The organism is Roseovarius indicus, assembly GCF_008728195.1.
GTDB classification, from domain to species: Bacteria; Pseudomonadota; Alphaproteobacteria; order Rhodobacterales; family Rhodobacteraceae; genus Roseovarius; species Roseovarius indicus.
Window position 1 is genome coordinate 4,137,866 of the sequence record NZ_CP031598.1, and the last position, 57,200, is coordinate 4,195,065.

The window sequence follows — 57,200 nt, forward strand, 5'->3', positions numbered from 1 at the left end:
ACGGACAGGAGTAACATTACAACCGCGCGGCACCTTCAGTCGATAGGCAAGGTCAAATGGGCAAGCCATATCCTGAACAGAGCGAGTGAACAGTTGGAGTGCAACGGACCATTTGGCCTGTGGCTCAAGTCCGCTCAAACTGCAAATTTGGTTACCCCGCCTAGCATTGCGCTGAATTCAACCGCGCGATGCTTAGCCGAACGACCAACCGAGGGAGCTGCTTACGCAGAGGCAATCAAGGCGGCGCTGGCTCAGAACGAAATGGAACTTGCCGAGAATATTTGGCAACACATGGCTCTGACCATGCCCGGGAGTCCGGCCTCTGCGCAGTTTGCAGAGGATATGGGCCTGTTACGCGGCACGTCCATTTCCGCTGGCTGGAAGCCATCACCACTCAGCATTCCTTTGAACTCGAAACGAGAGTTGAACACGCTTCTCTCAAAGGGCGATAAGGTCGGCCCCGGCTGGAGCTCGGTGGAACAATTGGGCGCCTGGACCTGTAGTCGCTATGCCCGACTTGACCTGACTTTTCCCGCAACAAACGCGCCACTCAAGCTTGTCCTGACTGGCCATCAACATCAGAAAGGCCAGGACTCTGGAGACCGCATTATCAGGTTTTCTATCGACGGCGCGGACGTCGGGGTGGTAACGATTCCTTTCAACAGTCCCAGGCATAGCCTTGAGTTCGAAGTGCCGGCGCAGGGAGCTGAGGCTAGGACGTCGCTGACGATCTCGCTTGAAATACGCAACCCTTCCCCCCTGAGGCTGGAGACTGGCGAACTCAAAGACCCGCGGGCCATGGGGTACTCCCTTCGCGCCATTCTCTTGGAAGAGAAGTCCGAGAGGAAGAAGAAAAGGGCTGGCAAGTCACGCAGGTCTGCGAATTCCGGAGCGTAGCCCGATGTGGCGGGTCTGGGGCGCAAAAACTTGCCGATTACGACTGCTCGTAATGGCCTTTAGAATTAGCAAAGAATGGTCAATGCTGGCCCGAGTTTTTCAAAGTGATCATGCGGCAAAGTAAGGCGGCAAAAAAACGGCCTTTTTTCGGTCACTGGCATCCGGTATATCAAGATCAAAGACAACGAGGGGCTAATGAAAAGTGTTGCGATGATACCCGCCCGCATGGGCAGTCAGCGTCTTCCCAAAAAAAATCTGGCAGACTTCCACGGCTCGCCCCTGATTGTTCACGCGATACGTAAGTGTTTTGCGACAGGTCTATTCGATGAAGTCTGGGTCAACTCCGAGCATCCGGATTTCGGGCCAATTGCTGAAGCAGAAGGAGCGCATTTTCATCAGCGTCCAGAAGAGCTTGGCAACAACAACGCAACCTCGGAGCAGTTCATCGCCGAGTTTCTCGAAAAACAGGATTGCACCTTCATATACCAAGTCCATTCTATCGCGCCGCTTCTGTCGGTGTCAGACCTAAAAAAGTTCGTCGCTGAAATGCAGACTGACCAATACGACGCGCTCATGAGCGTGGTCGATGAAAACCTTGAATGCCTGTACAAGGATGAGCCTGTCAACTTTACCTTTGCCGAAAAGACCAACAGCCAATATCTCATACCGGTCAGGCGCATCGTTTGGGCGGTAACGGCATGGAGACGGGAAACCTATCTTGGGGCGATCAAGTCTGGAAATTGTGCAACGTATTCGGGGCGCATCGGATACATATCGGTCGGGCGCATGGCTGGGCATGTCATCAAAACCCAGGAAGACTTGGATGTCGCAGCTGCGCTTTACGACATTTTGGCGGACTAACAACAGGATTCATGTAAGTGACCATTGATACGACCCCATACTGGAAAGCCCTCTGCAAGACAGGCTCACCTGCAAAGCTTGCGCAGTTCCGCGAGGCAATTATTGAACATTCCTACAGATACAGGCTAGCCAGTGGCGACACCGCCGTCGATGTGGGGGCTCACCGAGCACGGCACACCATTCCTATGGCGGAAACCGTTGGTCGGCAGGGCACCGTCTTCGCAATTGAGGCGGCGCCCGAAATGCAGAAGAAACTGCGAGCTCAAGTCAATCACTCCGGCGTCAAAGACATACGGAATATTGTAATATATTTAGACTATGCTTTGTCCGACAAGGAAGCAAAAGCAGAGTTCTTCTATCTCCCCAAGCACGGCTCAGGACTGAGTTCGCTGTCCAAACCGGCGAATGTTCCGGAAAACGCAGAGGTCGTGGTCGAGAAAGTTGAGATGCGTCGGCTTGACGACCTGATAGATGCACATACACCTGTCCGTTTTATCAAGGCCGACATCGAAGGCGCCGAATACCATGCGTTTCGCGGCGCAAAGAAACTGATTTCGGCCAACCGACCGATGATGGTGTTTGAACACCAGGCTCAAAATGATGCAGAGCGCTTCGGCTATACTGAGCAGGATTTTTTCGACCTTTGGCGTGATATTGATTATTCCCTTTACAGCGTCTTCGGTCGGGCGGTCACAACAGAAAATTGGGGGGAACCCAACGCTCATGACATTTTCGCCGTACCGAACGAGGAAAAAGAAGTGCACAGGGAGATCATCTCGTTGAGCATCGTTCGCGCCATCGAAGATCTTCTCAAGGAAGATGACGAAAAGGCGTAGCCGCCAAGCTTCCCCTTGAATCTGCGGCGGGCGAGATGACGCTTGAAACCTTACCTTTTTCAAACAAGGGCGCGGCAGAGGCGGCATGCTCTGACTGGCTGGCCGGCAAGTTGGTGTCGGCGTTGGAGAATACTCCGGATCGCGTTACCGTTCTTGTGTCAGGCGGATCCACACCCACCCGTGTCCTGCCAGCCATACTCACACGTGACCTCGATTGGAACCGAATTGACTGCGTCGCAAGCGACGAACGCATAGTAGCCCCCTCTGATCCAGACTCGACGGAAGGCATGATCCACCGTCTCTTCTCCGAGGCTGGCCGACCACTCAATTACGCAGGCCTCGGTAGCGCCACTGTTCCAGATGCAGCCCTCGCTGAATGGCGACGCGCCCGCGCTGACATTGCATGGCCTCCGGCAGTGGGCCTGCTCGGAATCGGGGAAGACGGGCATACCGCCTCTTTGTTTCCCGGACGACCTGAAGCGGAGGATCCATTCTTGGAGGATGCGCTGGTTCCCGAAACCGCCCCTCACCGCCACCCTCGCGTAACCCTTGGTCTAAAGACACTCGGCCAGTGCCCCGCACTGGGCCTCGTAATCGCCGGAGCCGGCAAACGGCAGGCTCTGAAGTTGGACCCTGCCGGCCTTTTCCGAAGTCTTGCGGTGATCACCCGCGTTATGGTGTTCTCGGAAGAGGAGCCTACTGGGAGAAATAGACTAACGAGTGTAAAATGACCCATTTGATCTGCCTCCGTTGGGTCCCTCGTTCATTACGAGAATCTGCCGGTTTGAGATTGGTAGTCTGGGCGGTCTTTCTGGGCAAGCGCGTTGGGCGCGGAGCCTCCAAATTGCTCAAGCGTCCGGCGCGCTGCGAGCGACGTTTGGTTTCCCAGAGACGAGTGCGGCCTGACGGCGTTGTAATCGTAGCGCCAGAGCGCCAGCTTGCACCCGGCGTCGTCCAGAGTGTCGAATATCTTCTCGTTCAAGAGCTCGTCGCGCAAGTTGCCATTGAAGCTTTCAATTAAGGCGTTCTGCTGGGGCTTGCCCGGGTCGATGTAGTGCCAGGGCACCCCGTTCTTGTCGGCCTACTTCAGGATGGCGCGGCTGGTGAACTCGTTGCCGATGTAACTGACGAGTATCCCTGCGGCGGAGGCCGTCTGACGGGATTTCGACGTCGGTGCTAAGTCCGACCTTATGGCCGACCATAAGTTCAGACCCGAGTTCGAAGTCCTCTCTGCCGCGGATGTGCCGCGTCGGCGATATTGGAGCGATACGGATAAGATCCGGATCGTGGAGGAGAGTTTTCTGGGGCATCGCCAGGTGGCGGCAACGGCACGGCGGCATGGTGTGTCGCGCTCGCTGCTGACGATATGGCGGCGGCAGTATCGCGACGGTGAGCTTGGCGACGAGACGCCGCCTTCATTCATCTCGCTGGCGGTTTCGCCCATGGCGCCTGCGGCAGTGCCCGCGACCGCCCAGGAGACGCCGCGCGACACCCCGGACGTTCAGCTCGAGATCGTGCTGAGGAACGGGCGGCGGCTTCTCGTCCCCTCGTCGGTGGCCCCGGAGGTTTTGGCGCGGCTGCTTCCGGCCCTGGAAGGCCGATGATCGCCTTCCCGGCGGGGGTGCGAGTGTGGATCGCAGGCGGGGTCACCGACATGCGGCGCGGCATGAACACCCTGGCGCTGACGGTGCAGCAGGGTCTGGGGCGCGATCCGCATGCCGGCGAGATCTTCTGCTTTCGCGGGCGCAAAGGCGACCTCGTCAAACTGCTGTGGCACGACGGGGTCGGCATGTCGCTCTACACCAAGCGGCTGGAGGCCGGGAAGTTCATCTGGCCAACCAGTGGGAGCGGCGACGCGGTGCAGATCTCTGCGGCCCAGCTCGGGTATCTTCTGGAGGGGATCGACTGGCGCAATCCGCGCTGGACCCAACGCCCTGCAAAGGCGGGGTAAATCGGCGTCATTCGCCTTATTTGCATGGGCTTTCCAATACCGGAATGGTAAGTCTTGGCCATGTCAGATGCCGCTTCCGAGATCGCCAGATTGCGCGCCGCGCTCGCGGCCTCGGAGGCCCGTGCGGCGGCAGCCGAGAGCGAGCTGGGGCAGGCCCGGGCGGTGGTCTCGACCTCCGAGGCGATGATCAAGCATCTCCGGCTCGAGATCGCCAAGCTCCGGCGCGAGCAATACGGCCACAGCTCGGAACGCCGCGACCGCCTGATCGACCAGATGGAATTGCAGCTCGAGGAACTCGAGGCCGCGGCCACCGAAGACGAGATCGCCGCCGAGAAGGTGGCGAAGACCATGACCGTCGCCGGGCTCAAACGTCGCCGTCCGGCGCGCAAGCCCTTCCCGGAGCATCTGCCGCGCGAGCACGTGGTGATCGCGGCGCCCACAGCCTGTTCCTGCTGCGGCTCGGATCGCATCGTGAAGATGGGTGAGGATGTCACCGAGACGCTCGAAGTCATTCCCCGGCAGTGGAAGGTAATCCAGACGGTCCGGGAGAAGTTCACCTGCCGCCATTGCGAGAAGATCAGCCAGCCGCCGGCGCCGTTCCACCCCACGCCCCGTGGCTGGGCCGGTCCGAACCTGCTGGCGATGATCCTCTTCGAGAAGTTCGGCCAGCACCAGCCTTTGAACCGCCAGGCCGAACGCTATGCGAAGGAAGGTGTCGAGATCAGCCTCTCGACTCTTGCCGATCAGGTCGGGGCCTGCGCTGCTGCGCTCGAGCCGATCCATGCGCTGATCCGCGCGCATGTCCTCGCCGCCGAGCGGCTGCACGGCGACGACACGACGGTGCCGCTGCTGGCGAAGGGCGGCACGCAAACCGCGCGGCTCTGGACCTATGTCCGGGACGACCGCCCCTTCGGCGGCGACAGCCCACCTGCCGCGCTGTTCCACTTCTCGCGTGACCGTGGAATGGCCAACCCCAACCGGCATCTCGCCGGATGGCAGGGCATTCTGCAAGCCGATGCCTATGGCGGCTACAATGACCTCTACCGCGCCGACCGCGATCCGGGGCCCGTCGAGTCTGCGCTCTGCTGGAGCCATGCCCGGCGCAAGTTCTTCGAGCTCGCCGACATCAAGGGGAATGCCCGGAAGGGCAAGCCGGCTCATGACATCTCCCCAATCGCGCTGGAGGCCGTCGCCCGAATAGACGCGATCTTCGACATCGAACGCGGGATCAATGGCCTGACGGCTGCGGACCGTCAGGTGGCCAGGCACCAGCTGTCCCGGCCTCTGGTCGAGGAGCTTCATGACTGGCTGCGTGCCGAGCGCGACCGGCTGTCGAGGCACAATCCGGTCGCCAAGGCGATCGACTACATGTTCAAAGCGGAGCGCTGGCCCGCCTTCACCCGGTTCCTCGACGATGGCAGGGTCTGCCTGACGAACAATGCGGCGGAGCGGGCGCTGCGCGGTGTCGCGCTTGGCCGCAGGTCCTGGCTCTTCGCCGGCTCCGAGCGCGGCGGGGACCGCGCAGCATTCATGTATTCCCTGATCGTCACCGCCAAGATGAACGACGTCGATCCTCAGGCCTGGCTCGCCGATGTCCTGGCCAGACTGCCCGGCACGACGGCTTCTCGGGTGCCGGATCTGCTGCCATGGAACTGGAAGGCGTCCGAACTTCGCCGAGCGGGCTAACCCGCGGCCCACGCCGGATGGTTACACTGACGATGCAAGCGGGCTTTTCGTAGTTCCGCACCAGCGCATCCAGCTCGCGGGCGACACGGGTGACCGACATGCTGGTGTCGGCGATCAGGCACAGGTTTTCCCGGCAGCAATCGCCGATCACCGCCAGAATGCGGAACTTGCGCGAGGCGCCGAAGCTGTCGGCCAGAAAGTCGAGCGACCAGCGGGCATTGGGATGCGCCGCCTCCGGCAGCAGCGTGCGAGACCCACGGGCCCGCTCGCGTCCACGCAGTCACTTCACCGACAGCCCTTGTTCCCGGTAGAGCTGATAAAGCTTCTTGTGGTTCATGAGCATGCCCTTGCGCTCTAGCAGGGTACCGATCCAACGATAGCCGAACCGGCGCCGCTTTCCGGCGATCTCCTTCATCTCCTCGCGGATCTCGGGGCAGTCCGGCGGGCGTCTGCGCCGGACTGTCTTGGGATCGACACCGACAAGCTGGCAGGCCTGGCGTTGCGAGATCTCATGATCCCGCATTGCCCTGAGCGCCGCCTCTCGCCGCTTGGTCAATGTCGTCAGTAATGGGATGACCCGCGCCGCATCCAGACGCCAATGTTGGCGCAATTGAACTCAAGGAGGATTGACGGGTGTGTACATAACCAAACCCCGAAACTGCTGTGTATGGCATCGATATTGGGAAGAAGATCTTTCATGTCGTCGCGATGGATGCCGAGGGGTACCCCATACAGCGCGGAAAGTTTGCTCGAAGGAGTTTGACAGCGCCTTCAGGACCGGTTCCGGAAGGCCGCCTTTCCGCGGGTCGGGAACGTGGACGAGCGCCCGCTTTTTCTCATCGGCAACCAAAGGTCGGCTTACCCGTGCCGCGACGGTGTAACAGGCGCGGCGTGTCCGGCGCGATGTGCGGCGGGTGTCGTCACGCCTGCGTTCTCAGCGCGGGCGGTTCGGCGGCAAGCGCCTCTTCGCGTTCGAGAAACATCCGGACGGCGACCAGGATGTGATAGAAGGTCGAGGCCGGCATCATGTCGGAGACCAGGTCGCCATCGGTGGTGCGCTTGTCATACCAGCCGCCGGTGACCGGCACGTCGAGATAGTCACGCCGAAGCATGGCGAGGATCGTTTCCGGGTCGGCGCCGCCGGGCAGGGCATGGCCACGGCGCTCGAGCACGATCGAGGCCTTGAGCAGCTCGGTCTGCGGCCAGCAGCGGCGCGTCGTGGCCCGCGGAACCGAGTGGTCGGGCAGGGCGCCCGAGCCATCGCGCGCCGCCCAGGCCGTGTCGAAGATGCGGGCGAGATCGACCCCGGTGTCCTGGCGGGTGACCTCTTCGTAGGCGTCGATCAGGAAGATCCACTCGGTCATGTGGCCCGGTTCGACCACCTGATCGGCGACGCGCGGCTGCCAGTCCGGCTCGAAGCGCTCGAAGACCGAGCCGTCGGGTTGCAGGAACACGGTGCGGAAGAGGTCGAGGCATTCGTCGGCGATGGCCTTGAACCGCGGCTCGCCGGTCGCGTCGTACAGCGCGGTCGCGCATTCGAAGAGGTGCATATGGGGGTTCTGGCGGCGTATCCCGGCGCCGGTACCGCATTCGTGCCAGCCCTTGGGCGCCTTGAGCCGGGCCAGCATGGCCTCTGCCTTGGCCAGTTCGGGCGCGATGTCGTAGCCCAGCCGGATCAGGGCCGAGGCCGCCAGCAACACGAAGGCCACGTCATAGAGATCGTTCGGCGCCGACCGGATCGTGCCGTCGGGATTGAACTGCGCGGCCAGGTGGCCGGTGTCGCGGTGGATGCCCTTGTCGAGGAGGGTGGCGAACAGGGCGCGCGCGGTGTCGCCGAGATCGGCCAGCCCGGGTTCAAGGGCGGCGCCGGTCGCAAAGCAATAGGCCTGACGCGCCTGCACGCGAAGGCGCTTGGTCATGTCTTCGAGGGGCTGACCGTCGTGATCGAGCGCTTCCCAGGCGAGACCGCTCGACCTGTCCAGCCCTTTGCCGGACCATAAGGGGAATGCACGGTTTACCAACCAATTGCTGATCGGATGATTCTCCATAAACAATCACCTGTTTCTTGCAAATGCCGTCGACGGTCTCGTAAACGAGAGTACTCATGACGTGACAGACATACTAAAGCAAGCAAATCTGCACCACCAATGGCGAATGGTGGAAAGATCACCGGTTATCTTGGAATCCCTGCCCGGAGATCGACTGCTTTCGACGAAGTGGCGCTTTTCATGGCAGGATCATGCCGCTTTCCAGTGGAGCGGCGCGCGGACTCCTCCAAGCGAAGGTGCGAAATCCAAGCCGGTCGTAGCCGTGAATCCCCTGAGCGTTCCGCTCGCGTGGCCAATCAGCTGAGGACGCCACTTACGGCTTCTTGATCCACCACACCGCGCCAAGGACGTGAAGCTCGGTTTTCCAGCGTTTTGCGAGCCGCGATACCTCGGTCATTATGTCGTAATGGTTGGGGTCGAAATCGTGTCCTGAGACGATCCCGCCCGATTTGACCAGTTTCCCCCAGTGCTGAAGGTTCTCCAGAAAAATCGGATTCGTGTGAACGGCGTCGTCAAAGAACAAATCCACGGGCTCAGACCAGTCGAGGAAGTCCTTGGGGGAATATCCTTTGTGCTGAGTTATGTTCGCGCAATCCTTGACGTTTTCGGCAAACACCTCCGGGCTCAGATCGGGTGCGTCGAACTCGGCTTTCACCTTGTCCATCCATGCCGCGTGCTCCCAAGGGTCGATACAGTGCACAGTCACTGTTGGGTCTGTGAGGTGCCCCTAGATTTGTAGACGCTTTGCCCCTTTACTTTGAGGCGAGGAGGCCGACATGGGGACAAGCAATTACAGTGATGAGTTCAAGCGGGACGCGGTGCATCAGATCACCGTGCGGGGGTCTCCGGTTCGAGAGGTGTCGCAGCGTTTGGGCGTCAGCACGCATTCTCTTTACAAGTGGCTGAAGCTGTTCGCGGAGCCGGTTCCAAAGCCCGGCGTGGATCATGAAGCTGAGAGCCGGCGGCTGAAGCGCGAGTTGGCCAAGGTGACCGAGGAGCGCGACATCCTAACCAACCGTTCCGGGCCGCAGCCCGCCTGTGCGCGGTAGAAACAGCCTGTGTTACGCTCTTGGCGAAGGGCAGTTGCCGATCGCTTTTTGGTGGGCTGGACCCCGTTAAAAAACGTGGCACATGGGCCGATGCGCACTTGAGAGTGGTGACGTCGCAGTCGCGGCGATCCCGGTTAGGAAGATGAAGAACTTGCATGGCCCACGCCCTTCGCCTTGAACGGAGGAGATGCCATGTCAAAGCGCAAGACCGGCGACCACCCGGATTTGAAGATGGTCAACCCCGCAGCGGCCGCGATCGATATTGGCTCAACGATGCATATGGCGGCGGTGAACCCGTCCACCTGTGACATGCCGGTGCGCGCTTTCGGCACCTTCACCCAGGACCTGCATGCCTTGGCCGATTGGTTTCTCGATTGCGGTGTCACCAGCGTGGCGATGGAGTCGACCGGCGTCTACTGGATACCGGCGTTCGAGATCCTCGAAGTGTCCGTCTTCAGGGTTTTTCGGACAAGTCGTTTGTTTTGGTAACGGAGGCTCTGGCTCGGTTTCTGTTTGAGTTTAGGCGGCCGCGGCTTTGTGCTGCAACCGGCGCTTTCGGATTGTCTGTTTCTTGATCTCCTCTCTCATTTTCAGGATCGTCCGACCCCGACCGTGGTGGACGTCGGCCGGCGTTAGGTTATCCAGGCTCTCGTGGTATCGCCGAGTGTTGTAGTATCCGACGAAGGCGCCGATCTGGCGTTCAAGATCCCCCGGCAGATAGTAGTTCTCCAGCAGAACCCGGTTCTTCATGGTCTGGTGCCAGCGTTCGATCTTGCCCTGGGTCTGTGGGTGGTGCGGCGCTCCGCGGACGTGATCCATACCCTTGGTATCGAGGTAGTCGGCCAAGTCGGCCGCAACATAGGACGAGCCGTTGTCGCTGAGCAGCCGGGGCTTGTGAACGACTGTCGCATGAGCACAGCCCGAGGTCTCCAGCGCCTGATCCAGCGTGTCCGTCACATCCACGGCCTTCATTGTCGTGCAGAGCTTCCACGCGATGATGTAGCGGCTGTAATCGTCGAGGATCGTGCTGAGATAGAACCAGCCCCAACCGATGACCTTGAGATAGGTGAAGTCGGTTTGCCAGAGTTCGGTGGGCCGAGTTGTCTTGTCCCGGAACTCATCGGCGGCACGGATCACCACATGGGCCGGAGCCGTGATCAGGTCCTCGGCCTTGAGAATGCGGTATGCCGAGGACTCAGATACAAAATACCGTTTCTCATCGGTGTATTTGACAGCCAATTCCCGTGGCGTCAGATCCTCATGATCCAGCGCGAACTCAACGAAGGCGTCGCGGATCTCGTCCGGGATGCGGTTCCACACCGACCGAGGCCGCGGGGACGTGTCACGCAAAGCGTCAACGCCGCCATCGGCCCACCGCGCATACCACTGGTAATAGGTGCTGCTGGGAATGCCGAGCATGGCCAGGGTCCGCCTGACCGGCAAATGCGAGGCTTCGACTGTCCGACTGATCTCGAGCTTCTCCGAGGCCGCCCTTGCGGCAGATTTGGCCTAGCCAACTCGCCTGCCGGGTATCAGACATCTCATGCGTCGTCCTCCCCATCCCCGAACGTGCTTTTTTTGAGCAGCCTGTTCTCCAGTGTCAGCTCCGCGACCACTTCTTTCAGCGCGGCTGCCTCAGAGCGCAGTCCCTTGACCTCGGGAGCTGTCGCCTGACGGGCCGCGTCACCCGCCAGCCGGTTCTTCCCAGCCTCAAGAAATTCCTTCGACCAGCTGTAATAAAGGCTCTCGGCGATCCCTTCACGACGGCACAGGGCCGCTATGCTTTCTTCGCCCCGCATTCCGGCAAGCACGATGCGGATCTTCTCCTCCGCCGAGTAGTGCTTACGGGTCTTACGCTTGATACCCCTGACAAGCTTGTCAGCAGCATCCTTGGATGTTCCGGATTTCTTGTTCATCTTCGCTCCATTATGGCTTCGATGAACCAGAAATCCTTCTGTAATCGGGCCTGGTTTTGCAAGGATATAGCGACTGAAGGTGCATGCTTCTGTCTGTGATCTGCATATCGCACTCACATAATGCGGTTGGCTTTGGCTCGGGAAAGCCCATCTCCGTTGAGCTACCCCCCGAAATTCGGACAGTGACGTAAGCCACGATTTGCAGTCTGCTGATCTTCGACGAGAAGGAGATCAGAGATGTCGAAACGCAAGCAGCACGCGCCTGAGTTCAAGGCGAAGGTCGCGCTGGAAGCCCTGAAGGGTGAAGAGACGGCGGCCGAGCTGGCGAGCCGGTTCGGAGTGCATCCGACGATGATCCATCAATGGAAGCGCGGCCTGCTCGAAGGCGCGTCCGGCGTGTTCGAGCGTGGGGGCCGAAAGAGACCCGAGATCGACGAGGAGCAGGTGAAGGAGCTCCACGCCAAGATCGGGGAGCTGGCGGTGGCCAACTCTTTTTTGGAACGAAAGCTGAAGCCCTGGGGCGGGAAGTGAGGCGCGGTATGATCGAGCCTGACCATCCTCAGCTGTCCATCGGTCAGCAGTGCAGGCTGCTGTCGATTGCGCGCTCGTCCTATTACGACGAGCCGAAGGGAGAGACCGCACAGAACCTCGGCCTGATGCGGCAGATCGACGAGCAGTTCCTGGAGACACCGTTCTTCGGTGTCCGCCAGATGACCTGGCACCTGCGCAATGACGGGCATCTCGTGAAAGAGAAGCGAATACGCCGGCTAATGCGCCTCATGGGGCTGATGCCGATTTACCAGAAGCCCAACACGAGCAGGCCGGCGAAAGGACACAAGACCTATCCTTACCTTCTGAAAGGGCTGCACGTGGATCGTCCGAACCAGGTCTGGTGCTCGGACATCACCTACCTGCCCATGCGCCGCGGGTTCCTATACCTCATAGCGATCATGGACTGGCACACGCGCAAGGTTCTATCCTGGCGGATCTCGAACACCCTGGAGGCCGACTTCTGCGTCGAAGCGCTGAGCGAGGCCATCCACAAGTTCGGCCCGCCCGAGATCATGAACACGGATCAGGGCAGTCAGTTCACGTCCTTCGCCTGGACCGACCGGCTCCGCCGATCCGGTGTGCACATCTCGATGGATGGGAAAGGCCGATTCCTCGACAACATCTTCATCGAGCGGCTGTGGCGAACCCTGAAATACGAATGCGTCTACTTGCATGCCTGGGAGACCGGATCAGAGACGAAAGGGGCTATCCAGAAATGGATGACCTTCTACAACCACCGGCGTCCTCACTCAGCCCTCGGCGGCAAGCCACCGGCGCTGGTTTATTGGCAGAGACATGATATCAACCAACCCGATCAGCAGGTGCAAAGAGTAGCTTAAACTACGCCAGATACTGTCCAACCGATGGGGAGTAGCTCACCGTTGCGACTTTAAGTTCAAGCCAGAATTTCTGTCGGCTTTTCCCTCACCTAGTCTCTTCAGGGCCGCCTTCCTTGCGGAAGAATTGGTGCTCCTCGTCTGTCAGGCGGTTCGGAACTCTGTGCCGTCTATCCACATCCGGTGCATGATGACGGCCAATTTTCTCGCGAGAGCAATCTTGGCGCGCTTTGCGCACCGTCGAGCGGAAACGCGCATCACCCATGCCTTGAGCGGGGTCCACCGGTTGGTTCTCACGAGCATCACATGCGCTGCTTCATAGAGCGCAGCCCGCACACTTGCATCGCCAGCCTTGGTGATCGACGTGACCCGATCAGTTTCGCCGGATTGGTATCGTCGCGACGTCAGGCCAAAGCAGGCACCCACCGACTTTGATGAACGAAATCGTTTCGGGTCGTCGATAGCGGCTCGGAACGTCATCGCGACCACGGCACCTACGCCGGGAATGGTCATAAGGCGACGGCAGACGTCATCGTTGCGAGACTGATCCCGAACCAACTTGTCCAATTTGGTAAACTCCTCTGCCATCGCATCGCGTGCTGATAGGAGCGGGGAGATTGCCGCCTCCAGCACCGGGTTGTCTGCGATCGGGTCGCGAACCAGATCACAAAATCGGCCTCGCGCTCCTGTAGGAACCCTCAAGCCAAACCCTCGAACAAGGCCGCGAACCGAATTGTCGAGTTCGCGGACACGACGACCCAGAGTATCGCGCGCCGACAGCATCAACCGCAGGTCCCGGGCAACAGGGATCTTCAAATGAACCGGTTGAAACCAACCCATTCGAAGTAACTCGGCGATCCCGCGGGCATCCCGACGATCCGTCTTGACCGGAACGGCAGACAATGCCGCATGGTCCCGTCGCGTCTCCATCAAAACGCTGTCCAGACCTCTCTGCTTCAGCCCATCGGCCAGAAAAGCTGACATGGGTCCAGCTTCGAGGCCAATTGCGCCAATCATCTTAGAAAACGGATCAAGCACTGTTGCGAGATTATCAGGATGGCAGCGCGCAGAAAATTCCTTTTCGATGTGGCCAGTGGCGTCAATCACGCAAATGGCTGTGTTTTCGACTGAAACATCAAGTCCAATATAGTAAGTCATGGTCATCTCCTCTGAGCTGTAAATCACCACAACAATTGTGGCGACTCGGCCCGATGACCGCATCTCCGTTACTCAAACACCTAAATCTGTCCGGTAGGTGCTGACGTTAGACAGTACACGCGAGAGCCGTCGTCCGACCCGTTATCGACGAGAAGGAAACGCTCTACCCCGAGCTGCCAGTAATGGTCCAGAAGCCACGGCAACCGCAGCATCTCGTTCCGCAGGCATCCGACAACCAGAACCTCGTCCGGCCCGATCTCAGGCCTCTCGGACAGACAAGTCAGCATCAAGAAACATCCGGCACATCCGTGCTGTATCCCAAGCTGCGCATCAGCCCGAGATACTTGCTTCCGAAATGGCGCAAGACATCGTCGACGCGTAGTTTGTCCGCCTTTCGGCGGTCGATTTCCCCTGTGGCGGCCAGCATCCAATCGGCCTCAAACCGCAACCCGGTAAACCGGGCGACACGCTCAAGCGTCGCGGCCGGTGACGCCAAAACGTCCTCGTGCCTGATTTCGATGTAGCTGCCCGGTCTGAGGCGTTCGCTTTCATTCCTGATCCGCATCAGTCTGCGGCACCAAAGCTCGACCAAATCGGCGGTTTGCTCGCGCGACGCGTCACCTTCGAATCCGGGGTAGTCTAACGACTGCGGGCACCAGTTCTGATGCCCCAGCGCCACCAACGCTTTGTACCCAGGATGCCCCGCCATCGAACGCACTACGTTGGCCCCACCCCGGATAAGGTGGATGATCTTGCAGTCAGGCCAGTAAAGCTGAAGCGTGGCGGCGAAATACCCGTAATCCGGCGTCTTGTCCGCCCAGGTCGTCTTGCCTTCGCGTGCAGCAAGGAACCGGCCCGCCGCATAGGCAAAGGCGGACGGCATCATCGCCCCGGCCCCGGCGTGTTCCGCACGGAACGCGTCCGCGTCGAGCTCCGTGATCCGCGCCCCGTCCACGAACCGTGTCCGCAGCACGATATCGAGCATCTCCTCCATCGGCACCTCCGCAGTGCCGAATGCATCGTGAAGATTGACCAGCCAGTGGGTCTCGTTGAACATGAACAGCTCGGGATGCGTGTTCAGCATGCTGCGCAAAAGACGCGTTCCGCAGCGCCCCGTTCCCACAACACAGAATTTCATGGCAGGCCCCGGCTTCAATCAAATTCCCGCCAGCGTGTCGTTCCGTGGCGTGCAGATGGGATAGTCGCTGAACGACCGGGCTGGCAATCGAATTTTCCCGTTCCCCCGCCACGCCCGCACCTGCCGCCCGACCCAACGGGAAACTGCCGGAAACAGCGGCAACGTCCAAAGACCTATGGAACAGCGGCGCATCCCGCGCTACCTGTCGGTTCGAACCAGCCCGCCGGAGCTCCCTATCGCACACCATCCTCCTCCCGCCCGGATCGAAGAACTCGACATCGCCCGCGCCGTGGCGCTGGTGGCGATGGCCGTTTTCCACTTCACCTTCGATCTCGAGCTTTTCGGCATTGCCGCGCCCGGCACGATGCAGATGACCTTCTGGCGCGTATTCGCCATGCTGACCGCCGGAAGCTTCATCCTGATCGCAGGCCTCAGCCTGCGCCTCGCCCACCGCGACCGCATCCACTGGCGGCCCTTCTTCCGCCGCTTCGCCAAGGTCGCACTCGCCGCCGCTCTGGTTACCGCGGCGACCTATCTCTTCATCCCGCAAGGGTTCGTCTATTACGGCATCCTGCATTCCATCGCGGTCTCCAGCCTCGTCGGGCTGGCCTTCCTGCGCGCGCCGACCCTCTTGCTGGTGCTTGTGGCAGGTGGCGTCATCTGGCTGCCCCTGGCCTTCCGAAGCGACGTCTTCACCGCGCCGTGGCTGCTCTGGACGGGCCTTGCGCCCACCATGCCCTACACGGTCGATTTCGAACCCTTCTTCCCGTGGTTCGCCCCCTTCCTTCTGGGCATCGCACTGATCAGGCTGGCAGAGCGCGCCGACATGCTGCACCGGCTCAAGGCAAAACCGCCCCGAACGTCCCGCCTTGCACGGGCCGCGATATGGGCCGGCCGTCACAGCCTGCTCGTCTACCTGGTTCACCAGCCGGTTCTGATCGCGATAACCTGGACGCTGGCCAAGACACTCGGCGCCCTGCCCTGACAGCCGTCAGGACGAGACCGAGCGATCCACTTCTTCCTCGTCGCAGATGATGCCGGCAACGTCCTGATACGCCTCGGCATCCTCCTGGCCCAGGCCCATGTCGGCGCGGTCTCCACCGTCTTCGGTATAGGCGCCGACGAAACTGCGCATCGCGTGGGCCACCCCGACGGAATTCACCTCGCGGCTGTCATCCTCGAAATACATGCCACCCGTCGGGCTGCCGGTGATGATCTCGTAAGAGGGGAAGTAATCCACCCTGTCCGATGCATCGCAGGCCGCTTGCGCCGCCACCCGCAGCACCGACTTGCTGTAGTTGGTCGAAACCAGCACGTGCCGATCCTCATAGGTGGCGATCAGCGGCACCGGCGAAACGGTCAGCAGCACCTTCACCTCCGGGTTCACCTCCCGCAGGCGGTCTAGAAAGGCGGCCAGTTCGGCCCGCGTCTCGTCGATGTCGAAATTGTGGAACTCGTGCCGCGTCTCGTCGAACGCCCCTCCGGCCACACCCGGCGCCAGCGGAAACACCGCCCCATCCTCGGTCGACCGCCACGCCTCGGTCAGACCGAGAGTGAAGACAAAGATATCGGCCTCGGTAAAGACTTTCCGGACGAAGCCGAGATGTTCTTCCCGCGCCGCCGCAACCTCCTCCGGCGACCCGTAGCCTTCGGGCGCCACGGTCGGGCGGTAGGGGTCGACGAACCGCCCGTCCTCGCGCTGCCATACGGTCTCGTGTTTCTGCTCGCCCCGCATCGCCTCGCCAAAAAGCTGGTTCAGCTGGTGAACGGTGTAAAGATTGCCATACCGGGCCGAAAACACGCCATATTGGCCACGCGCGCACTCCTCCGCCGAAAGGCCCGTGCCGGCCTCCGGCACGAAGTAGTTGAAGCCGAGCGCCCCAAGCCGTTTCGAGATGTGCTGCGCAAAACAACTGCCCGCCGTCGCGATCCTGTCGTCACGCGACAGCGTGAACTTCGGATGCGTGACCGGATCGACCAGATGCGCTTCGGTCCGCGATACGGCGCGCCGCCAGAACTGGTAATCCTGCCCCGAAGCATAGGGATTGTCCGCCATCGTTACCCTCCGAACCGGCCCAGCACCGTGTCTTCGAAGATCTTGGTCTTGCGGGGCCGCCAGCCCCGAATCCTCAGCGACCCGTGCGGGAATTGCGAATAGGCCTCGTGGCACATCGCCACGAATTCGGTCAAGGTCATGAGCTCGTCAGACTGGACCGGCTTGAAGTAGTAACCGCCCCGACAGCCATTCGCCTCGGCGATCTCGGGATAACACGGGTAGATCGCACCGTTGGCCAGCGCATCGGGCACCGGCAAATCGACCTCGCGGCGCTCGACGGGCAGCTTCGTGGCTGCCAGCCCAGCAATGTCGACGAACACATGCGCGTGCGGGTGGTTGACCGTATGCATGAAACACCCGTTCCTCGCCCAGCGGCGGAACATCTGGTCGATCGGCAGCCCGGCACCGGTAAAGGCCCCCAGAAGGTTCTCCCGCGAGCTCTGCCACGCGGCAAAGAACTCCATGTCCCGGTATGTCTGCTCGTTGAAGAGCGAAACCGTATCCTCGACCCCCAGCCCCGCCTGATGCGCAAGGTAGCACAGGCTCGAATGATAGGCTCCGAACCGCGTGGTGAACGACTTGTTGTCGGGTTTCACCATGTAGACGGTGTCCGGGTGGTAGCCCGAGAAGAAAAACGGCGGCAGGTCGATGATCTTGCTTTCATCGACACCGTCCTGCACCGCCGCTTCACGGCGCATTGGCATTAGGAACACGGCATCCGACGCGGCGGCGTCCTTCAAAAATTTCGCCCGATCCCGTATTGCGACCCGATCGTCGTAGAAGGTGACGCTGACGGTCGGGCACAACCGCTCCAGGACCTTGGCATAGGTCCGCCTCGCGCAATTGGACACGAGAAGAACCTTGTAGGTTCCGCCCCGGTTCACGTTCGGCGCAACGCTCGTCTGCTCACCCGCGCCCCGCTTCAGGAAACGGACCACCGGAGAGGGAAGCACGGTCTTGGCCGTGCGGGCCAGAATTCCGCGTGTTTCTTCGGACATGTACCCATCCATAGGCCAGCGGGCAAAAACCTGGTCCGGACCTTGCTGGCGAAGGCCCGGAAATCCGCCACGTATGACTATCGCAATCCCGCAGCAGCTGCCAGCCGTTTCCGAGCGTTCCCCCTCAGGCCCACGCCGTCCGTCGCCCCCGCAACACGTGCACCCGGTCACGCAGCGTATCGCAAACCGGGCCCGGCCGCGGCGCATCGCGCAACGTGGTGTAAAGGTGGTCCGGCGTCGGCCCACGGGCGCGACGGGACCAGGTCAGACCGCGCAGTACCGCCTCCGCCTCCTCCGGCAGCCGGGCCGGAATCTCGTGCCCGTTCAGCGTCGCCCAGACGCCCGACCAAAGACGTCCCACGCTCCACGGGTTGTAGCCCCCGCCGCCCAGCACCAACAGTCGCGGCGCCATCGGCATCAGGGCCGACAGCAACGCCCAATGCGCGTTGTTCGACAACTCCAGCCGCGCCAGCGGGTCCTCGGCCACCGCATCCGCCCCGCATTGCAGCACGATCGCCTCGGGCCGCAGCGCCTCTACCGCGGGCAGGATCACCTCGTCGCGGGCCAGCGCGAACCCGTCGTCGCTGGTGCCACGCGGCAGGGGCAGGTTTATGGCATTCCCGCCCTCGTCCTCGCCCAGCGCCCCGGTGAAGGGCCAGCGCAGCGCCTCGTGGGTCGAGATCATCAAGACCCGCTCATCCCCCGCGAAGGCCGCCGCCACCCCGTCACAATGATGCGCATCGATATCGACATAGGCGATCCGGGAAAGCCCCTGCCGCAGGAACACCTTGATCGCCAGCACCGGGTCGTTGAGGTAACAGAACCCCGCGGCATAATCCGGAAACCCGTGATGCGTGCCGCCGCCGGGGTTGTAGACGATCCCGCCCCGCGCCAGCAGGTCGGCGGCCAGCATCGACCCGCCCGCCGCCGTCGCGGGCCGCCGGAACATCTCGGGATAGACCGGGTTCGAGAGCGTTCCAAGCCGGTGCCGCTCCCGGGTCGTCTCGTCGACCTCGCCCGCCGCCTCGGTCTTCTGGAGAGCCCGGATATAGGCGGCCGTATGAAACAACCTCAGCGCCTCCGGCTTGGCCCGGGGGCTGCGCCGGTACTGCCCCGGCGCAAACCAGCCCATCGCCTGGCACAGGTCGATCACCGTCGGCACCCGCGGAATGCTCAACGGATGCTTGGCACCGTAACTCGATCCGCGGTAAATCTCCGACCCGATGAAAAGCGGCTGATCCATGCGCTTAGATTAGTGCCCCGGGCCACAGAGGAAAGCGCCGCCCTGCGCCCTGTCAGTCCGACCGCGCCGGGTGAAACTCACCCGCCCCGCAGCCTGGCCAGCAGAACGACCTCGCTGTCCGGCTGAATCGGCGTGAACCAGCTGTCGTTATAGACCTTTCCGTCGATGGCGACCGACACGCCCCGATCAAGCTGCGGCTTCAAGCCGGGGTATTTCTCCGCCAGCCCGTCCAGCAGCTCTCGCAGCGTGCTCGCCTCGATCTCGACCTCGGTCTGATCGTCGGTCGCCGACGCCAGCGATCCCCAGATCCGGACCTGTACCATTCGCATCCAGCCTTTCCAGACGCCGTCGCGCCCCCCGATCAGGGGCCGCGACGCGCGTATCGTGTCATGTCACCCGGTCTGAATGGCCTTCAGCACCTTGGGCGGCGACATCGGCAGGTCCTGCATCCGCACCCCTGCCGCGGCCGAGACCGAGTTGGCGATCGCCGCCAGCGGCGGCACGATCGAGGTCTCGCCCACACCGCGCACGCCGTAGGGGTGCCCGGGGTTGGGGATCTCCAGGATCACCGTGTCGATCATCGGCAGGTCCGAGGCCACCGGCACGCGGTAGTCGAGGAAGCCCGGGTTCTGCAGGGTCCCGTCCTCGCCATAGATATACGCCTCGTTCAGCGCCCAGCCGATGCCCTGCACGGCCCCGCCCTGGAACTGGCCTTCCACGTAATCCGGGTGCACCGCCTTGCCGGCATCCTGGAACACCGTGTAGCGCAGGATCTTCACCGCACCGCTTTCCGGGTCCACCTCGGTATCGACCATATGCGTGGCAAAGCTCACGCCCGCGCCTTCCGCGTTGATCTCCGAATGGCCCGCGATCGGCCCGCCGGTGTTCGAGGCGATCGCGGCGATATCGGCCAGCGTCATCGGGTCGTGATCGCCCGCATTCGGCCCCGAAGGCCGCGCCGCGCCGTCTTCCCAGACAACCGCATCCTCGTCGATGCCCCAGACCATGGCCGCCCGCTTGCACATCTCGCGCTTGGCGGCCCGGGCGGCCTCGATCGTGGCCAGCCCCACGGCAAAGGTCACCCGGCTGCCGTCGGTCACGTCGTTCAGACCCAGCGAGGCGGTATCGGCGATCACCGTGCGCACCCGCTCATAGGGCACGCCCAGCTCCTCCGCCGCCATCATCGACATCGACGCGCGCGAGCCCCCGATATCGGGGTTGCCCTCGATCACGTTCACCGTGCCGTCCGGCGTCACGTTCAGCGACACGCAGGTGTTGCCGCCGAAGTTGAACCAGAAGCCACAGGCCACACCCCGGCCCTGGTTCTCGCCCAGCGGCGCGGTCCAGTGCGGGTGGTCCTTGGCGGTGCGCAGCGTCGCCTCCAGCCCGATCGCCGGATAGGTCACGCCGTAAGACGCCTTGGTGCCCTCGCGCGCGGCGTTCTTCAGCCGCACCTCCAGCGGATCGAGCCCCAGCGACTTGCCAAGCTCGTCGATGGCGCTTTCCACGGCAAAGGCCGCCATCGGCGCCCCCGGCGCACGATAGGCCGCCTGTTTCGGGCGGTTCGCGACCACGTCCCAGCCCACCGTCTTGACGTTCTCGAGGTCATAGGGCGCGAAAGCAGACATCGACCCCATCTCGACCGGCGAACCGGGATAGGCGCCGCCCTGGTACCGCAGCTCGGCGAACCCGGCGGTGATCTTGCCGTCCTTGGTCATGCCCATGCGGATGTCGATCGAGCTCGACGCCGTCGGGCCCGTCGCCCGCAGGACTTCCGACCGGCTCATCACCATCTTCACCGGTCGGCCGGATTTCTTGGCCAACGCCAGCGCCACGGGCTCGATGAACACCGTGGTCTTGCCGCCGAAACCGCCGCCGATCTCCGACGCGGTCACCTTCAGCCGGCTCTGGCTCAGGCCCATGATCGCGGCACAGGTATCGCGCACCATGTACTGGCCCTGCGTACAGCACCACAGATCGGCCTGACCGTCATTGCCCACCTGTGCCAGACAGGCATGGGGCTCGATATAGCCCTGGTGCGTGGCCTCGGTCTTGTAGGTCCGCTCCAGCACCTTGTCGGCCTTGGCCAGTCCGGCCTCGATATCGCCGTGACCGAACTCGTAGCGGGCGACCACGTTGGCCCCCATGCCCTCGGGCACGTTCTCGACCTGCCGGCCGTCATGCAGCGCCGGCGCATCGGCCTTCATCGCGTCGTCCACGTCGATGACATGCGACAGCGTCTCGTACTCGACCTTGATCAGCTTCATCGCCTTCTTGGCCACGCTCTCCGACGAGGCGGCGACGGCAGCCACCGCGTGACCGTCGTAAAGCGCCTTCTCACCGGCCATGCAGTTGTCGAGCACGTCCCAGGTCGCCTCGTCCAGCTCCACCTCGGGGAAGTCGGCCCGGGTCACCACGGCATGCACGCCTTCCAGCGCCTCCGCGGCCGACGTGTCGATCGACTTGATCTTCGCATGGGCGTGCGGGCTGCGCAGCACCTTGCCGACCAGCATACCCGGCGCGTTCATGTCCGCCCCGAACCGCGCGCGGCCCGTCACCTTGTCGATGCCGTCGGGGCGGTTCACCCGCGTCCCGACAACCTTGAAGTCCAGCTTTCCGTCCATCTTCGCGTCAAGTGCCATTACGAAGCCTCCCGCATCTCTTCGGCCGCGGCCATCACGGCGCGGATGATCTTGTCATACCCGGTGCACCGGCAAAGGTTGCCCGCCAGCCAATAGCGCGCCTCCTCCTCGGTGGGGTTCGGATTGTTCTCAAGCAGCGATTTCGCGGCCACGAGGATGCCCGGCGTGCAGATCCCGCATTGCAGGGCCGCGTGCTCGATGAACTTGCGCTGCAGCGGGTGCAGCGTCTCGCCCTCGGCCATGCCCTCGATCGTCTCGACCTTGCGGCCCTCGGCCTCGGCGCCCAGCATCAGGCAGGAACAAACAAGCCGGTCGTCCACGGTGACCGAACAGGCCCCGCAATCGCCCGTGCCGCAGCCTTCCTTCGAGCCGGTCATCCCCAGCCGGTCGCGCAGAACATCCAGCAGCGTCTCGTCCGGCTCGCAAAGGTATTCCTGCGCAACGCCGTTGATGGTGGTGGTGACGTGGATCATGCTCATGCTGCGCCTCCTGCGCGTTTCTTTGCGATAACAGCCGCGCGGCGGGCCAGGACACCGGCCATGTGCACCCGGTACTCGGCGGTGCCGCGCTTGTCGTCGATGGGTTTGGCGGCCGCCGAACAGGCCGCGGCCAGCTTGGCCAGCGCATCCTCGTCGACCGATGTGCCGACCAGCGCCTCAGCAGCTTCGGGCACGAGGATGACGGTCGGCGCCACGGCGCCCAGCGCCACGCGCGCCGCAACGCAGTTTCCGGACGCATCCAGCGTCAGGGAAATGCCGCAGCCGACCACGGCAATATCCATCTCCGTGCGCGGAATGAACCGCAGATAGGCGTCGCCCGACCGTTCCGGCCGCGCCGGCAGGAAGATCGAAGCCACCAGCTCGCCGGGTTTCAGCGAGGTCTTGCCGGGCCCCTCGGGCACCTCCTCGACGGGAATGTCGCGAATGCCGTCCGGGCCCACGACACGCGCGACCGCCTCGGCGGCCACCAGCGCGGGCACGCTGTCCGCGGCAGGCGAGGCGTTGCACAGGTTTCCGGCGATGGTGCAGCGTCCCTGGATCTGGGTCGACCCGATCAGGTTCGCGGCCTCGACCACGCCCGGCCAGTCCGCGACCAGCCCGTCATTCTCGCCCATTTCCGCAGCAGGAACCGCTGCGCCGATGCGCCAGCCCCCGTCTTCCTGAGAAATCGTGCGCAGGCTGTCGATCCGCTTGATGTCGAGCACCGTGTCGGGGTCGGCCATGTCCGAATGCATCCGCACCAGAAGGTCGGTACCGCCGGCGAGGATCCGGCAATCGCCCTTGGCGCCCGCGAGGATATCCACCGCCGCGTCAAGTGACGTTGGGGCTTGGTAGTTCATATCTTTCATTCCCTGTCGTTATCGCCGGCCCGCGAGACCTTCCGAGACTCGGCTGTTGGCCAAGAGTATCAGCGATTATAATGGCGCGGGCAAACGCTTCCTTGCCGTTTACCGCCCTAGACGTATGCGCCCTGCCGCTCGCGGGCAAGCCTGTTCATTTCCTACGCAGCGCCGAGGGGGTCGCGCCATAGACCTGCCTTATCGCCCGGGTCATCGCGGCCGGGCTGTCATATCCGCACCGCAGCGCGATCTCGGAAATCGACTGCCGGCTGTCCTCGATCAGCTTGCGCGCGGCCGACAGACGAAGATGCCGATAGACCGTCCCGGGCGGTGCCCCCAGCCGCGCGCGGAAGTGGCGGTCCAGCGTCCGCGGCTGGCACGACAGCCGCTTCGCCAGTTGCTTCAGCGGCAACGGCCGTTCGACCGTCTCGCGCATCACCGCCAGCGCCCGCCGCACCATCGGGTCGGCCACCGCCTCGTCCGCCTTGCCCACCGGCGGGTCGCCATGCAGGAACAGCGCCTCCACATCCAGCCGGGCCGACAGCCCCAGATGCTCGGCAATCAGGTCAAGCGTCAGGTCCAGCGCCGACATTGCCCCGGCGCAGGTCATGAAGGGCCCGTCCTTCAGCACCCGCGCCTGGCTTGCCTCCACATCTAGGAACCGCTCGGTGAAGGCATCCAGCAGATCCCAGTGCACCGTCGCCCGCCGCCCGCTCAACAACCCCGCCGACGCCAGAAGCCACGGCCCCGAATCAAGCCCCACCGTCACCTCCGCCCGCCTTGCCGCCGCCCGCAACATCCGCCGGTTGGCCGACGTGTCGTGGCTTTCATGTGCGTAACTGGCCAGCACGAAAAGGTAATCCACCGCCCCCACCTGGCTCAGCGCGGCACTGGCCAGAATGTCGAGTCCGCTCGACGAGCGCCCCGTCCGCCCGTCCATCGTCACGATACGCCAGTCGAACGCGTTCGCATGGGTCAGCGTGTTCGCCGCCCGCAACGGTTCGATGCAATTGGCAAGGCACAGGTTCGAGAACTCGTCGAACAGCAGAAAGGCGATGCGCACCGGGCGCGCCGGCGATTTTGTCCATTCAGGCATGATTTTTGTCTATTAGCGCAAAATCGCCACCCATACCAGCGCTATAGGGTAGCGCACAGAACCCACGCAACAGGAGGGGAGCCTATGCCGCTTGCCATGAATCGCGAGGTCTTCATCACCTGCGCCGTCACCGGATCGGGTGGCACGCAGGACAAAAGCCCGCACGTACCCCGCAGCCCCGAACAGATCGCCGACAGCGCCATCGCGGCGGCGAAAGCAGGGGCCGCCGTCGTTCACTGCCACGTCCGCGACCCGGAAACCGGCGCGCCCTCGCGCGACGTGAGCATGTTCCGCGAAGTCACCGACCGCATCCGCGCGTCCGACACCGACGTAGTGCTCAACCTCACCGCCGGCATGGGCGGCGACATGACCTTCGGCGACACCGAGAACCCCCTGCCGCTCAACGAGGCGAACACCGACATGATCGGCGCGTCCGAGCGCGTGGCCCACGTCGCCGCCTGTCTGCCCGAAATCTGCACGCTCGACTGCGGCACCATGAACTTCGCCGAGAATGACTACGTCATGACCAACACGCCCGGCATGCTTCAGGCGATGGGCAAGATGATGACCGACCTCGGCGTGAAACCGGAAATCGAGGCCTTCGACACCGGCCATCTCTGGTACGCCAAGCAGCTGGTGAAAGACGGCATCCTCGAAAGCCCGGCCCTGGTGCAGCTCTGCATGGGCGTGCCGTGGGGCGCACCGGACGACCTCAACACCTTCATGGCCATGGTCAACAACATCCCCGAAGACTGGACCTTTTCGGCCTTCGGTCTCGGCCGCAACCAGATGCCCTATGTCGCGGCCTCCGTCCTCGCTGGCGGCAATGTCCGCGTCGGTCTCGAAGACAACCTGATGCTCGACAAGGGCGTGCTGGCCACCAACGAACAGCTCGTCGCCCGCGCCAAGGAGATCATCGAGCGTATGGGCGCCAAGGTGATCGGGCCGGAAGACGTGCGCAAGAAGCTGGGCCTCACCAAGCGAGCCCCGGCCTGATGAAACCCGCCGCCGTGCTGGTCGCTCTCATCGCCCTGACGGCCTGCCAGTCCGACCCGTTCGGCCGCAGCAATGCCGACCTGCGCGCAGAAGAACGGACCTGCATGGCCGACGGCGGCACCTTCCGGGCCGGCGGTATCACCGGGGCGAAGATGTGCTTCCTTCAGACGAAGGACGGAGGACAGTCCTGCCGCCGCAGTACCGATTGCGAAAGCGTCTGCCTCGCCTCGCCAGACACCGGCAAGGGCCAATGCGCGGCGGAACGACCCCTCTTCGGCTGCTTCGACATGTTCGACGAAAACGGAGAACTGACAGCAATATGCGTAGACTGACCCACATCACCGACAGGATGCCATCATGACTCAGCGTGTCGTCATCACCGGCGGCGCCTCGGGCATCGGCCTGACGCTCGCCCGTCGCTTCGCGGAACGCGGCGACCGGGTCGCGCTCTGCGACGCCGATGCCGCGGCGGTCGCCCAGGTCCAGGCCGACCACCCCGAGATGCTTGCCCGCCAGGCCAACGTAACCGACGAGGCCCAGATGCAGGCCTTCTTCGACGAGGTCGGAGCGGCCCTCGGCGGCGTCGACGTTCTCTGCGCCAATGCCGGAACCGGCGGTCCTGCCGGCCGGATCGAGGATCTCGACTACGACGAATGGCAATCCTGCATCGCGGTCAGCGTCCACGGCACCTTCCTCGCCTGCCGCTGGGCCGCGCGGCTCATGCGCGAACAGGGCTCCGGCCTCATCATCATGACGACCTCCACCTCCGGCATGTACGGCGTGCCCCACCGCTCGCCCTACGTGGCGGCGAAATGGGGCATCGTCGGCATGACCAAGACACTGGCGATGGAGCTTGGCCCCGTCGGCGTGCGCGTCAACGCCATCGCCCCCGGCGCCGTCGAAGGCGCCCGGATGGAGCGCGTCGTGCAGATGGAAGCCAAGGCCAGCGGCCGCACGGAAGAGGAAATGCGCGCGGTCTACGTCAAGGGCAACAGCCTGCGCACCTGGGTCACCGCCGACCACCTCGCCGACATGGCGCTGTTCCTGGCCTCCCCCGCTGCCGAGAAGATATCCGGACAGGTGATGGCCGTCGATGGCCACACGGAGAGCATGGTGTCATGACTCCCCTGGCGGCGACGCGACATGCGCGCGGCCCGGGTCGCGCGGGCTTGCCTGCGGCCATCGCCCTGGTTTTGGCCGGCTGCGGCGGTCCGGGCACCGAGGATGGGTTGCGCGATCCCGAGGGTCGGATCTCGAGCCAGACGAACGTCACCGGCGCCCGCCTCGATGGCAATTGGCATATCCGCGTCGGCTGGCCCGGCACCCCGAATCTCTCCGGCACCCTGCGCATTGCCCAGGCGGGCAACGGGCTCACCCTCACCGGCTCTGCCCCCGAAGGCACCGTACAGGCAAACCTGGCACCGCTCGGAAACGGCCGGTTCCGCGCCAGCGGCAGCCCCGCCTTCGGCGACAGCGCCCTCTGGGTGCTCTGGATGGACGCCGACGACAGAACCGCGGCCATTGGCACCCCCGACGGCCGCTTCGGCTGGATCATGGATCGCACCGCCACCGGCGGCGCCGACCGGATCACGGCCGCCACGGAAATCATGGAATGGATGGGATACGACCTCTCCCGATCCAAGGAGACCTCACAATGACCAAGACAGCAGCAATCATCGGCGGCGGCGTCATCGGCGGCGGCTGGGCCGCCCGCTTCCTCCTCAACGGCTGGAACGTGCGCGTGTTCGACCCCGACCCCGAAGCCGAACGCAAGATCGGCGAGGTGATGGCCAACGCCCGCGCCGCCCTGCCGATGCTCTACGACGTGGCCCTGCCCGACGAAGGGGCGCTCACCTTCCACGGCTCGATTGCCGAGGCGGTCGAGGGCGCCGAGTGGGTGCAGGAAAGCGTCTCCGAACGGCTCGACCTCAAGCACAAGGTCATGGCGGAAATCCAGGGCGCCTCCACCGCGCCCATCGGCTCCTCGACCTCCGGCTTCAAACCCTCCGAGCTGCAACAGGGCGCGCCCGATCCCTCGCGCATCATGGTCGCGCACCCGTTCAACCCGGTCTACCTCCTGCCGCTGATCGAAATCGTCCCCTCGCCCGAAACCGACGAGGCGGCCATCGCGGCGGCCGAAGAAATCCTCACCTCCGTCGGCCTCTACCCCTTGCGCGTTCGCAAGGAAATCGACGCCCACATCGCCGACCGCTTCCTCGAAGCCGTCTGGCGCGAGGCGCTCTGGCTGGTCAAGGACGGCGTCGCCACGACCGAGGAAATCGACAACGCCATCCGCTTCGGCTTCGGCATCCGCTGGGCCCAGATGGGCCTCTTCGAGACCTACCGCGTGGCGGGCGGCGAAGCCGGCATGCGCCACTTCATGGCCCAGTTCGGCCCGGCCCTCAAATGGCCCTGGACGAAACTGATGGACGTGCCCGAATTCACCCCCGAACTGGTCGACATGATCGCCGACCAGTCGGACGCGCAATCCGGTCACCTCTCGATCCGCGAGCTGGAAAAGAAACGCGACAAGAACCTCATCGCCATGATGCGCGCCCTGCGCCAGCAGGGCAACGCATCGGGCCGCCTGATCAACACCCACCAGCGGACCATCCGGCACCTGCCCAAGGCCGCCAACCCCCTTGTCACGCAGGACCGCGTCGTGCCCGTCGACTGGACCGACCTGAACGGACACATGAACGAGGGGCGCTACGGCCAGCTCTTCTCGGATGCCGCCGAAGAGGTGATCGCCTATGTCAGCGCCGACGAAGCCGCGCCGCTTGCTGGCACCAGCGAAGACTACGCCGCGCGCGGCTTCAACTACTTCACCGTTGAAACCACCACCAAGTACCTCGCCGAGACCCAGGCCGGCGAACGCATCGTCGTGCACACCCGCATCACCGAGGGCCGCGGCAAGAAACTGCGCTGTTTCCACGAGATGAAACGCGCCAGCGACGGCGAGGTCATGGCCACCTGCGACCAGCTGATGCTGCACGTAAGCCTCGAGACCCGCCGCACCTGCGAGCCGTCCGACGAGGTTCTGGCAAAAGTCGAGGCGCTGGCCGCCCTGCACGCGAAGGAGAACTGAGATGCATTTCGGATTGACCGACGAACAGGAAATGATCGTCTCGACGGTGCGCAGCTTCGTCGAAAAGGAAATCTACCCCCACGAAGAGATCGTCGAGCGCACCGGCGAGGTGCCGAAGGAAATCGCCGACGAGATCAAGCGCAAGACGCTCGACCTGGGCTTCTACGCCTCCAACTTCCCCGAGGAAGTGGGCGGCCCGGGCCTGTCGCACCTCGAATTCGCCCTCGTCGAGCGTGAACTCGGCCGCGGCTCGATGGCGCTCACCCACTTCTTCGGCCGCCCGCAGAACATCCTGATGGCCTGCGAGGGCGAACAGCGCGACCGCTACCTGATGCCCGCCGTGCGCGGCGAACGGATGGACGCGCTCGCCATGACCGAACCCGACGCGGGCTCCGACGTGCGCGGCATGAAATGCACCGCCAAACGCGACGGCGGCGACTGGGTCGTCAACGGCACCAAGCACTTCATCTCGGGCGCCGATCACGCCGATTTCGTCATCGTCTTCATCGCCACCGGCGAAGATCAGACCGAAAAGGGCCCCAAGAAGCGCATCACCGCCTTCCTCGTCGACCGGGGCACGCCGGGCTTCACCATCCGCCACGGCTACAACTCGGTCAGCCACCGCGGCTACAAGAACATGATCCTCGAATTCGACGACTGCCGCCTGCCAGACGCCCAGGTGCTGGGCGAGGTCGATGGCGGCTTCGCGGTGATGAACGAATGGCTCTACGCCACCCGTATCACCGTCGCCACCATGAGCGTCGGCCGCGCCCGCCGCTGCTTCGACTACGCGCTTCAACACGCCGCCGAGCGCAAGCAGTTCGGCCAGCAGATCGGCAAGTTCCAGGGCATCAGCTTCCAGATCGCCGACATGATCACCGAGATCGACGCCGCCGACTGGCTGACGCTCGCCTCGGCCTGGCGCCTCGACCAGGGCCTGCCCGCCAACCGCGAAATCGCCTCGGCCAAGCTCTACGCCTCGGAAATGCTGGCCCGCGTCACCGACGCCACGCTGCAGGTCTATGGCGGCATGGGGCTGATGGACGACTTCCCCATCGAACGCTTCTGGCGCGACGCACGGGTCGAACGCATCTGGGACGGGACGTCGGAAATCCAGCGCCACATCATCAGCCGCGAGCTCCTGCGGCCGCTGGGGGCGTAAAGAACTTTAATGCCTCCGGCGGGGATATTTTTGGCCAGAAGAAACACGGGGAAGCCGATAGAGCCTCCCCGTGTTCGGAAACACCGCAAGGTGCTTCTCCTGGCGCGGTCATCGGCTTCCCAGCCTGTACCGCAAGGAAACTATGACGAGGCGCGGTTAACAAACCGTTGCTTCTTCTGGCCCCAAATATCCCCGCCGGAGGCATTCATCTCTTCATCCAAACGGGGGCCACATGCCTGACCTCTCCCGCCTGCTGCAACCCAAGTCCATCGCCGTGATCGGCGGCGGCGCCTGGTGCGCCAGCGTTGTCGAACAATGCCGCAAGATGGGCTTCGCCGGTCCGGTCTGGCCCGTCCACCCCAAGCGCACCGAAGTGGGCGGCGTCGCGGCCTTCCAACGGCTCGAAGACCTGCCCGACGCGCCCGACGCGGCCTTCATCGGCGTCAACCGAAACCTCACCATCGACACCGTCCGCCACCTGCGCGAGCGCGGCGCGGGCGGCGCCGTCTGCTTCGCCAGCGGCTTTCGCGAGGCACAGGCGGAAACCGGCGATGGCGGCGATCTTCAGGCCCAACTGCTCGACGCCGCGGGCGACATGCCGATCATCGGCCCAAACTGTTACGGCTTCATCAACTATCTCGACGGCGCCCTCCTCTGGCCCGACCAGCATGGCGGCCAGCGGGCCGAGCGCGGGGTGGCGGTACTCACCCAAAGCTCGAACATGGCGATCAACATCACCATGCAGGGCCGCGGCCTGCCGCTGGCCTATGTCGCCACCGCCGGCAACCAGGCCCAGCTTGGCCTCGCCGAAATCGGCACCGCGCTTCTCGAAGACGAGCGTGTCACCGCCCTCGGCCTGCATGTCGAAGGCGTGGGCGACCTGCGCGCCTTCGAGGAACTCGCCCGCCGCGCCCGCACCCTCGGCAAGCCCATCGTCGCGCTCAAGGCCGGCCGCTCGGAACAGGCTCAGGCGGCCGCGGTCTCGCACACCGCTTCGCTCACCGGTTCCGACGCCGGCGCCCGCGCCCTTCTGAAACGCCTCGGCATCGCCCAGGTGGACAGCCTGCCCGCCCTGCTGGAAACGCTGAAACTCCTGCATTTCACCGGCCCCCTGCCCTCGAACCGCATCGTGTCGATGTCCTGCTCGGGGGGCGAGGCCAGCCTGATGGCCGACACCGCCATCGGCCACGACGTCACCTTCCCCACCCTCGACGGCGCCCAGCGCCAAGGCCTGCGCGACGCGCTCGGGCCGATGGTGGCGCTCGCCAACCCGCTCGACTACCACACCTTCATCTGGACAGACGTGCCCCGCATGGCCGCCACTTTCGGCGCGATGCTGGGCGGGGATGTCTCGCTCGGCTGCCTCGTCGCCGACTTCCCCCGCGAAGACCGCTGCGACCCCGCCGCGTGGGATTGCATCTACCACGCCGGCGAGGAAGCCAGCCGCATGACCGGCAAGCCCCTCGCCCTCGTCGCCACCCTGCCCGACGCCATGACCGAGGCCGTCGCCGAGCGCATCATCGCCAGCGGCATGGTGCCCCTCCTCGGCCTCGACGAAGCGCTGACCGCGATCTCCGCCGCCGCCTGGCTCGGCCAGCCCCGGCCCGAGCCTGCCCCACTCCTGCACCCCGGCGAACCGGCCGAGCTGCACACGCTCAGCGAAGCCGAGGCCAAGGCCGAACTGGCCGCCCACGGCGTCACCATCCCTGCCGCCAAACGGGCCGAAACCGAAACCGCGCTGACAGAGGCCGTTCGCGAGATCGGCGCGCCGCTCGTCATCAAGGCCGAAGGGCTCGCCCACAAGACCGAGGCCGGCGGCGTCGCATTCGCCCGTGACGACACCGCTGCCGCCCTGGCCCAGGCCGCCACCATGCCCTGCGAAAGCTGGCTGGTCGAAGAGATGATCGACGGCACCGTCGCCGAGCTGCTCATCGGCGTCACCCGCGACCCGGCCCATGGCTACGTGCTGACGCTGGCCGCCGGCGGCATCCTGACCGAGATCATGGGCGACAGCACCTCGCTTCTCCTGCCCGCGACCGAAGACGAGATCTCGCAAGCCCTCAACTCCCTCCGCATCGCCAAGGTCCTGCGCGGCTACCGCGGCAAGCCGGGCGCCGACATGGCCGCCATTGCGCAGGCCGTGCTGGCGGTGCAGTCTTACGTCGCAGCCCATGCCGGCCGGCTGGAGGAAGTCGAAATCAACCCGCTCATCTGCACCGAAACCCGCGCGGTGGCGGTGGACGCACTCATCACGATCGGAGGAAACACATGACCGCATCACCCGTCAGGACAGAGCGCCGCGGCCGCGTGCTCGAGGTCACGCTCGACCGGCCCAAGGCGAACGCCATCGACCTGAAGACCAGCATCGTTCTCGGCGACATCTTCAAGGAATTCCGCGACGACCCCGAGATGCGCGTCGCCCTCATCACCGGCGCGGGCGAGAAATTCTTCTGCCCCGGCTGGGACCTGAAAGCCGCCGCCGACGGTGACGCGGTCGACGGCGATTACGGCGTCGGCGGTTTCGGCGGCCTGCAGGAGATGCGGGCGATGAACAAGCCCGTCATCGCCGCCGTGAACGGCATCTGCTTCGGCGGCGGCTTCGAATGGGCCCTTTCAGCCGACATCATCCTCGCCGCCGACCACGCCACCTTCGCCCTGCCCGAAATCCGCTCGGGCACCGTGGCCGATGCGGCCTCGGTCAAGCTGCCCAAGCGCATCCCTTACCACATCGCGATGGAAATGCTGCTGACCGGCCGCCGGCTCGACGCCGAGGAAGGCGCCCGCTGGGGCTTCGTCAACCAGATCCACCCGGCCGACAAATTGATGGAGGAAGCCCGCAAGCTCGCCGATCACCTCGCTTCGGGCCCGCCGCTGGTCTACGCGGCGATCAAGGAGATCGTCCGCGAGGCCGAGGCGCTCACCTTCCAGGACGCGATGAACCGCATTACCAAGCGGCAATTCGAATCCGTCGACGTGCTCTACGATTCCGAAGACCAGATGGAAGGCGCCCGCGCCTTTTCGGAAAAGCGCGACCCGGTCTGGAAGGGCAAATAGACGATCAGGCCTTCTCCCACGGCGCGCCAACCGGCGCGCCGTTCACCCGAACCTCGCCCGCCTCGTTGTCCAGAACCACAGGGCTGTCGAACAGCGTCAGCGTCGGGCGCACGCCGAAGCGGCCCTCCATCCAGTCGGCCCAGCCGTCATTGAACCACGCCAGCGCCTCCTCCCGCGTCGCGAACTCGTAGACGCCGCCGCCGCCCCGCTCGGAGTTCAGGTAATACTTCCGACGCAACCCCTTCACCTCGTGAAAGATCTTCGTCGACTCGAGCGACTGCTCGATCACCGCCGCCTCCGGCCGTTTCGGGCCCTCCAGCGGAATTTCCACAAGCGCGATGATCATCGTCCGGCTCCCTCCCGGCATGTCGGCTTCTTTTCGCTAACATACTCTGGGGGTTTTCACCATGCGACTGCAGCGCTGTTGCAATCCTCGACCAAATAGTAAAGAAACCGGCAAGCTAGGCACCACCCGCCCGCATCCGAACTCAGATCAGGGTTAATTTGACATGAAAATTACGCCTTTGCTTCTCTGCGGCGGCTCGGGCACGCGGCTCTGGCCCCTGTCCCGCAAGAGCTACCCCAAGCAATTCGTGCCCCTGCTCGGCGAAACCACCCTGTTCCAGTCGACGGCCCAGCGCCTGAGCGGCAAGGGCTTCAACCAGCCGCTGGTCGTGACCAACACCGCGTTCCGCTTTATCGTGGTCGAACAGCTGGCCACCGCGGGCATCGACCCCAGCGCCATCATGATCGAACCCGAAGGGCGCAACACGGCGCCGGCCATCCTGGCATCGGCGCTCTGGCTCTCGCGCAACGACCCCGACACGCTGATGCTGGTGGCCCCGTCCGACCATGTCGTGCCCGACACGCAGGCCTTTCACGAGGCGGTCAAGGCCGGCGTCCCCGCGGCCAGGGACGGCCAGCTCGTCACGTTCGGCATCACGCCCGACCGGCCCGAAACGGGCTACGGCTATCTCGAGCTCGCCAAGAAACCCAAGAACGACAAGCCCGAGGCCATCGGCCTCAAGCGCTTTGTCGAAAAGCCCGACGAGGCTGCCGCGAAAAAGATGCTGGCCTCCGGCGAATACCTCTGGAACGCGGGCATCTTCCTGTTTTCCGTCAAGACCATCCTCGAGGCCTTCGAGAAACACATGCCGGCGATGATCGGCCCGGTCACCGAATCCCTCGACCAGGGCGAATGCGACCTGGGCTTCCTGCGGCTGGCCCCCGGGCCCTGGTCCGGCGCGGCCGACGAGTCGATCGACTACGCGGTGATGGAAAAGGCCGACAACCTGTCGGTCGTGCCCTATTCCGGCGGCTGGTCCGACCTCGGCGGCTGGGATGCCGTCTGGCGGGATGGCGAACAGGACGAGAGCGGCGTCTCCACCTCGGGCCAGGCCACGGCCATCGACTGCGAGAACACGCTTCTGCGCTCCGAGGATGAAACGCTCGAGGTCGTCGGCATCGGCCTCAAGAACGTCATCACCGTCGCCATGCCCGACGCCGTGCTGGTCGCCGACGCCTCCCGCGCGCAGGACGTCAAGAAAGCGGTCAACGCCCTCAAGAAGAAGAACGCCAAGCAGGCCACCGAATTCCGCAAGGATCATCGCCCGTGGGGCTGGTTCGAAACCCTCGTCGGCGGCGACCGCTTCCAGGTCAAGCGCATCCACGTCCACCCCGGCGCCTCGCTGTCGCTGCAATCCCACCACCACCGGTCGGAACACTGGGTCGTCGTGCAGGGCACCGCCAAGGTCACGGTCGACGACGAGGTGAAGCTCTTGACCGAAAACCAGTCGGTCTACATTCCCCTCGGAACGGTGCACCGGCTCGAGAACCCGGGAAAGGTGCCGATCGTGCTGATCGAGGTACAAACGGGCATCTATCTGGGCGAGGATGACATTATCCGGTATGAAGATATATATGCACGTAGCTGAATCTGTGCAAAAATATGTGTCTGACGCGGACAACGAGTTCCGTACGGGGTAATGAGGTTGACGGCACCGGCTCAAAAAACCGCCTCGGCCGAGGCCATTTCCGGCAGGCATTCCGCCGCCGAAAGCCCCCGCATCGACAAGCTTCTGGAGGTCGTGAACCACCCCCTTACCTGGGCGGCGGAGTTCCTCGACGACTCCGCCTCGCTGCCGGCGCTGCCGCTGATCTTCTGGCTGACCGAGGAATTCGAACCCCAAACGGTGCTGACCGTGGGCGGCACCACCGGAACGGCGCATCTCGCCTTCTGCCAGGCGGCCGAGCATCTGGGCCTCGACACCCTGTGTTGCAACGCTGATTGCAGCGCAGGCGGGGCCGAGGCGTTCGACAAGGCCTGCGCCAGGTATGCCGGCCGGCGCAGGGTCTCCACCGTCAACGGTCTCGACGAGACCGGAGAGGTCGACATCCTCGCCGTCAATCTCTCCCAAGATGCCGCCCGGCGCGAGAAGGAACTGGCACAGATGGCCGCCCGCGTCACCGAAGCGGGCGCATTGCTGCTCTATGGTCCCGGGCTCTCCGACAGCCTGATCGCCGGCGTACCGGCGCCCGACATGAAGGTGCTCGTCTTTGGCCGTGCCGCCCCGCAAATGGCGCTCTTTCTCGCACCCGGGGCCCCCTCTCCCCTGTCCGAACTGGCGGCCCTGCCCGCCGACAGCGCCGAGCGGCAGGCCTTCGACCGCTTTCTCGACCGGCAGGGCCAGATGCACCGGCTCGACCTCATGGCCCGCGGCGCCGGCCCGCGCCCGCTCGAAAGCACCCGCGACCTCGCCCCGCCGCCGTCGCGCCATTCGGAAGATGTCGAGCGCCTTCTCGCCAAGCTTCTCGAGCTCGAGGAAGACCGCATCGCCACCCGCCGCAACCGGCCCGAAGCGGTCACCGCCGAGCCCGAGCCCCACACGCCCGCGGCCGACCTGCCGACAACGGGCACCGGCCCCGACCTGTCGGAACGCGTGCATGACATGGAAGCCGAAATCGCTTTCCTTCAACAGCGCGTGCAGGACGGCGAGCGCCACCTGAAGGACATCCGCACAAGCACGAGCTGGCGGATCACCGCACCTTTGCGCGTCCTCGTGCGGGCGGTACGGCGGATCCGCGGGAGGTAACGCTGCGTGCCAGAAGACCGCATGTCAGCGCCCTGCGGGCCGCGCAACGCCTGGGGCAAGATCGCCGAAGCGATGCGGCTCGGCACATTGGGCGAGGCCACGGCCGCCCGGCAGATCCTCGACGGTATCCGCTTTCACCCTGACCTCGACCCGGGCCTCTACGACATGTTCCGCCGGCATGTCGAAGCCCGCATCCCGCCGGACCATGGCCTGCACAGGATCAACACGCCCTCCGATTTCACCTCCGATCCCAGCGGCCTCCTGCGGGTGCCCTTCCGCGCCGTCGAAACCAACCGCTACGTGCCGCGCCCCTACCCCTCCGACCTTGCCCTGCCGGAACTGGTGGGGCCGGGCAACGATTTCCTCTTCCTGCACGTCGCGGCCGCGGGCCTCGCGCCCCTCGCCGACCGGCAGCGAACGCGCCTCCATGTCTTCTGCGACGCCCGGGACGAGGCACAGGCCGCCCGCCTCCTCGCCCAGCTCGACCGCCAGCAGACCGACACACCCGTCGTCGTGACCCTCTTCCTGCCGGCCCGCGGCGCGGATATCGACGCGGCCGCCGCCGCCTCGCCGCACGACGTCCAGCTGCTCGAAGCACCGCTCCTGTCGCCCCGCGCGGCCCAGTACATCGCCGAGGCAACGCCACAGGCCGACCTGTTCCTGTTCCTCTCCGGGGAAATCGAACTCGATCCCGGGGCGCTCGTCCGCGCGATGCAGCTCGGCCGGGTCTCCGACGCGGTCGTCCAGCCGCTGATGCCGATGCCCGACATGCGGCTGCCCACCCCCTACGCCATCAAGTCCGCGCCCCATCCGTTCGGCCGCGACCTGCCCTTCCGATACGTCAAGGGGCTGAACATGGTCGTCTCGCGCAGCCTGCTGCAACGCGCGGGCGGCCCCGACACCGGCTTCTCCTCGGCCCAGCATGCCGCGCGCGAAATGGCCTTCCGCTTCTTCAACCTCGGCGCCTATTTCTCGCCGCTCCTCGTCCCCGTGCTGCGCCCCGACCGCACCCCGGGCACCAGTGCCGAAGACGACCGGCTGATGACCGAGCTCTGCCCCAACCGCCTCGACCGCCCGAAAGACGGCTTCTTCCGCGTCCCCAAGGTCAGCATCTACATCCCCGCCTACAACGCCTCCAAATACATCGAACGGGCCGTGGAAAGCGCCCTCGAACAGGATGTGCAGGATCTCGAGGTCTGTATTGCCAACGACGGCTCTCGCGACGACACGCTCCAGGTGCTCGAACGCGCCTTCGGCGACGAGCCCCGCGTGCGCTGGGAAGACGGCGAGAATGGCGGCATCGGCCACGCCTCCAACCGCGCGGTGCGCATGACCCGCGGCCTCTATATCGGCCAGCTCGATTCCGACGACTGCCTCAAGCCGGGCGCGGTGCGGCAGCTTATGGAATATCTCGACGCGCACCCCAGAACCGTCTGCTGCTACAGCTCGGCCGAGCGCATCGATGCCGATGGCGAGCACATCAAGAACGAATACAGCTGGCCCGTCTTCTCGCGCGAGAAGATGATGATCACCTCGATCGCCCACCATTTCCGCATGTTCCGCCGCGCCGCGTGGGAACGCACGACCGGCTTCCGCACCGACATCATGAACGCCGTCGACTACGACATGTTTCTCAAGCTCAGCGAAACAGGCGCCTTCCACCACATCGACCAGATCCTCTACCAGCGCCGCTGGCACGGGCGAAACACCTCGTTCATGCACGAACGCTCGCAGACGGCCAACACCTACCGCGTCCAGACCGAGGCGCTGAAACGCCAGGGGGTCGACCGGTTCTGGGAAGTCCACCTGCCCAACCCCGACGAACCCCGCTGGGTCAGCTTCCGCTGCAAGGCCCAGAAACCCCGGGTCTTCTTCTACCCCAACTACGACCGCGCCAATCCCTACCAGAATCAGCTCTACCGCAAGGCCAGCCGCGACTATGAGATCGTCGAGGCCCCGATCTCCGCGGCGCTCGACGCCCTGCGGCAGGCCAGCGGCCCGCAACGCATCATCTTCCACCTGCACTGGGTCAACTTCCTGTTCAAGGATGTCCGCCTCAAGGGGCAGGCCCGGCGCAACGTCTCGGCCTTCCTGAAAGACCTCACCGCCTTCAAACGCGAAGGCGGGCGCATCGTCTGGACGGTCCACAACGTCATCTCGCATGACGCCACCTTCCCCGAGCTCGAAATCGACCTCGCGCGGCGCATCGCGGAACTGGCCGATGTGATCCACCTGCATTCCGCCGCATCGCTGCCGGAAGTGCGCGAAACCTTCCACATCCCGCCCGAAAAGGTGCGCGTCTCGCCCCACGGCAACTATTTCGGCGTCTATCCCGACTACGTCACGCGCGAAACGGCCCGCGAAACCCTGGGCCTCGCCCCCGATGACGACGTGATCCTCTTCGCCGGGCAGGTCCGGCCCTACAAGGGCGTCGGTCGGCTTGTCACCGCCTTCCGCCAGATCCTGACCGAACGCCCCAAGGCCAAGCTGATGATCGCGGGCGCCATGCACCACAAGGTGTTGCGCAACCTCAAACCCGCGCTCACCCGGGCCGAGCGCGACCGTATCCTCGCCACCGACCGCTTCCTCGACGAGCCCGAGCTTCAACTGTTCTTCCGGGCCGCCGACCTGGCCGTCTTCCCCTATTCGCGCATCCTGACCTCGGGCTCGCTGGTTCTGGCGCTCAGCTTCGGCCTGCCCACCGTGGTGCCCCGCGTGGGCATGACCGGCGAAGTGCTCGACGGCACCGACGCGGGCATCGTCTACGATTCCAGCCACAAGGGCGCCCTGCTGTCCTCGCTGCGTACGCTCCTCGCGCGGAAAGACGACGGCTCGCTGGCCCGGGCGTCCGAGGCCGCGCTCGCCCGCGCGCGCGAATATGAGTGGCCCGACCTGGGCGAAACGCTCTATGCCGGCCTCTGACAGGTGAGAACCGCGCGGAATTTCTCCCAAGGGTCCTTTGCAGGCCTTGAAGTCGCGACCCGGCTTATCAATAAAGCCCCTGTCCCGCCGCAGGCCCGGAATCTGTCCGCGGCATCGGAATCAGAAACGAAAACCACGGGCCAGAGACCTTGATCTTCGCCGAGCAATTCAAAGACCAGCCACGCAATGCCTGGACCCGGTTCCGTGCGGTTCTCGAGCTGATCGAGAAGGGCGACACCGACCTCGCCGAACGCATCCTCGAGGGGCTCAGCTACCATCCGCGCGTCAAACCCGAGGTGCTCGAGATCTACGCCGGCCACCTGCGCCGCGCCCAGTCGGCCGCGCCGGTGCCGCGCAAGGTCAACATGCCGGCCGATTACCTCGGCTATCCCGACAACCGGCTGCACCCGCCCTTCCGCCGACTCGAAGCCGGTCGCGACCTGCCAAAGCTGTTTCCCGCCCATCTCGCCCTGCCCGCCTGGCCCGGGCCGCGCAACGATTTCTCCTTCATCGACGATGCGACCACGACCCTCCTGCCCGAGGGCAACGTGGCCGCCACCCGCCTGCACGTCGTCTACGCGCCCGTCAAACCCGGTGACAGCGACACGATGCTCGACCGGCTCGCGCAACAGGATTTCCCGGGCACGCTCGACGTCACCGTGTTTGCCGGCAAGGGCGTCAGCCCCGCACAGCGGGGCCTTGGCGACACCGGCACCTGTCGGGTGCTGGCCACCGATATCCTCGACCCCGACGCACAGACAGAGCTCCGTGCCATCGCCGACGCGGCCGACCTCGTGCTCTTCCTGAACGGCGATGTCATCCTCGACGATCTCGCGCTGTGGCGCATGGGCTGGCGCACGGGCATGACCGATATGCTGGTGCAGCCCCTGGCCCAATTCACCGGCACCGAGTCGATGGCAACCCATTTCTCCGGCGAGGTGAACGCCGGCACGTTCAACAGCCGCTTCCCCTTCCGCGAAGTCGCGGGCCTCAACATGGCCGTCCCCGCCGGGCTTCTTCGGAAAATCGGCCCGCTCGACAGCCGCTTCGAAGACAGCCTGCACGCCGCCCGCGAACTGGCCTTCCGCATGTACAATGCCGGCAGCTACTTCGCCCCGCAGGCGGCCGAGCGCATCGCCGGCATCGCCGAGCCCAGGGAACATCCCGCCGACGCCCAGCTTTACCGCAGCCTCTGCCCCAACGACTGGGACCGCAAGGAAGACGGCACCTACGAGGTGCCCAAGGTCTCGGTCTATATCCCCGCCTACAACGCCAGCCGCTACATCGAGCGGGCGATCGACAGCGTCCTGGCACAGGACATCCGCGATCTCGACGTGTGCATCGCCAATGACGGCTCCCGCGATGACACGCTGGCCGTTCTCGAACGCTGCTACGGCAACGAGCCGCGGGTCAGGTGGGTCGACAATCCCAACGGCGGCATCGGCTTCGCGTCGAACCAGGCCGTGCGCATGTCGAACAGCCTCTACATCGGACAGCTCGATTCCGACGACACGCTGAAACCCGGCGCCGTGCGGGCGATGACCGAGTATCTCGACGCCCATTCCGAGGTCGTCTGCTGCTACGGCTCGGCCGAACGCATCGACGACGACGGCCGGTACATCAAGAACGAATACAGCTGGCCCGTCTTTTCGCGCGAGAAGATGATGATCACCTCGATCACGCACCACTTCCGCATGTTCCGCCGCAACGCATGGGAACGCACCCCCGGCTTCCGCGAGGACATCGTCAACGCGGTCGACTACGACATCTTCCTCAAGCTCAGCGAAACCGGCGCCTTCCACCACATCGACGAGGTCTACTACCAGCGCCGCTGGCATGGCCGGAACACCTCCTCGATGAACGAGCGGCACCAGACCTCGAACACCTACCGCGTGCAGCGCGAAGCGCTCAAGCGGCTCGGGCTAGACGCCTTGTGGGATGTCGACGCCCCCGACCCGACCGAGCCGCGCAACGTCACCTACCGCCTGCATGACGGGGCGGGCATGGTGCTCTTCTGGCCGGATTACTCCTATTCCAACCCGTACCAGAAGCGGCTCTACGGCAAGATGCGCCGCCATACCGAGGTCGTGGGCGGCGATATCGACGCGGCCCTCGAAGTGCTGCGCCAGGCAACCGGCCCGGCGAACGTCACCTTCCACCTGCACTGGCTCAACTTCATCTTCGCCGGCATCACCGACAAGGTCACCGCCAGGCAGGCCGCCCGCAGCTTCGCCGCCAAGCTCGGCGCCTTCGTCGCCGAAGGCGGCCGGCTCGCCTGGACGATCCACAACACCGTCTCCCACGACACCGCCTTCCCCGATATCGAAGCCGAACTCTCGGCCCGGATCGCCCGAAGCGCGCATGTCATTCACCTGCATTCCGAAGCCTCGAAAGCCGAGGTTGAAAAGCACTTCGCCTTGCCCGCCGACAAGCTGCGCATCTCGGCCCACGGCAATTATATCGGCTGCTATCCCAACTACATCACGCCCGACGCGGCCCGGCGCGCCCTGAACATCGCCCCCGACGACGACGTGATCCTCTTCGCGGGCCAGGTGCGGCCCTACAAGGGCGTGGAACAGCTCGTCGCCGCCTTCCGCACGGTGCTTAAGACGCGCCCCAACGCGCTTCTCGTCCTCGCCGGCCAGCAATCCTTCGACCCGCTTTCGGCAATCACCCCGGCCCTCACAGAGGCCGAGCGCGCCCGCATCCGCGTCGCAGACCGCTTCCTCGGCAACCATGAGCTGCAGCTCTTCTTCAATGCTGCGGACGCGGCGGTTTACCCCTACCGCAGGATCCTCACCTCCGGCTCGATGTTGCTGGCGCTGAGCTTCGGAACGCCTGTCGTCCTGCCCGCCGTGGGCCAGACCCGAGAAGTCCTTGCAGGCCGTGACGCTGGTGTGCTTTATGACCCGGACGAAGGCGAGGCGGCCCTGACACGGGCCGTCGAAGCCCTATTGTCCCGCAAGGATTCGGGCGAAGGCGACGCGATGAAACGCGCCGCCCGCTTGCTTGCGGAAGACTACGACTGGCCGGATTTCTCTCCGGTACTCGAGGCGTGACGGCAGACAGACAACAAGGCTTTTGAATGCATCTCTACCTTCACATCGGCACCGGACGGACCGGCACCCAATCGCTGCAGGACTTCCTGAAAAAGAACAGCGAACAGCTGGCCATGAACGGGGTGTTCTACCCGCTCGCCGAAGGCAAGAACCACCACAACGCCCTCGCCCTGCCCGTTTGCGGCGCAAAGCCGCCGCGCTACCTGATGCACCGCTACGGCAACGACGTCGAAAAGAACCTGCAGGCGTTCCACACCTATTTCGACGAAATCGAAGAGAAAATCCGCAAGGTCGATCCCGAAACGGTCATCCTGACCTCCGAATTCCTCGGTCGCGAATTCAAGCCGGAACTGGGCCAGCCGCTCTTCGACCGCCTCAACGCCCTGTTCGACAGCATCTCCGTCGTCGTCTACTTCCGCTCGCCGGCAAGCTACTACCTCTCGGCCGCGCTCCAGACCCTCAAGGCCTCGGGCATCCTCAAGCACCCGACCAAACAGGTCGCCCGCAAGATCCTGCAATCCTACGACCCGCTCGGCGCGGACATGATCGTGAGGGAGTACAAGCGCGAGGCCCTCGTCAACGGCGACGTCTGCGAGGATTTCATCTCGGTCGTGGCCCCCGACCTTGTCGGCAAGCTGCCCGCCCCCAGCCGCGAACAGAACCAGACGCTCAGCGCCGAGGTGATGAGCATCATCCAGGATTACCGCAACGCGATCTGGCCCAACGACAACAACCAGTTCAACGAAGAAACCAACAGCCTGCTCGACCTGCTGCTCGAGATCGCCCACGAAAACGACCTCTACCGCCCGCCCCAGCTCAAGCCAGAACTGATCGCCGAACTCGACGGGCTCGACAACGACATGCTGTGGCTCAAGGAAACCTACGGGTTCGAATATTCCGACGTCGACTACACGGCAGACGCAAAACCCGTATCCCGGATCGAAGGCACCTTCGACCGCGTGCATGAAATCTGCCTGTTCCACAGGGGCGTCAAGGAACGCATCATGCTGCTTGGCCTTGCCAGCTACACCGCGGCCAACGCAGCCGACAAGAGCACACCGACCCAGGTCGCCCCCGTCGGCGAAACAAGAACCCGGCCCGCCCCCGCCCGGACCGGCACCAAGCCCGCACCCGACGGCACCAGGCCCGGCGAAACCTTCACCGAGCAACCGCCGGCCGACCCTGCCAAGGCCCCACAGCCCAAGTCGATGTGGCCCGGTGAAATCGCCCGCATCAAGGAACTGGAGCCCCGCCTGCGCCTGCCCGAGCGCGAGGTCTACGATACCCCCAAGCTCAACAACCTGTTCCGCGAAACCGGCATGATCCAGATCCGGCAGACCTTCCCGGAATTCGATCTCGCCGACCTCACCGACTGGACCGTTCACCCCACCGGCAACCCGGTCTGGCGCATCTACTTCAACAGCATGGCCTGGATGAGCGTCTTCACCGACCAGGATTTCGCCGGCAAACCCCAGGAACCCCACTGGAAAAAGGCCTTCGACGTTCTCGAGGCCTTCGTCCGCCATGTCGAGGCCGAGGGCCACCGCCCCAAGAACGACATCTGGGACGACCACGCCACCGGCTACCGCGCCTCCTATATCGCCTGGCTCTACACCCGCGGCCTTGCCGAACGCATCACGCCCGAATTCAACGCGCGTCTGCGCAAGGTGATGATCCTGCACCGCAAGACGCTGATGGGCTTTCTCGACTCCGAGAAGTGGAAATTCTCCAACCACACGCTGTTTCAGGCCGAAGGCCTGGCCGACATGGCGCTGATCTTCCTCACCGATGCCGACCGCCGCCACCGCACGCTCGAATTCGCGCGCACCAAGGTCGACGAATTCATCGAACGCGCCGTCAGCCATGCCGAGGGCACGGTCAAGGAACACTCGATCTTCTATCACGTCTTCCTGATGGGCCGCCTGCGCGAGACCTGCGAGTATTTCGAAAGCATCGGCTACCCGCTCAACAATGCCTCGGACGACATGTTCATCCGCATGAACGAGTTCCTGCACGACATCATGCCGGTCTTCCACCGCATGCCCGGTATCGGCGACAGCAAGCACTTCCAGCGCTTCAACAAGAAATACATCGCCGCCTTCGAAGACGGCCCCTTCCAGACACCCCGCGTGCGCTATCACCGCTCCGAGGGGAAGGAAGGCGAACCCTACCCTTTCCTCAGCCAATACCCGCAGGACGGCTACTTCATCTTCCGCAGCCCCGAGCCGCCGGCGCAACAGCTGCACTCCATCTTCCTGCACCGCTCCTTCCGCGGCCCGCACGGCCACTGGGACGGCATGTCGTTCGTCTGCCACTGGCACGGCGAACCGGTGTTCATCGATTCCGGCGGCCCCTACAAGTACTCCAACCCGATGCGGTACAAGTACTTCCAGACCCAGCTGGCCCATAACGCCCCCATCTTCGATCGCGACCCGGTCGACCTGACGACCCAGATGCTCGGCGTGAAAACGGGCGACGACTTCTCCGCGGTGGCGCTCGGCGCCCGCATGGGCGACGGCCGCAGCTGGGTCCGCATTTTCGGCCAGTACGGCAACAGCCACGTGGTCGTCATCGACATTCCGGTCAGCGCCTCGAGCGACAACAAGCCCGAATTCCGCCTGCATCTCGACCCCGCCGTCGAGGCGTCGGGCGATGGCCACGACATGACCGCACCCGCCGGCAAGATCACCCTCCAGCAATCGTCGGTCGACCTGACCGCAAGCGAGACGCAGGCCCTGCGGCACGGGCTCGACGGCCACGAGAACGCGGCCCATATCAGCCACAAGGCCACCGACGACGAACGCGCCCACCCCGATCTGGAAGACGATTTCGACACCCGGTCCTTCATCACCTACAAGGACAACGAGATGGTCGAGGGCAAACTGCTGACCTTCGACATCCCGCTGGCCCGGGCGACGCTGACGACCATTGCGTTCGGTCCCCAGACGGCCGGTTTCTCCCTCCTGCACGAGAACGGCCAACTGTCGCTCGTCAGGGAAGCCGACGGCGCCTCCGAAACGCTTCTCAGCTTCAGCCTTCCAACGGTGGCCCTCGGCTGATGCGGCTCTTCAAGAAACGCGACCCCTCAATAGGCACGTTCGTGCTGGGGCTCGGCGCGCAGAAGGCTGGCACCTCGTGGCTCTTTTCCTATTTTCGCACCGTTCCCGAAATCCATACGGGCTTCATGAAGGAATACCACGTCCTCGACTCGCTGCACGTCTACAAGATGCGCGGCACGCAGAAGACCCTCGCCGACCGCACGATCCAGGCTCTGAAGAAGGGCAACTACCAGACGTCCCCCTGCCCGTGGATGCTCAAGCGCATGGCGATGCTCGCCGACACGGAATTCTACTACGACTACTTCGAACACCTGCTGCTCAAGCATGGCGGCCTGACCTGCGACATGACACCGTCGCACATGGCCCTGCCCACCACGGCGATGCAGATCGTCAAGGACAACTTCGCGGCGCGCAACATCCGCGTCAGGCCGCTCCTGCTGATGCGCGACCCGGTCGAACGCTGCTGGTCGGCCATGCGGATGGACAGGCGCAACGGTCGGCTCGAGCAATACGACGACACCTACAGCGAAAGCGCCATGCTGAGCGAGGAGTTCAAGACCGAAAAGCAGCGCCTCCGCAGCAACTACGCCGCCGCGATCAAGCGTATCGAACAGGCCTTCGACGAAACCGAAGTGATCTACGGCTTCTACGAGACCATGTTCACGAATGAATTCATCCAGCAGCTGGCCGACTCGCTGGGCTTCGACTTCGTCGAACCGAATTTCGACGTCCACCACAACGTGTCGCCCAAGACCGACCCCCTCGACGACGAGGTTCAGCGCGAAATCGTCCAGTTCTTCAAGGGCAACTACCGGTTCATGGCCCGCAAGTTCGGCGACGAATTCATGCGCGGCATCTGGCCCTCCTACCGGTTCCTCGACTAGGGCCCGCCAGGCGTCAGGATTTAATACCACGCGCCTTGCGAATGGCGCTCCGCAGCGGCCCCGTCAGCTTCCATGACGTGCTGGCCAGAACCGCATCGCGTTCCTCCTGCGCCGCCTTCAGGTCCCTCTCGGCAATCGCGGCCCGCTCCTCGGCATCCTTGGCGCGCCCGGCCAGGTCCGCCACTTCGTCGATCCGCTCGGCCTCGGCCTGCTCCAGCATCGCGGTCAGCCGGGCCAGCTCGGTCGTCCTGTCCGCCGCCTCGCGGCGCAATTCCGACAGCGCCGCCTTCAACTCGTCGGCCTCGCCAGATCCCGGGCCCGCCCCGGCCTCCGCGGCCGAACCCTCCAACGCCGGCGCGCGATCAATCCGACCGCCGCCCGCCTCCGATCCGTCGATCAACGCCTCGATCCGCCGGTCCAGCTTCGCCTTCTCCTCCGACAGCCGGGCCAGGTCGGCCTCCGCCGCTTCCAACCGCTCCTGCAGGTCACTCTCCCGCTCTTCCCGGTTGCGGCTCTGCCACTCGTATTCATGCGTCGCCCCCAGCCGGCGAAAGACATGGTGAACCTCCGAATACCCGCGCACGCCCGGCTGCAAGGCGGTCAGCCGCTTCAGCTTTTCGTGCCGGCGCGGCCCGTAAAGCACCAGCAAAAGCCCGTCGCCGCCCTCCAAGCTGATCGTCGGATAGGTCGCCACCAGCCTGTCGAGAAACCCGGCCGCGGCACCTTCGGCAAATCGGGTCCGCGTGCCGTGAAACAGCACCACCGCCCGCTCCGAAAGCTTCCTGGGCCAGTCATGGGTCAGCCGATCGATCAGCGCCTCGTCGGCATCCACGTCGACCAGCAGCATGTCGATCGACCCGTCCGGAAAGCGGTTCACCGCCCGGCGCAGGTCCGTCCGCAGGATCTGCGAGAATTCCGAATAGGTGTCCTCGTTATACTGCCTGATCCCCTCCCGATCGGCGTCGTCCTCATCCTCGCCGGTATCGATCGCCACGCAATCCGCCTGCGTCTCGAGCTTGTCGAGCGCCTGGCACGCGGCGAAATACGACACGCCGTCGCCAAGCCCCAGTTTCACCACGAAACCCGGCCGGCAGGTCTCGATCAGCCAGAACAGGAACGGCACATGCGTCAGGAAGCGCGACTCTCTCAGGTAGCGCGCCCGCCAGAACAGCGTGCGAGACGACAGCGGCGCCACGATCTCCGAACCTTGGGGGGGCGCGGCATGTTGGCCGGAAGGGGTAATGTCATCGACCATCTGGAGAACGACCTGCTTTCTTCTTGTTCCGAGGGCCACCCGCGGGCGTTGGCCGCTCACATACTTTACGCCTCACCGGGTTGGCAATGCCAAGCTGCGTCGCACCCCCGGTCGGGATGGCTCAGTCGTCCCCGTCCTCGGCCTTGCGCGGCTCGCCGCCGGCCTCCGGCGCCCCGGTCCCGGCCGCCCGGCCCTCCGCCAGCTCCCGGCGCAGCGCCGCAACCTCCTCGCGCAGCTCCCGCATCTCGCGTTGCAGAACCACAAGCCCCATCATCACGTCTTTCTGTGTCACCGCGTGTCCCTCCCCGCCTGTCCGCTTCCGGCCCGTCAGGCCCAGCCGTTCCGCCGCGAACCGCCCGGTCAGCCGTGCCGTCCGCCGCACCCCGGAATGGCGCAGGTGATACATCCCGAGCGCCCAGACCGAGGTGCCCCGCGCCCGCCCGGGCCTCGCCCCGGCCGTGGTGGCGCGCCCGCGCCCTTCAACCGCCGCCTCGAAGGCGGAAAAATCCTCTGCCTTCAGCGCCTTGAGAAGCGGCGCCGTCCCGAACGGCGCAGCGCTAGCACAGAACCGGGCGATCTCGTCGCTGTCATACTGGCCCACCACCGGCACCAGCCTGTCATAAAGGCCGCGCACCACGTCCCCCTCGGCCCGCGCGCTCACCCAGGCCAGCTGCGTCGCCAGCCACAACAACAGGTCGTCCCGGTGCTCCGCCTCCATCCCCATCTGCCGCAGCAGGTCGCGGATCGTGTCGTGATGCGCAAAGATCTGCGGCAACCGGTGATCGGCGGTCTCCATCGTCTGCCCGGGCCGGGCCACGCGATGCCGGCAAAGATACTCCGGCACCATCACCACCTTGCGCGCGCCAAGCACCGCCGCCCAGTGCACCGGGTTGTCCTCGAAAAAGAAATCCCCCTCGGGAAAGCGCAACCCCACCCGCTCGACAAGATCGCGCCGATAGATCTTCCGCCACGGCACGGCGATGAACCGCAACAACGCGCTCCGCTGCTCGGCATCCATCGCCACCGCAGTGGTCTCGCCGTAGGGCTGCCAATACCGGCCCTCGTCCGGCTCCCCCAGCTCTCCCGTCGCGTCGTCCATCAGGTGATACCGACACATCGCAAGGTCGGCATCATGCGCCACCGCCGCATCGTACAGCCGGCCGAACATCCGCGGATCGTACAGGTCATCGCCATCGGCAAACCCGATGAAATCCCCCGTCGCCGCCGCCAGCCCGGCATTCGCCGCCGGCCCCACGCCCCCCGGCGTGTTCTCCTCGAACCGGATCGCCCGCACCCGCGCATCCGCCTTCGCATAGGCCTCGACAAGCTCGCCCGTCCCGTCGGTCGAGCCGTCATCGACCACGATCACCTCGATATCCTCCAGGGTCTGCCCGATGATCCCGTCAAGGCAGGGCCCCAGATACGCCGCCACGTTATAGGCGGTCACGATGATCGACAGCTTCGGCATGGTTCAAGAACCTTGCGGGCCAAGCAGGTGATTGGCAAGCGCATCGGCCAGCTCCGGCGCATGGCGCACGCGCAGCTCGGTGTAATCGCCAAGGTCGATCCGCCCGATGAGCGCGGCCCAGCCCGCATCGAACCGGGGCACCACCTCCGGCTCCAGCCGCTCGCGCGCCCAGAGGTACAGCCGATGCGCCAGCCCCCAGAACCGGTGCGCCTCGCGCCGCCGCAAATCCGGGTCACGCTCCAGCAGGCCGTAAAGATCGCCCAGCGCGTCCAGCATCTGCAACCGCTCGGCCCCGAACCGGTTGGTGATGTTCTGACCCTCCGGATCGACAAGGTGGGTACAGATCACCTCGTCCGACAGCATGATCCGCCGCGCCTTCACGATCATTTCCCAATGCCCGCGAATGTCGTTGTTCACATGCGTCGTCCCGAACCGCAGCCCGACCTCGCGGAAATGCGCCACCCGGATCACCTTGTTCCACGGGTAATTCGTCACCATCAGAAGCGCGCCCATCTCACCGGGCGTGCCGATGGCCGGCGACCCGGCCGCCAGCAAGCCGCGATATACCTGCGTATCCGAATACGACATCTCGATCCCGGTATTCCGCCCGCCCCGCTCATAGCGATAGGCCAGCATCGCGGTGTCCACCTCCGGATGCGCCTCCATCCTCTCGACGGTCAGGCGCAGAACATCGCCATGCAGAATGTCATCGGCGTCGAAGAACAACGCGTAGCGCCCCGTGACATGCGGCCAGCCGGTCATCCTGGCCACCCCGGCGCCCCGGTTCGCCTCGTGTCGCAGAACCAGCACCTCCGGATGCCGGTCCGCCAGCGCATCCGCCACGCCCGCGCTTCCGTCGCCCGAGGCATCGTCGACGAAGATCACCTGGCACCGCAACCCGTCGGCCTGCAGGGCCAGAACCTCGCCCGCCACCCGCTCCAGCGTCGCGGCGGCGTTGTAAACCGGGACAATCACGCTCAGGTCGCAGGGCGCGCCAGCCGTCACCATCTCAACAGCCCTGTCCCGCGCCCCGCCGCATGGCGCTCAGTCGACCCCGAACAGGTCGCGCGTGTAAAGCTTCTCGGCCACGTCCGACAGCTCCGGCGCGCGGCGGTTGGCGATGATCAGGTCCGCGTCCTGCTTGAACGCCCCCAGGTCCCGCTCGACCCGCGAGTTGAAGAAATCATCCTCGGGCAACGCCGGCTCGTAGACGATGCACTCGATCCCCTTGGCCTTCACCCGCTTCATGATCCCCTGGATCGAGCTGTCGCGGAAATTGTCCGACCCGGCCTTCATCACCAGCCGGTAAACGCCCACCACCTTGGGCTTCCGCGCAATGATCTGGTCGGCAATGAAATCCTTCCGCGTCCGGTTCGATTCCACGATTGCCGCGATCAGGTTCTGCGGCACGGCCTCGTAATTCGCCAGAAGCTGCTTGGTGTCCTTCGGCAGGCAATAGCCCCCGTACCCGAACGAGGGGTTGTTGTAATGATCCCCGATCCGCGGCTCCAGGCTGACCCCGTCGATGATCTCCTTCGGGTTCAGCCCATGCGCCACGGCATAGCTGTCCAGCTCGTTGAAGAACGCAACGCGCATCGCAAGATAGGTGTTCGAGAACAGCTTGATCGCCTCCGCCTCCGACGACGAGGTGAACAGCACCGGCACGTCGTCCTTCTCGGCGGCATCCACCAGCATGTCGGCAAACCGGTGCGCCGGCGCGCCATGATCGCCCACGATCACCCGCGACGGGTAAAGGCAGTCGTAAAGCGCCTTCCCCTCGCGCAGGAATTCCGGCGAGAACAGGATCCCGTCAAAGCCCGTCTCGGCCCGCATCCGGTTGGTGAAGCCAACCGGGATGGTCGACTTGATGACGATCGTGGCAGCGGGCGCATGCACCCGCGCCTGTGCGATCACCGCCTCGACGCTCGACGTGTCGAAATGGTTGGTCCTTGGGTCATAGTTGGTCGGCGTCGCGATCACCACGAACTCCGCCCCGGCCAGCGCCTCGGCCGCATCGGTCGTCGCCTGCAGGTCAAGCTCACGCTCGGCGAGGTGCTTCGAGATCTCGGCATCCTCGATCGGTGACAGCCCGGCCGCCACCTTCGCCACCCGGCCCTCGTCGATCTCCAGCGCGGCAACCGTGTGATGCCCGGCCAGCAGCACGGCATTGGACAGGCCGACATAGCCCAGCCCGGCAACGGCAATCTTGGTTCTGGATGTGTCGGGCATGGCTACTCTCTGGTTTGGTGATCCAATAATCCGGTCAGAAACCAGAAATCCCGCGGCGGCGCAAGCGCACGACGTGGCCTGCGCCCTACGACCCGTCGCTTGCCAGCCGCGCGAGATACTCGCCATAGCCGTTCTTACCGAACTGCTTCGCACGATCCAGAAGCGCCTCCCGGCTGATCCAGCCCATGGCAAAGGCGATCTCGTCGGGGCTGCCGGTCTGCAAGCCCTGCCGGCTTGCCAGCGTCCGCACGAAATTCCCCGCATCCAGCAGGCTCGCATGCGTCCCGGTATCGAGCCACGCATAGCCCCGCCCCATCAGCTCGACCGACAACTTCCGGTCCTGCAGGTAGCTTTCCAGAAGCGTCGTGATCTCCAGCTCGCCCCGCGCCGACGGTTTGACCTCCTTCGCCCGCGCCGGGGCGCTGGCGTCGAGAAAATACAGCCCCGTCACCGCATAGCTCGACGGCGGCACCTCGGGCTTCTCGATGATCGCCTTGGCTTGCCCATCCTTGTCGAAATCCACCACGCCATAGCGCTCCGGGTCCGACACGTGATAGCCGAACACCGTGCCGCCCTCGGTCTTCCGGTCGGCCGCGGCCAGAACGTCCGGCAAGCCATGACCGAAAAAGATATTGTCGCCCAGGATCATCGCCGACGGCGCCCCGTCAAGGAACTCTTCCGCCAGGATATAGGCCTGCGCCAGCCCGTCCGGGCTCGGCTGCTCGATATAGGTCAGGCTCACGCCCCAATGCGCCCCATCCCCCAGCATCCGCTTGAACTGCTCCTGGTCATGCGGCGTGGTGATGACCGCGATCTCGCGGATACCCGCCAGCATCAGCACCGTCAGCGGGTAATAGATCATCGGCTTGTCGTAGATCGGCAGAAGCTGCTTCGACACACCCAGCGTGATCGGCCAAAGCCGCGTCCCCGACCCGCCGGCCAGGATGATGCCCTTGCGCTCGGTCATGCCACCTCTCCCAATTCCCTCAGAACCTCGTCCAGCCCGGCACGCCAGTCCGGCGCCTTGATCCCGAAATCCGCTTCGAGGGCCGTGCAATCCAGCCGCGAATTCGCGGGCCGCTTGGCGGGCGTCGGAAACTCCGCCGTCGGGATGCCGGCCAGCGCCACATCCCGCCCGGCCCGCTCGAAGATCGCCTGCGCGAAGCCGCACCAGCTCACCGCCGGCTGCCCCCCGAAATGGTAAACGCCACCGGGCTGACCCTCGCGCATCGCCCCCGCCATCCGCCAAAGCGCATCGGCAATCGCCCGTGCCGGCGTCGGGCATCCCACCTGGTCCTCGACCACCCGCAGGCTGTCCCGCTCCGCCGACAGCCGCAGCATCGTCTTGACGAAATTGTTGCCATGCGCCGAGAACACCCATGCCGTCCGTAGGATCGCATAGGCGCCGCCGGCCGCCGCGATCTCCTGCTCGCCCCGCAACTTGCTCCGCCCATAGGCGTTGAGCGGCGCCACCTTGTCGGTCTCCCGCCACGGCACGTCGCCCGTGCCATCAAACACGTAATCCGTCGAGACATGCAGAAACGGCAGACCCTTTTCCGCCGCCGCCCGCGCCATCGCCCCCGGCGTCTCGCCATTCACCACCGTCGCCAGCGCCTCGGCATCCTCGGCCTTGTCCACCGCCGTGTAGGCCGCGGCATTGATCACGGCCGTCGCGTCCGTTCCACGAATGACCGCCGCGCAGGCCTCCGGGTCCGACAGATCCGCCTCGTCGCGCCCAAGGCACAGCACGTCACCGCCGCCCACCCGCGCCAGCTCGGTCGCCACCTGCCCCGTCTTGCCGAACACCAGAACCGTCATGCTACCCCGCCTTGCCCAGCCGCTCGCCCACACCCTGCCGGCCCTGCAAGGCCCGCCACCAGTCCTCGTTGTCGAGATACCACTGCACGGTAAGCTCCAGCCCCTGCTCCAGCGTCACCGACGGCCGCCAGCCCAGCTCTTCCCGTATCCGCGTCGGGTCGATCGCATAGCGCAGATCATGCCCCGGCCGATCGGCCACGAACTCGATCAGCTCGGCATACGCACCGCCACCCTCACGCGGCCGCTTATCATCCAATATCCCGCAGATCCGCCGCACGATCTCGATATTCTTCGCCTCGTTCTCGCCCCCGATATTGTAGGACCGGCCCAGCGCGCCCTTCTCCAACACCGTCAGCAACGCGTCGGCATGATCCTCGACATACAGCCAGTCGCGCACATTCTCACCCTTGCCGTAAACCGGCAACGGCTTGCCCGCCAACGCATTGAGAATGATCACCGGAATCAGCTTCTCGGGAAAATGATAGGGCCCGTAATTGTTCGAACAGTTCGACAGAACCACCGGCAACCCATAGGTCTCGTGCCACGCCCTCACAAGGTGATCCGACGCCGCCTTCGACGCCGAATAAGGCGAGCGCGGATCGTAAGGCGTCTCTTCCGTGAACTTCCCCGTCGCACCAAGCGAGCCGAACACCTCGTCGGTCGAGATATGGTGAAACCGGAACCCCTCCGGCCGCCCCTGCCCGACCCAATACTTCCGCGCCGCCTCCAGAAGCGTATAGGTCCCGGTCACGTTCGTCTCGATGAACGTCCCCGGCCCGTCGATCGACCGGTCCACATGGCTTTCCGCCGCCAGGTGCATCACCGCATCGGGGCGATGCTCGGCAAACACCCGGTCCAGCGCCGCCGCATCGCGAATATCCGCCTCCTCGAAGGCATAAAGCGGGCTCTCGGCCACCTCCGCCACGTTCTCCAGGCACGCCGCATAGGTCAGTGCATCGAGGTTCACCACCTCATGCCCGCGCCCCGCCGCCAGCCGCACCACGGCCGACCCGATGAACCCCGCCCCGCCGGTCACCAACAGCTTCATGCCGCGCCCTCCCAGACGAACGGGCTGTCAAAATCCTTCAGCAGCGGCGCCTTCGCATCCTTCTCCGACAACACCGCCGCGCCGGCATCCACGCCCCAGTCGATCCCGATCTCCGGGTCGTCGAACCTGACCGCCCCGTCACATTCGGGCGCATAGTAATCGGTGCACTTGTAGATGATCTCGGTATCGGGCGCCCTTGTCGCGAACCCGTGCAGGAACCCCTCGGGAATATAAAGCTGCTTGCCGTTCTCGAAGCTCAGCTCGACCCCGACCCACCGGCCGAAGGTCGGGCTCCCCTTGCGAATATCCACGGCCACGTCGAACAGACAGCCCCGCCCGCACCGCACCAGCTTGCCCTGCGCATGCGGCGGCGACTGGAAATGCAACCCGCGCACCGTGCCCACCTTCGCCGAAAGGGAATGGTTGTCCTGCACGAACTCCGCCTCGATCCCGGCCTCGGCCAGCCGGCGCTTGTTCCAGCTCTCCGAAAAGAACCCCCGCGCATCGCCGTGCCGCTGCGGCGTAAGGACAACGACACCCCCAAGCTCCGTCTGTTTTACCTGCATTTTAGGTCCTGTTTTCGCCCCCTTACGGCTTACCAAGCCGCACGTCGCCTGTCACCCGCAAACGGGGACCCAAATGCCGCTTCATCTGCCTGCGCCCCTGCCAATTGAAGGCAGACCCGACGCTCAAAACGCCCCAATCTGTCCGGCAGGTGCTGACGTCAGACAAGTCAGGAGCGAGCTGTCAGAGCATTCACGCCTTGGATGTGCTCAACAATCTCACGATCACTGAGAAATCGAGACGCCGTCTGCTCGGCACCCTTTCTCAGGCCGTCTATCATCTTTTCGTTCGGCTGGATCGCCGGAATCTCCTGCCCCGTCCTCCGCCCTTTTGCGGCTTTTTTCTCGACTTCGCCTCGAAGCACCTCAATCCAGGTGTCCGAAATGTTCCGATAGAACGAAAAGTAGGAATACGCGCCGATCACGCCGGGCCAGCCAAGTGTCGAAAAGCTATCGAGAATGTACTGGATGTCCTCATCCGACCAAGGCGCGGGAACGGCACGCGTGTCGGGCGGCTTTCCCTCAAAGGACTCTCCCAGCGTTGCGGTGAGATACTCGACCTCGGCGGAGATGTCATCGGCGATGGCGTCGTATTCTCCATTCGTGAGCAGGAACTTTCCGCCGCCCTTGATGTATCTGAGTTCGCGAATGTCATTCACCGATCTCACGTTTGCGCCGGCCGTTGTTTCAGGGGATTTCGGGAATACCGTATTGATGTGCCCCATGATCCGTGTCGCATTGTCGCTGAGGCTTTCGTTTCGCGACCCGGAATTCGGCTGCGACAGACCCGATTGCGAAGCGCCGATATGCTTGAGAAGCTCCAGTGCGACGTCGTTTTCCTGTTGCCTGATTGCGTTGTAGCTCAAGACCCTGACCTCGCCGAACGTTCGCGACAACTTCTTGTGATGCCCGACGACGGATCGCCTCGATACGAGGAGAGGCCTTTCCCGTTTCACACTCTGCTGGATGTGGCTCACGGTGTATTCATACGGGTCCCTGACCAGGCATATGGGTATGATCCGCTTTTTCGTCCGCCTGAGGAATTCCTTGACGTCCTTCAGCGCGTCTTTCGACAGCGAGGGTATGCCCTCTCCTGAGAAAATCAGATCTCCATCAAAATCAATGGATTGGCTGAGCTGATCAATGAAGTGTTCTTTGTCTTCGAGGCTGTTTCGGCCCTGCCTCGCAAGGGCGGCGTGAGTCGCGGGGTCTTCGGTGAACGCTGCGAAGAAGGCGGTGGAGTGTCCAAGGGTTTCCTTGCCTCTTCGATCCACGATTTTCGGGTAGCGCAGCCCCCTGCTTTCCAGGATGTCTCTATTCTTGCTGAGAAAGGCCTGCGTGTATGTACTGCCTGTCTTCGGGAAGCCTAGGTGCAGAAAAATTTTTGGCATTATGGCAACTTTCTCGAGGCACGCTTCGCGACCTTGGCGAAGGCTTCCTTTGACGTGGTAATGAGCGGGCGCCCCACAAGGCAATGATTATGCGTGGCGTTTCGTCCCATAGTGATGGCAAATTATGGATATTCAACCGGATTGCAACCCAACCGGTTTTGTTGCGAAAGCCTGCTCCACGAGACCTTGACGGCCATGGCTGAGACGGCCCGTCGATGGCGGCCGGGACGAGATTCCGGCAGGGACCACGCGGAGGCCGAAGCCCGAGCGACCGCCCCCTATCCGGACCTTCGAAGATCTCCGGGCCAGAGGTCATGACCGCGGCCGGAACAAGCGCCCCCTTGGGGCGCACGACGGGTGAGCATGTGCGACATGGCCGGGAACAGACCATGAAAGACGGCCTTCAGGAAGGCGCCCCCGGACGCGAACAAGCAATCCCTTCCACTGCCATCCGGTTCATGGCGAAAAGCGCGTTTCGGGCTGGTCGATCGATGCCCGGACTTCGAGAATGCAGTCAGCTTCCAGAATGCAACACGTCAAAAGCCGACATTCCACCAAGAAGGTTGAAAGGGCCTGACCCATTGAGGAAGACCTTGCGCCTTGTCACGACAACAGCGCCTGCCGCCGTGCGTGAGCCCTGCAACCCGCATTCCAGCAAACGGGGGGGGAAGAGTTCATCCCTGAGGGCATTCACCCGAAACCGGCGCGACCCGCCATTGTCCTCTGGGCGCGGAACTGAGGCAAAACGCTCAAGCGCTGATCATCCCTACATCGAAGAGACTGCGGGGGCTAGAATGTGGAAACACCCTTGCCCTTGTCCTCTCAGCCATTCGATTCAATTGGCAAATTTTTTTATGGCGGAGACGAAGTCCGCCCAACTTTTCACCCAAGACTCTGATTCATTTCAATTTTGTTTACGCCATCTATCATCGACCCCACATCCCCACCCACAAAGAGCGTGTCACATGGCTCAACTCAGTTGATGATACGCAACCTTGGCCGCTCTTCAGAGCCTTCATTGAACGGATAGAAACGGTCAAACTCATTTTCATGGAGATTGGAGAGCCTGACCAAATCCTTCTTCTCGAAGCCAAGATCCTTGATCTGAGTCTTGATTATTGTTGGCAGAACGGAGGCTGGATCGTGCTCAAAATCGAGGCTTGCTGGCTCTCTTGTCTTCCATCCACGAGAACTGATCTGGGTCCAGAGATACTTTGCCTGATTCTTGGAGACGATCCCTTCGCGTTGCGCCGCGTAAAGGATGCCCTGCATGGACATCTTCCATTCCGGCTTCAAAGCGGCCAGCAGTGCCAAGGACAATTTTCGCCCCCTGAATGCCTCCCGCAACTCCTTTCGCGGAAACAGGAATACAGACGCAAACTCGTTGGCCTCTTTTTCCATCTCTGGTGTCGGGAACTGGTGCATGACGAGGTGTCCCAACTCGTGCGCGAGCGTGAACCTCACACGATCCGCAGGGTGATTGGGATTCAGCAGGACAAGCGGCGCCTGACCCGGAGCGGCAAATGTCACACCGCTGACCCCGGCGCCATGAAAGTCGGAATAACCCACAACGACTCCCGCTCGCTCCATTATCCTGGTCAGGTTACCGATAGGTCCATTTGGCATTTTCCAGTGGAGTCGAACCATGTCCGCAATATCAGAGGGAGATTCATACATCTCCACATCAAGTCGCGGCAGCTCCATAGCCCGATTAAGCTCGACGTTTTCCAAGAATTTCCGGAGGTGAAACAACCTCAGATTCAATTCTGCAGTGATCATCTCGACATCTCTGGCCGTAACCTGTGAATTG

Annotated in this window: 48 protein-coding genes and 4 pseudogenes (2 of these 52 running past the window's edge); 25 read left to right on the forward strand and 27 right to left on the reverse strand. The window is 64.1% G+C overall.

The features are described 5' to 3' along the window. From RIdsm_RS19995 to RIdsm_RS30900, 4 genes are all read left to right on the forward strand, one after another. Positions 1-897 carry the end of a glycosyltransferase family 4 protein gene (locus tag RIdsm_RS19995; RefSeq protein ID WP_057818231.1) on the forward strand. It extends 4,038 nt beyond the left edge of the window, so 897 of the gene's 4,935 nt are visible here — the last part of the coding sequence; its start codon lies off the left edge, out of view; it ends in the stop codon at positions 895-897. Positions 898-1,107: 210 nt separating this feature from the next. Then, positions 1,108-1,758 carry an acylneuraminate cytidylyltransferase family protein gene (locus RIdsm_RS20000; protein WP_217625273.1) on the forward strand — a complete coding sequence of 217 codons (651 nt, stop codon included), beginning with the start codon at positions 1,108-1,110 and terminating at the stop codon, positions 1,756-1,758. Positions 1,759-1,775: 17 nt separating this feature from the next. Further along, the gene (locus RIdsm_RS20005) at positions 1,776-2,594 is read left to right on the forward strand and encodes an FkbM family methyltransferase (RefSeq protein WP_074940587.1); all 819 of its coding nucleotides are present in this window, start codon (positions 1,776-1,778) and stop codon (positions 2,592-2,594) included. 35 nt (positions 2,595-2,629) lie between these two features. Next, entirely contained in the window at positions 2,630-3,325 is a 696-nt protein-coding gene (locus RIdsm_RS30900; protein WP_074940590.1) for a 6-phosphogluconolactonase, read from the forward strand. 35 nt (positions 3,326-3,360) lie between these two features. Here RIdsm_RS30900 and RIdsm_RS20015 read toward each other — a convergent pair. Further along, a pseudogene (locus RIdsm_RS20015) lies at positions 3,361-3,732 on the reverse strand (integrase core domain-containing protein); the annotation flags it as partial. 148 nt (positions 3,733-3,880) lie between these two features. On the opposite strand from RIdsm_RS20015, the gene tnpA reads away from it, so the two are divergent. The 3 genes from tnpA to tnpC are packed head-to-tail and all read left to right on the forward strand — an operon-like array spanning position 3,881 to position 6,231. Further along, entirely contained in the window at positions 3,881-4,198 is a 318-nt protein-coding gene (gene tnpA / locus RIdsm_RS20020) for an IS66-like element accessory protein TnpA (RefSeq protein ID WP_236553355.1), read from the forward strand. Further along, positions 4,195-4,545, forward strand: a complete 351-nt coding sequence (tnpB, locus tag RIdsm_RS20025; protein ID WP_057818241.1) for an IS66 family insertion sequence element accessory protein TnpB — start codon at positions 4,195-4,197, stop codon at positions 4,543-4,545. The genes tnpA and tnpB overlap by 4 nt, the downstream gene beginning before the upstream one ends. Positions 4,546-4,605: 60 nt before the next feature. After that, positions 4,606-6,231, forward strand: coding sequence for an IS66 family transposase (tnpC, locus tag RIdsm_RS20030; RefSeq protein WP_057818243.1), 1,626 nt, complete (start codon positions 4,606-4,608; stop codon positions 6,229-6,231). A 25-nt stretch (positions 6,232-6,256) separates the two neighbouring features. Here the strand turns inward: tnpC and RIdsm_RS20035 are convergent. The 3 genes and pseudogenes from RIdsm_RS20035 to RIdsm_RS20045 all read right to left on the reverse strand — a co-directional run. After that, a pseudogene (locus RIdsm_RS20035) lies at positions 6,257-6,796 on the reverse strand (transposase family protein); the annotation flags it as partial. 355 nt (positions 6,797-7,151) lie between these two features. Next, positions 7,152-8,150, reverse strand: a complete 999-nt coding sequence (locus RIdsm_RS20040; protein WP_244955841.1) for an AGE family epimerase/isomerase — start codon at positions 8,148-8,150, stop codon at positions 7,152-7,154. A gap of 442 nt (positions 8,151-8,592) precedes the next feature. Further along, positions 8,593-8,943, reverse strand: coding sequence for a class I SAM-dependent methyltransferase (locus RIdsm_RS20045; protein WP_057822130.1), 351 nt, complete (start codon positions 8,941-8,943; stop codon positions 8,593-8,595). Positions 8,944-9,055: 112 nt separating this feature from the next. Between RIdsm_RS20045 and RIdsm_RS20050 the strand changes: the two are divergent. Both RIdsm_RS20050 and RIdsm_RS20055 read left to right on the forward strand, forming a co-directional pair. Then, positions 9,056-9,289: pseudogene (locus RIdsm_RS20050) on the forward strand (transposase); the annotation flags it as partial. A 231-nt stretch (positions 9,290-9,520) separates the two neighbouring features. Continuing rightward, on the forward strand, positions 9,521-9,817 hold the full coding sequence (locus tag RIdsm_RS20055) for an IS110 family transposase (RefSeq protein WP_057817962.1): 297 nt from the start codon (positions 9,521-9,523) through the stop codon (positions 9,815-9,817). 30 nt (positions 9,818-9,847) lie between these two features. Here RIdsm_RS20055 and RIdsm_RS20060 read toward each other — a convergent pair. Then, positions 9,848-11,244, reverse strand: a pseudogene (locus RIdsm_RS20060) (IS3 family transposase). Between the two features lie 237 nt (positions 11,245-11,481). Here RIdsm_RS20060 and RIdsm_RS20065 point away from each other — a divergent pair. Then, a protein-coding gene (locus RIdsm_RS20065; protein WP_236553353.1) for an IS3 family transposase occupies positions 11,482-12,635 on the forward strand; the annotation gives its coding sequence in 2 pieces (ribosomal slippage) (positions 11,482-11,734 and positions 11,734-12,635; 1,155 coding nt in all). Between the two features lie 141 nt (positions 12,636-12,776). Here the strand turns inward: RIdsm_RS20065 and RIdsm_RS20070 are convergent. The 3 genes from RIdsm_RS20070 to RIdsm_RS20080 all read right to left on the reverse strand — a co-directional run bounded on the left by RIdsm_RS20070 (position 12,777) and on the right by RIdsm_RS20080 (position 14,928). Further along, positions 12,777-13,790 (reverse strand): IS110 family RNA-guided transposase, encoded by a 1,014-nt coding sequence (locus RIdsm_RS20070; protein WP_057817978.1) that lies wholly within the window; start codon positions 13,788-13,790, stop codon positions 12,777-12,779. An 80-nt stretch (positions 13,791-13,870) separates the two neighbouring features. After that, positions 13,871-14,077 carry a glycosyltransferase family 2 protein gene (locus RIdsm_RS30905; RefSeq protein WP_057817952.1) on the reverse strand — a complete coding sequence of 69 codons (207 nt, stop codon included), beginning with the start codon at positions 14,075-14,077 and terminating at the stop codon, positions 13,871-13,873. Further along, positions 14,077-14,928 (reverse strand): sulfotransferase family protein, encoded by an 852-nt coding sequence (locus RIdsm_RS20080; RefSeq protein ID WP_057817951.1) that lies wholly within the window; start codon positions 14,926-14,928, stop codon positions 14,077-14,079. Before RIdsm_RS20080 ends, RIdsm_RS30905 begins: the two co-directional genes overlap by 1 nt. 175 nt (positions 14,929-15,103) lie before the next feature. Here RIdsm_RS20080 and RIdsm_RS20085 point away from each other — a divergent pair, with 175 nt between their 5' ends. Continuing rightward, complete coding sequence (locus RIdsm_RS20085; protein ID WP_057817948.1) at positions 15,104-15,913, forward strand: heparan-alpha-glucosaminide N-acetyltransferase; 810 nt, start codon at positions 15,104-15,106, stop codon at positions 15,911-15,913. A 6-nt stretch (positions 15,914-15,919) separates the two neighbouring features. Here RIdsm_RS20085 and RIdsm_RS20090 read toward each other — a convergent pair whose 3' ends face one another. The 8 genes from RIdsm_RS20090 to RIdsm_RS20125 all read right to left on the reverse strand — a co-directional run bounded on the left by RIdsm_RS20090 (position 15,920) and on the right by RIdsm_RS20125 (position 24,302). After that, a complete protein-coding gene (locus RIdsm_RS20090) occupies positions 15,920-16,984 on the reverse strand; it encodes a GSCFA domain-containing protein (protein WP_057817946.1) in 1,065 nt (354 codons plus the stop codon). A 2-nt stretch (positions 16,985-16,986) separates the two neighbouring features. Beyond that, a complete protein-coding gene (locus tag RIdsm_RS20095; RefSeq protein WP_143100471.1) occupies positions 16,987-17,982 on the reverse strand; it encodes a WcbI family polysaccharide biosynthesis putative acetyltransferase in 996 nt (331 codons plus the stop codon). Between the two features lie 124 nt (positions 17,983-18,106). Continuing rightward, positions 18,107-19,225, reverse strand: a complete 1,119-nt coding sequence (locus RIdsm_RS20100; RefSeq protein ID WP_057817943.1) for an acetoin utilization protein AcuC — start codon at positions 19,223-19,225, stop codon at positions 18,107-18,109. Positions 19,226-19,302: 77 nt separating this feature from the next. Further along, positions 19,303-19,548: a MoaD/ThiS family protein gene (locus RIdsm_RS20105; protein WP_057817942.1), complete on the reverse strand. Its 246-nt coding sequence runs from the start codon at positions 19,546-19,548 to the stop codon at positions 19,303-19,305. Between the two features lie 69 nt (positions 19,549-19,617). Next, positions 19,618-21,867 carry a xanthine dehydrogenase family protein molybdopterin-binding subunit gene (locus tag RIdsm_RS20110; protein ID WP_057817940.1) on the reverse strand — a complete coding sequence of 750 codons (2,250 nt, stop codon included), beginning with the start codon at positions 21,865-21,867 and terminating at the stop codon, positions 19,618-19,620. Beyond that, positions 21,867-22,346, reverse strand: coding sequence for a (2Fe-2S)-binding protein (locus RIdsm_RS20115; RefSeq protein WP_057817938.1), 480 nt, complete (start codon positions 22,344-22,346; stop codon positions 21,867-21,869). Before RIdsm_RS20115 ends, RIdsm_RS20110 begins: the two co-directional genes overlap by 1 nt. Beyond that, a complete protein-coding gene (locus RIdsm_RS20120; protein ID WP_057817976.1) occupies positions 22,343-23,206 on the reverse strand; it encodes an FAD binding domain-containing protein in 864 nt (287 codons plus the stop codon). Before RIdsm_RS20120 ends, RIdsm_RS20115 begins: the two co-directional genes overlap by 4 nt. A 154-nt stretch (positions 23,207-23,360) precedes the next feature. Continuing rightward, positions 23,361-24,302 (reverse strand): GlxA family transcriptional regulator, encoded by a 942-nt coding sequence (locus RIdsm_RS20125; RefSeq protein ID WP_057817936.1) that lies wholly within the window; start codon positions 24,300-24,302, stop codon positions 23,361-23,363. An 84-nt stretch (positions 24,303-24,386) separates the two neighbouring features. On the opposite strand from RIdsm_RS20125, the gene bcoG reads away from it, so the two are divergent. The 8 genes from bcoG (at position 24,387) to RIdsm_RS20165 (ending at position 32,602) form a co-directional block, all read left to right on the forward strand. Next, on the forward strand, positions 24,387-25,298 hold the full coding sequence (gene bcoG, locus RIdsm_RS20130) for a 3-dehydrocarnitine:acetyl-CoA trimethylamine transferase BcoG (protein ID WP_057817934.1): 912 nt from the start codon (positions 24,387-24,389) through the stop codon (positions 25,296-25,298). Further along, on the forward strand, positions 25,298-25,630 hold the full coding sequence (locus RIdsm_RS20135) for a hypothetical protein (RefSeq protein WP_057817932.1): 333 nt from the start codon (positions 25,298-25,300) through the stop codon (positions 25,628-25,630). Before bcoG ends, RIdsm_RS20135 begins: the two co-directional genes overlap by 1 nt. Positions 25,631-25,655: 25 nt before the next feature. Then, positions 25,656-26,420, forward strand: coding sequence for an SDR family oxidoreductase (locus RIdsm_RS20140; RefSeq protein WP_057817931.1), 765 nt, complete (start codon positions 25,656-25,658; stop codon positions 26,418-26,420). Beyond that, complete coding sequence (locus tag RIdsm_RS20145) at positions 26,417-26,956, forward strand: lipocalin family protein (RefSeq protein ID WP_057817929.1); 540 nt, start codon at positions 26,417-26,419, stop codon at positions 26,954-26,956. The genes RIdsm_RS20140 and RIdsm_RS20145 overlap by 4 nt, the downstream gene beginning before the upstream one ends. Continuing rightward, entirely contained in the window at positions 26,953-28,386 is a 1,434-nt protein-coding gene (locus RIdsm_RS20150; protein ID WP_057817928.1) for a carnitine 3-dehydrogenase, read from the forward strand. The genes RIdsm_RS20145 and RIdsm_RS20150 overlap by 4 nt, the downstream gene beginning before the upstream one ends. Before the next feature lies 1 nt (position 28,387). Further along, entirely contained in the window at positions 28,388-29,548 is a 1,161-nt protein-coding gene (locus RIdsm_RS20155) for an acyl-CoA dehydrogenase family protein (RefSeq protein ID WP_057817926.1), read from the forward strand. 232 nt (positions 29,549-29,780) lie between these two features. Further along, a complete protein-coding gene (locus RIdsm_RS20160) occupies positions 29,781-31,820 on the forward strand; it encodes an acetate--CoA ligase family protein (protein WP_057817924.1) in 2,040 nt (679 codons plus the stop codon). Next, complete coding sequence (locus tag RIdsm_RS20165) at positions 31,817-32,602, forward strand: carnitinyl-CoA dehydratase (protein WP_057817922.1); 786 nt, start codon at positions 31,817-31,819, stop codon at positions 32,600-32,602. Before RIdsm_RS20160 ends, RIdsm_RS20165 begins: the two co-directional genes overlap by 4 nt. Before the next feature lie 4 nt (positions 32,603-32,606). Here RIdsm_RS20165 and RIdsm_RS20170 read toward each other — a convergent pair whose 3' ends face one another. After that, positions 32,607-32,948, reverse strand: coding sequence for a hypothetical protein (locus RIdsm_RS20170; protein WP_057817920.1), 342 nt, complete (start codon positions 32,946-32,948; stop codon positions 32,607-32,609). Between the two features lie 163 nt (positions 32,949-33,111). Between RIdsm_RS20170 and RIdsm_RS20175 the strand changes: the two genes are divergently transcribed. The 6 genes from RIdsm_RS20175 (at position 33,112) to RIdsm_RS20200 (ending at position 45,618) form a co-directional block, all read left to right on the forward strand. Next, positions 33,112-34,536 carry a mannose-1-phosphate guanylyltransferase/mannose-6-phosphate isomerase gene (locus RIdsm_RS20175; RefSeq protein ID WP_057817918.1) on the forward strand — a complete coding sequence of 475 codons (1,425 nt, stop codon included), beginning with the start codon at positions 33,112-33,114 and terminating at the stop codon, positions 34,534-34,536. A gap of 57 nt (positions 34,537-34,593) precedes the next feature. Further along, positions 34,594-35,694 carry a hypothetical protein gene (locus RIdsm_RS20180; RefSeq protein ID WP_143100469.1) on the forward strand — a complete coding sequence of 367 codons (1,101 nt, stop codon included), beginning with the start codon at positions 34,594-34,596 and terminating at the stop codon, positions 35,692-35,694. 21 nt (positions 35,695-35,715) lie between these two features. Beyond that, complete coding sequence (locus RIdsm_RS20185; RefSeq protein WP_057817914.1) at positions 35,716-38,616, forward strand: glycosyltransferase; 2,901 nt, start codon at positions 35,716-35,718, stop codon at positions 38,614-38,616. Between the two features lie 149 nt (positions 38,617-38,765). Next, a complete protein-coding gene (locus RIdsm_RS20190) occupies positions 38,766-41,675 on the forward strand; it encodes a glycosyltransferase (protein WP_057817912.1) in 2,910 nt (969 codons plus the stop codon). A 26-nt stretch (positions 41,676-41,701) separates the two neighbouring features. Continuing rightward, the gene (locus RIdsm_RS20195) at positions 41,702-44,734 is read left to right on the forward strand and encodes a heparinase II/III domain-containing protein (RefSeq protein ID WP_057817910.1); all 3,033 of its coding nucleotides are present in this window, start codon (positions 41,702-41,704) and stop codon (positions 44,732-44,734) included. Further along, positions 44,734-45,618 carry a sulfotransferase domain-containing protein gene (locus RIdsm_RS20200; protein WP_057817908.1) on the forward strand — a complete coding sequence of 295 codons (885 nt, stop codon included), beginning with the start codon at positions 44,734-44,736 and terminating at the stop codon, positions 45,616-45,618. The genes RIdsm_RS20195 and RIdsm_RS20200 overlap by 1 nt, the downstream gene beginning before the upstream one ends. A gap of 13 nt (positions 45,619-45,631) precedes the next feature. Here the strand turns inward: RIdsm_RS20200 and RIdsm_RS20205 are convergent, their stop codons facing one another. The 10 genes from RIdsm_RS20205 to RIdsm_RS20250 form a co-directional block, all read right to left on the reverse strand. Further along, positions 45,632-46,873 (reverse strand): class I SAM-dependent methyltransferase, encoded by a 1,242-nt coding sequence (locus RIdsm_RS20205; protein ID WP_057817906.1) that lies wholly within the window; start codon positions 46,871-46,873, stop codon positions 45,632-45,634. A gap of 121 nt (positions 46,874-46,994) precedes the next feature. Beyond that, positions 46,995-48,341, reverse strand: coding sequence for a glycosyltransferase family 2 protein (locus RIdsm_RS20210; RefSeq protein ID WP_057817904.1), 1,347 nt, complete (start codon positions 48,339-48,341; stop codon positions 46,995-46,997). A 3-nt stretch (positions 48,342-48,344) separates the two neighbouring features. Then, positions 48,345-49,349 carry a glycosyltransferase family 2 protein gene (locus tag RIdsm_RS20215; protein WP_057817902.1) on the reverse strand — a complete coding sequence of 335 codons (1,005 nt, stop codon included), beginning with the start codon at positions 49,347-49,349 and terminating at the stop codon, positions 48,345-48,347. 36 nt (positions 49,350-49,385) lie between these two features. Further along, positions 49,386-50,570: a nucleotide sugar dehydrogenase gene (locus RIdsm_RS20220; protein ID WP_057817900.1), complete on the reverse strand. Its 1,185-nt coding sequence runs from the start codon at positions 50,568-50,570 to the stop codon at positions 49,386-49,388. Between the two features lie 85 nt (positions 50,571-50,655). Next, positions 50,656-51,537 (reverse strand): glucose-1-phosphate thymidylyltransferase RfbA, encoded by an 882-nt coding sequence (rfbA, locus tag RIdsm_RS20225; RefSeq protein ID WP_057817898.1) that lies wholly within the window; start codon positions 51,535-51,537, stop codon positions 50,656-50,658. Continuing rightward, positions 51,534-52,388: a dTDP-4-dehydrorhamnose reductase gene (gene rfbD, locus RIdsm_RS20230; protein WP_057817896.1), complete on the reverse strand. Its 855-nt coding sequence runs from the start codon at positions 52,386-52,388 to the stop codon at positions 51,534-51,536. The genes rfbA and rfbD overlap by 4 nt, the downstream gene beginning before the upstream one ends. Before the next feature lies 1 nt (position 52,389). After that, positions 52,390-53,436 carry a dTDP-glucose 4,6-dehydratase gene (rfbB, locus tag RIdsm_RS20235; protein WP_057817894.1) on the reverse strand — a complete coding sequence of 349 codons (1,047 nt, stop codon included), beginning with the start codon at positions 53,434-53,436 and terminating at the stop codon, positions 52,390-52,392. After that, a complete protein-coding gene (rfbC, locus tag RIdsm_RS20240; RefSeq protein WP_057817891.1) occupies positions 53,433-54,002 on the reverse strand; it encodes a dTDP-4-dehydrorhamnose 3,5-epimerase in 570 nt (189 codons plus the stop codon). The genes rfbB and rfbC overlap by 4 nt, the downstream gene beginning before the upstream one ends. A gap of 167 nt (positions 54,003-54,169) precedes the next feature. After that, positions 54,170-55,390 (reverse strand): hypothetical protein, encoded by a 1,221-nt coding sequence (locus RIdsm_RS20245; protein WP_057817889.1) that lies wholly within the window; start codon positions 55,388-55,390, stop codon positions 54,170-54,172. A 975-nt stretch (positions 55,391-56,365) separates the two neighbouring features. Next, positions 56,366-57,200, reverse strand: partial view of a helix-turn-helix domain-containing protein gene (locus RIdsm_RS20250; RefSeq protein WP_057817887.1) — the 3' portion only. Its footprint extends 242 nt past the window's final position; only the last 835 of its 1,077 coding nucleotides appear in the window; its start codon lies off the right edge, out of view — the gene reads right to left on this strand; the stop codon is at positions 56,366-56,368.

What these genes read in the sequence shown, in the direction of transcription:
- RIdsm_RS20100 (WP_057817943.1), bottom strand. Translation starts at nt 19,225, where the DNA reads ATGGATCAGCCGCTTTTCATCGGGTCGGAGATTTACCGCGGATCGAGT.
- RIdsm_RS20085 (WP_057817948.1), top strand. Translation starts at nt 15,104, where the DNA reads ATGGAACAGCGGCGCATCCCGCGCTACCTGTCGGTTCGAACCAGCCCG.
- RIdsm_RS20090 (WP_057817946.1), bottom strand. Translation starts at nt 16,984, where the DNA reads ATGGCGGACAATCCCTATGCTTCGGGGCAGGATTACCAGTTCTGGCGG.
- tnpB (WP_057818241.1), top strand. Translation starts at nt 4,195, where the DNA reads ATGATCGCCTTCCCGGCGGGGGTGCGAGTGTGGATCGCAGGCGGGGTC.
- RIdsm_RS20125 (WP_057817936.1), bottom strand. Translation starts at nt 24,302, where the DNA reads ATGCCTGAATGGACAAAATCGCCGGCGCGCCCGGTGCGCATCGCCTTT.
- RIdsm_RS20145 (WP_057817929.1), top strand. Translation starts at nt 26,417, where the DNA reads ATGACTCCCCTGGCGGCGACGCGACATGCGCGCGGCCCGGGTCGCGCG.
- RIdsm_RS20185 (WP_057817914.1), top strand. Translation starts at nt 35,716, where the DNA reads ATGTCAGCGCCCTGCGGGCCGCGCAACGCCTGGGGCAAGATCGCCGAA.
- RIdsm_RS20200 (WP_057817908.1), top strand. Translation starts at nt 44,734, where the DNA reads ATGCGGCTCTTCAAGAAACGCGACCCCTCAATAGGCACGTTCGTGCTG.
- RIdsm_RS20155 (WP_057817926.1), top strand. Translation starts at nt 28,388, where the DNA reads ATGCATTTCGGATTGACCGACGAACAGGAAATGATCGTCTCGACGGTG.
- RIdsm_RS20115 (WP_057817938.1), bottom strand. Translation starts at nt 22,346, where the DNA reads ATGAGCATGATCCACGTCACCACCACCATCAACGGCGTTGCGCAGGAA.
- RIdsm_RS20105 (WP_057817942.1), bottom strand. Translation starts at nt 19,548, where the DNA reads ATGGTACAGGTCCGGATCTGGGGATCGCTGGCGTCGGCGACCGACGAT.
- RIdsm_RS20095 (WP_143100471.1), bottom strand. Translation starts at nt 17,982, where the DNA reads ATGTCCGAAGAAACACGCGGAATTCTGGCCCGCACGGCCAAGACCGTG.
- rfbD (WP_057817896.1), bottom strand. Translation starts at nt 52,388, where the DNA reads ATGACGGTTCTGGTGTTCGGCAAGACGGGGCAGGTGGCGACCGAGCTG.
- RIdsm_RS20080 (WP_057817951.1), bottom strand. Translation starts at nt 14,928, where the DNA reads ATGAAATTCTGTGTTGTGGGAACGGGGCGCTGCGGAACGCGTCTTTTG.
- RIdsm_RS20220 (WP_057817900.1), bottom strand. Translation starts at nt 50,570, where the DNA reads ATGCCCGACACATCCAGAACCAAGATTGCCGTTGCCGGGCTGGGCTAT.
- rfbB (WP_057817894.1), bottom strand. Translation starts at nt 53,436, where the DNA reads ATGAAGCTGTTGGTGACCGGCGGGGCGGGGTTCATCGGGTCGGCCGTG.
- rfbC (WP_057817891.1), bottom strand. Translation starts at nt 54,002, where the DNA reads ATGCAGGTAAAACAGACGGAGCTTGGGGGTGTCGTTGTCCTTACGCCG.
- RIdsm_RS20000 (WP_217625273.1), top strand. Translation starts at nt 1,108, where the DNA reads ATGATACCCGCCCGCATGGGCAGTCAGCGTCTTCCCAAAAAAAATCTG.
- RIdsm_RS20215 (WP_057817902.1), bottom strand. Translation starts at nt 49,349, where the DNA reads ATGGTGACGGCTGGCGCGCCCTGCGACCTGAGCGTGATTGTCCCGGTT.
- RIdsm_RS20120 (WP_057817976.1), bottom strand. Translation starts at nt 23,206, where the DNA reads ATGAACTACCAAGCCCCAACGTCACTTGACGCGGCGGTGGATATCCTC.
- rfbA (WP_057817898.1), bottom strand. Translation starts at nt 51,537, where the DNA reads ATGACCGAGCGCAAGGGCATCATCCTGGCCGGCGGGTCGGGGACGCGG.
- RIdsm_RS20070 (WP_057817978.1), bottom strand. Translation starts at nt 13,790, where the DNA reads ATGACTTACTATATTGGACTTGATGTTTCAGTCGAAAACACAGCCATT.
- RIdsm_RS20195 (WP_057817910.1), top strand. Translation starts at nt 41,702, where the DNA reads ATGCATCTCTACCTTCACATCGGCACCGGACGGACCGGCACCCAATCG.
- RIdsm_RS20055 (WP_057817962.1), top strand. Translation starts at nt 9,521, where the DNA reads ATGTCAAAGCGCAAGACCGGCGACCACCCGGATTTGAAGATGGTCAAC.
- RIdsm_RS20165 (WP_057817922.1), top strand. Translation starts at nt 31,817, where the DNA reads ATGACCGCATCACCCGTCAGGACAGAGCGCCGCGGCCGCGTGCTCGAG.
- RIdsm_RS20210 (WP_057817904.1), bottom strand. Translation starts at nt 48,341, where the DNA reads ATGCCGAAGCTGTCGATCATCGTGACCGCCTATAACGTGGCGGCGTAT.
- RIdsm_RS20045 (WP_057822130.1), bottom strand. Translation starts at nt 8,943, where the DNA reads ATGGACAAGGTGAAAGCCGAGTTCGACGCACCCGATCTGAGCCCGGAG.
- tnpC (WP_057818243.1), top strand. Translation starts at nt 4,606, where the DNA reads ATGTCAGATGCCGCTTCCGAGATCGCCAGATTGCGCGCCGCGCTCGCG.
- RIdsm_RS20245 (WP_057817889.1), bottom strand. Translation starts at nt 55,390, where the DNA reads ATGCCAAAAATTTTTCTGCACCTAGGCTTCCCGAAGACAGGCAGTACA.
- RIdsm_RS20170 (WP_057817920.1), bottom strand. Translation starts at nt 32,948, where the DNA reads ATGATCATCGCGCTTGTGGAAATTCCGCTGGAGGGCCCGAAACGGCCG.
- RIdsm_RS20110 (WP_057817940.1), bottom strand. Translation starts at nt 21,867, where the DNA reads ATGGCACTTGACGCGAAGATGGACGGAAAGCTGGACTTCAAGGTTGTC.
- RIdsm_RS20150 (WP_057817928.1), top strand. Translation starts at nt 26,953, where the DNA reads ATGACCAAGACAGCAGCAATCATCGGCGGCGGCGTCATCGGCGGCGGC.
- RIdsm_RS20135 (WP_057817932.1), top strand. Translation starts at nt 25,298, where the DNA reads ATGAAACCCGCCGCCGTGCTGGTCGCTCTCATCGCCCTGACGGCCTGC.
- RIdsm_RS20160 (WP_057817924.1), top strand. Translation starts at nt 29,781, where the DNA reads ATGCCTGACCTCTCCCGCCTGCTGCAACCCAAGTCCATCGCCGTGATC.
- RIdsm_RS20040 (WP_244955841.1), bottom strand. Translation starts at nt 8,150, where the DNA reads ATGACCAAGCGCCTTCGCGTGCAGGCGCGTCAGGCCTATTGCTTTGCG.
- RIdsm_RS30905 (WP_057817952.1), bottom strand. Translation starts at nt 14,077, where the DNA reads ATGCTGACTTGTCTGTCCGAGAGGCCTGAGATCGGGCCGGACGAGGTT.
- bcoG (WP_057817934.1), top strand. Translation starts at nt 24,387, where the DNA reads ATGCCGCTTGCCATGAATCGCGAGGTCTTCATCACCTGCGCCGTCACC.
- RIdsm_RS20175 (WP_057817918.1), top strand. Translation starts at nt 33,112, where the DNA reads ATGAAAATTACGCCTTTGCTTCTCTGCGGCGGCTCGGGCACGCGGCTC.
- RIdsm_RS20140 (WP_057817931.1), top strand. Translation starts at nt 25,656, where the DNA reads ATGACTCAGCGTGTCGTCATCACCGGCGGCGCCTCGGGCATCGGCCTG.
- RIdsm_RS30900 (WP_074940590.1), top strand. Translation starts at nt 2,630, where the DNA reads ATGACGCTTGAAACCTTACCTTTTTCAAACAAGGGCGCGGCAGAGGCG.
- RIdsm_RS20205 (WP_057817906.1), bottom strand. Translation starts at nt 46,873, where the DNA reads ATGGTCGATGACATTACCCCTTCCGGCCAACATGCCGCGCCCCCCCAA.